This is a genomic window from Pontibacter qinzhouensis, from assembly GCF_008017455.1.
Taxonomy (GTDB): Bacteria; Bacteroidota; Bacteroidia; order Cytophagales; family Hymenobacteraceae; genus Pontibacter; species Pontibacter qinzhouensis.
This window is the reverse complement of sequence record NZ_VRTY01000030.1, coordinates 1-57,671: the sequence shown is the minus strand read 5'-3', so window position 1 is coordinate 57,671 and position 57,671 is coordinate 1. Positions and strand designations below refer to the sequence as shown.

General features: G+C 46.5%; 50 protein-coding genes and 1 pseudogene (1 of these 51 running past the window's edge). 25 read left to right on the top strand and 26 right to left on the bottom strand.

Annotation, left to right across the window (positions count from 1 at the left end):
* Positions 1-290 carry the end of a LutC/YkgG family protein gene (locus tag FVR03_RS09920; protein WP_147921592.1) on the top strand. The gene continues 298 nt to the left of window position 1, outside the view, so only the last 290 of its 588 coding nucleotides appear in the window; its start codon lies off the left edge, out of view; it ends in the stop codon at positions 288-290.
* A 212-nt stretch (positions 291-502) separates the two neighbouring features.
* Here FVR03_RS09920 and FVR03_RS09915 read toward each other — a convergent pair whose 3' ends face one another.
* From FVR03_RS09915 to FVR03_RS09905, 3 genes are all read right to left on the bottom strand, one after another.
* The gene (locus FVR03_RS09915; protein WP_147921591.1) at positions 503-847 is read right to left on the bottom strand and encodes a hypothetical protein; all 345 of its coding nucleotides are present in this window, start codon (positions 845-847) and stop codon (positions 503-505) included.
* Positions 848-1,168: 321 nt separating this feature from the next.
* Positions 1,169-2,689: a SusD/RagB family nutrient-binding outer membrane lipoprotein gene (locus tag FVR03_RS09910; RefSeq protein WP_147921590.1), complete on the bottom strand. Its 1,521-nt coding sequence runs from the start codon at positions 2,687-2,689 to the stop codon at positions 1,169-1,171.
* 122 nt (positions 2,690-2,811) lie between these two features.
* On the bottom strand, positions 2,812-5,817 hold the full coding sequence (locus FVR03_RS09905; RefSeq protein WP_255474153.1) for a SusC/RagA family TonB-linked outer membrane protein: 3,006 nt from the start codon (positions 5,815-5,817) through the stop codon (positions 2,812-2,814).
* A 114-nt stretch (positions 5,818-5,931) separates the two neighbouring features.
* Here FVR03_RS09905 and FVR03_RS09900 point away from each other — a divergent pair, with 114 nt between their 5' ends.
* The 3 genes from FVR03_RS09900 to FVR03_RS09890 all read left to right on the top strand — a co-directional run bounded on the left by FVR03_RS09900 (position 5,932) and on the right by FVR03_RS09890 (position 10,974).
* Positions 5,932-6,951, top strand: coding sequence for a helix-turn-helix transcriptional regulator (locus FVR03_RS09900; protein ID WP_147921588.1), 1,020 nt, complete (start codon positions 5,932-5,934; stop codon positions 6,949-6,951).
* A 562-nt stretch (positions 6,952-7,513) separates the two neighbouring features.
* The gene (locus FVR03_RS09895) at positions 7,514-9,718 is read left to right on the top strand and encodes a S9 family peptidase (protein ID WP_222707200.1); all 2,205 of its coding nucleotides are present in this window, start codon (positions 7,514-7,516) and stop codon (positions 9,716-9,718) included.
* 434 nt (positions 9,719-10,152) lie between these two features.
* Entirely contained in the window at positions 10,153-10,974 is an 822-nt protein-coding gene (locus FVR03_RS09890; RefSeq protein WP_147921587.1) for a universal stress protein, read from the top strand.
* A gap of 800 nt (positions 10,975-11,774) precedes the next feature.
* On the opposite strand, the gene FVR03_RS09885 is transcribed toward FVR03_RS09890, so the two are convergent.
* On the bottom strand, positions 11,775-12,086 hold the full coding sequence (locus FVR03_RS09885) for a hypothetical protein (protein WP_147921586.1): 312 nt from the start codon (positions 12,084-12,086) through the stop codon (positions 11,775-11,777).
* 431 nt (positions 12,087-12,517) lie between these two features.
* On the opposite strand from FVR03_RS09885, the gene rhaT reads away from it, so the two are divergent.
* The 4 genes from rhaT to FVR03_RS09865 all read left to right on the top strand — a co-directional run bounded on the left by rhaT (position 12,518) and on the right by FVR03_RS09865 (position 19,046).
* Positions 12,518-13,588: an L-rhamnose/proton symporter RhaT gene (gene rhaT / locus FVR03_RS09880; RefSeq protein ID WP_147921585.1), complete on the top strand. Its 1,071-nt coding sequence runs from the start codon at positions 12,518-12,520 to the stop codon at positions 13,586-13,588.
* Positions 13,589-13,976: 388 nt separating this feature from the next.
* Complete coding sequence (locus FVR03_RS09875) at positions 13,977-16,103, top strand: bifunctional aldolase/short-chain dehydrogenase (protein ID WP_147921584.1); 2,127 nt, start codon at positions 13,977-13,979, stop codon at positions 16,101-16,103.
* Between the two features lie 225 nt (positions 16,104-16,328).
* Positions 16,329-17,612 carry a sugar isomerase gene (locus tag FVR03_RS09870; protein ID WP_147921583.1) on the top strand — a complete coding sequence of 428 codons (1,284 nt, stop codon included), beginning with the start codon at positions 16,329-16,331 and terminating at the stop codon, positions 17,610-17,612.
* 108 nt (positions 17,613-17,720) lie between these two features.
* Positions 17,721-19,046 (top strand): FGGY-family carbohydrate kinase, encoded by a 1,326-nt coding sequence (locus tag FVR03_RS09865; RefSeq protein WP_147921582.1) that lies wholly within the window; start codon positions 17,721-17,723, stop codon positions 19,044-19,046.
* A gap of 149 nt (positions 19,047-19,195) precedes the next feature.
* Here the strand turns inward: FVR03_RS09865 and FVR03_RS09860 are convergent, their stop codons facing one another.
* The 3 genes from FVR03_RS09860 to FVR03_RS09850 form a co-directional block, all read right to left on the bottom strand.
* Positions 19,196-19,381: a CsbD family protein gene (locus FVR03_RS09860; RefSeq protein WP_147921581.1), complete on the bottom strand. Its 186-nt coding sequence runs from the start codon at positions 19,379-19,381 to the stop codon at positions 19,196-19,198.
* A 444-nt stretch (positions 19,382-19,825) separates the two neighbouring features.
* Positions 19,826-20,785 carry a glycosyltransferase family 2 protein gene (locus FVR03_RS09855; RefSeq protein WP_147921580.1) on the bottom strand — a complete coding sequence of 320 codons (960 nt, stop codon included), beginning with the start codon at positions 20,783-20,785 and terminating at the stop codon, positions 19,826-19,828.
* The gene (locus tag FVR03_RS09850) at positions 20,782-22,038 is read right to left on the bottom strand and encodes an MATE family efflux transporter (RefSeq protein WP_147921579.1); all 1,257 of its coding nucleotides are present in this window, start codon (positions 22,036-22,038) and stop codon (positions 20,782-20,784) included. Before FVR03_RS09850 ends, FVR03_RS09855 begins: the two co-directional genes overlap by 4 nt.
* Positions 22,039-22,357: 319 nt before the next feature.
* Between FVR03_RS09850 and FVR03_RS09845 the strand changes: the two genes are divergently transcribed.
* The 8 genes from FVR03_RS09845 to FVR03_RS09810 all read left to right on the top strand — a co-directional run bounded on the left by FVR03_RS09845 (position 22,358) and on the right by FVR03_RS09810 (position 26,592).
* Positions 22,358-22,645, top strand: a complete 288-nt coding sequence (locus tag FVR03_RS09845; RefSeq protein ID WP_147921578.1) for a hypothetical protein — start codon at positions 22,358-22,360, stop codon at positions 22,643-22,645.
* Between the two features lie 117 nt (positions 22,646-22,762).
* Positions 22,763-23,008: an AbrB/MazE/SpoVT family DNA-binding domain-containing protein gene (locus FVR03_RS09840; RefSeq protein ID WP_147921577.1), complete on the top strand. Its 246-nt coding sequence runs from the start codon at positions 22,763-22,765 to the stop codon at positions 23,006-23,008.
* Positions 22,999-23,322, top strand: a complete 324-nt coding sequence (locus FVR03_RS09835; protein ID WP_147921576.1) for a type II toxin-antitoxin system PemK/MazF family toxin — start codon at positions 22,999-23,001, stop codon at positions 23,320-23,322. Before FVR03_RS09840 ends, FVR03_RS09835 begins: the two co-directional genes overlap by 10 nt.
* A gap of 151 nt (positions 23,323-23,473) precedes the next feature.
* Positions 23,474-24,016: a 30S ribosomal protein S16 gene (locus FVR03_RS09830; protein ID WP_147921575.1), complete on the top strand. Its 543-nt coding sequence runs from the start codon at positions 23,474-23,476 to the stop codon at positions 24,014-24,016.
* Between the two features lie 10 nt (positions 24,017-24,026).
* On the top strand, positions 24,027-24,599 hold the full coding sequence (gene rimM / locus FVR03_RS09825; protein WP_147921574.1) for a ribosome maturation factor RimM: 573 nt from the start codon (positions 24,027-24,029) through the stop codon (positions 24,597-24,599).
* A gap of 4 nt (positions 24,600-24,603) precedes the next feature.
* Complete coding sequence (trmD, locus tag FVR03_RS09820) at positions 24,604-25,281, top strand: tRNA (guanosine(37)-N1)-methyltransferase TrmD (protein ID WP_147921573.1); 678 nt, start codon at positions 24,604-24,606, stop codon at positions 25,279-25,281.
* Positions 25,282-25,487: 206 nt separating this feature from the next.
* Positions 25,488-25,841 carry a 50S ribosomal protein L19 gene (gene rplS / locus FVR03_RS09815; RefSeq protein ID WP_147921572.1) on the top strand — a complete coding sequence of 118 codons (354 nt, stop codon included), beginning with the start codon at positions 25,488-25,490 and terminating at the stop codon, positions 25,839-25,841.
* Positions 25,842-26,010: 169 nt separating this feature from the next.
* On the top strand, positions 26,011-26,592 hold the full coding sequence (locus FVR03_RS09810; RefSeq protein ID WP_147921571.1) for an inorganic diphosphatase: 582 nt from the start codon (positions 26,011-26,013) through the stop codon (positions 26,590-26,592).
* Between the two features lie 593 nt (positions 26,593-27,185).
* On the opposite strand, the gene FVR03_RS09805 is transcribed toward FVR03_RS09810, so the two are convergent.
* On the bottom strand, positions 27,186-27,893 hold the full coding sequence (locus FVR03_RS09805) for a coiled-coil domain-containing protein (RefSeq protein WP_147921570.1): 708 nt from the start codon (positions 27,891-27,893) through the stop codon (positions 27,186-27,188).
* 215 nt (positions 27,894-28,108) lie between these two features.
* On the opposite strand from FVR03_RS09805, the gene FVR03_RS09800 reads away from it, so the two are divergent.
* The 3 genes from FVR03_RS09800 (at position 28,109) to FVR03_RS09790 (ending at position 30,223) form a co-directional block, all read left to right on the top strand.
* Positions 28,109-28,516, top strand: coding sequence for a 6-pyruvoyl trahydropterin synthase family protein (locus tag FVR03_RS09800; protein WP_147921569.1), 408 nt, complete (start codon positions 28,109-28,111; stop codon positions 28,514-28,516).
* Positions 28,479-29,174 (top strand): GTP cyclohydrolase I FolE, encoded by a 696-nt coding sequence (gene folE, locus FVR03_RS09795; RefSeq protein ID WP_439651042.1) that lies wholly within the window; start codon positions 28,479-28,481, stop codon positions 29,172-29,174. Before FVR03_RS09800 ends, folE begins: the two co-directional genes overlap by 38 nt.
* 131 nt (positions 29,175-29,305) lie before the next feature.
* A complete protein-coding gene (locus FVR03_RS09790; protein ID WP_147921567.1) occupies positions 29,306-30,223 on the top strand; it encodes a TIGR01777 family oxidoreductase in 918 nt (305 codons plus the stop codon).
* Positions 30,224-30,344: 121 nt separating this feature from the next.
* Here FVR03_RS09790 and FVR03_RS09785 read toward each other — a convergent pair whose 3' ends face one another.
* Complete coding sequence (locus FVR03_RS09785; RefSeq protein ID WP_255474152.1) at positions 30,345-32,672, bottom strand: penicillin-binding protein 1A; 2,328 nt, start codon at positions 32,670-32,672, stop codon at positions 30,345-30,347.
* 171 nt (positions 32,673-32,843) lie between these two features.
* Here FVR03_RS09785 and FVR03_RS09780 point away from each other — a divergent pair, with 171 nt between their 5' ends.
* Both FVR03_RS09780 and FVR03_RS09775 read left to right on the top strand, forming a co-directional pair.
* Complete coding sequence (locus tag FVR03_RS09780) at positions 32,844-33,350, top strand: hypothetical protein (protein WP_147921565.1); 507 nt, start codon at positions 32,844-32,846, stop codon at positions 33,348-33,350.
* A gap of 57 nt (positions 33,351-33,407) precedes the next feature.
* Positions 33,408-34,211, top strand: a complete 804-nt coding sequence (locus tag FVR03_RS09775) for a class I SAM-dependent methyltransferase (protein ID WP_147921564.1) — start codon at positions 33,408-33,410, stop codon at positions 34,209-34,211.
* A gap of 100 nt (positions 34,212-34,311) precedes the next feature.
* On the opposite strand, the gene FVR03_RS09770 is transcribed toward FVR03_RS09775, so the two are convergent.
* Together FVR03_RS09770 and FVR03_RS09765 are read right to left on the bottom strand one after the other, a co-directional pair.
* Positions 34,312-35,418: a DegT/DnrJ/EryC1/StrS family aminotransferase gene (locus tag FVR03_RS09770; RefSeq protein ID WP_147921563.1), complete on the bottom strand. Its 1,107-nt coding sequence runs from the start codon at positions 35,416-35,418 to the stop codon at positions 34,312-34,314.
* Between the two features lie 10 nt (positions 35,419-35,428).
* Entirely contained in the window at positions 35,429-35,836 is a 408-nt protein-coding gene (locus FVR03_RS09765; RefSeq protein WP_147921562.1) for a sugar 3,4-ketoisomerase, read from the bottom strand.
* An 87-nt stretch (positions 35,837-35,923) separates the two neighbouring features.
* Here FVR03_RS09765 and FVR03_RS09760 point away from each other — a divergent pair, with 87 nt between their 5' ends.
* Together FVR03_RS09760 and corA are read left to right on the top strand one after the other, a co-directional pair.
* Positions 35,924-36,526: an IMPACT family protein gene (locus FVR03_RS09760; protein ID WP_147921561.1), complete on the top strand. Its 603-nt coding sequence runs from the start codon at positions 35,924-35,926 to the stop codon at positions 36,524-36,526.
* A gap of 385 nt (positions 36,527-36,911) precedes the next feature.
* Complete coding sequence (corA, locus tag FVR03_RS09755) at positions 36,912-38,045, top strand: magnesium/cobalt transporter CorA (RefSeq protein ID WP_147921560.1); 1,134 nt, start codon at positions 36,912-36,914, stop codon at positions 38,043-38,045.
* Positions 38,046-38,361: 316 nt separating this feature from the next.
* Here corA and FVR03_RS09750 read toward each other — a convergent pair whose 3' ends face one another.
* From FVR03_RS09750 to FVR03_RS09705, 10 genes and pseudogenes are all read right to left on the bottom strand, one after another.
* Positions 38,362-39,699, bottom strand: a complete 1,338-nt coding sequence (locus tag FVR03_RS09750; RefSeq protein ID WP_147921559.1) for an ABC transporter permease — start codon at positions 39,697-39,699, stop codon at positions 38,362-38,364.
* On the bottom strand, positions 39,692-40,603 hold the full coding sequence (locus FVR03_RS09745; RefSeq protein WP_147921558.1) for an ABC transporter ATP-binding protein: 912 nt from the start codon (positions 40,601-40,603) through the stop codon (positions 39,692-39,694). Before FVR03_RS09745 ends, FVR03_RS09750 begins: the two co-directional genes overlap by 8 nt.
* Positions 40,604-41,022: 419 nt before the next feature.
* Positions 41,023-42,174: a molecular chaperone DnaJ gene (gene dnaJ, locus FVR03_RS09740; protein WP_147921557.1), complete on the bottom strand. Its 1,152-nt coding sequence runs from the start codon at positions 42,172-42,174 to the stop codon at positions 41,023-41,025.
* 3 nt (positions 42,175-42,177) lie between these two features.
* Positions 42,178-42,756, bottom strand: coding sequence for a nucleotide exchange factor GrpE (locus FVR03_RS09735; protein ID WP_147921556.1), 579 nt, complete (start codon positions 42,754-42,756; stop codon positions 42,178-42,180).
* A gap of 393 nt (positions 42,757-43,149) precedes the next feature.
* Positions 43,150-44,142: a GTPase ObgE gene (gene obgE / locus FVR03_RS09730; RefSeq protein ID WP_147921555.1), complete on the bottom strand. Its 993-nt coding sequence runs from the start codon at positions 44,140-44,142 to the stop codon at positions 43,150-43,152.
* 45 nt (positions 44,143-44,187) lie between these two features.
* Entirely contained in the window at positions 44,188-44,766 is a 579-nt protein-coding gene (locus tag FVR03_RS09725) for an adenylate kinase (RefSeq protein ID WP_147921554.1), read from the bottom strand.
* A 124-nt stretch (positions 44,767-44,890) separates the two neighbouring features.
* On the bottom strand, positions 44,891-45,433 hold the full coding sequence (gene hpt / locus FVR03_RS09720) for a hypoxanthine phosphoribosyltransferase (protein ID WP_147921553.1): 543 nt from the start codon (positions 45,431-45,433) through the stop codon (positions 44,891-44,893).
* Positions 45,434-45,731: 298 nt separating this feature from the next.
* Positions 45,732-47,969, bottom strand: a complete 2,238-nt coding sequence (locus FVR03_RS09715; RefSeq protein ID WP_255474150.1) for a sodium-translocating pyrophosphatase — start codon at positions 47,967-47,969, stop codon at positions 45,732-45,734.
* A gap of 505 nt (positions 47,970-48,474) precedes the next feature.
* Positions 48,475-48,684: pseudogene (locus tag FVR03_RS09710) on the bottom strand (IS701 family transposase); the annotation flags it as partial.
* A gap of 361 nt (positions 48,685-49,045) precedes the next feature.
* Positions 49,046-49,960, bottom strand: a complete 915-nt coding sequence (locus FVR03_RS09705) for a M20/M25/M40 family metallo-hydrolase (RefSeq protein WP_147921551.1) — start codon at positions 49,958-49,960, stop codon at positions 49,046-49,048.
* 108 nt (positions 49,961-50,068) lie between these two features.
* Here FVR03_RS09705 and FVR03_RS09700 point away from each other — a divergent pair, with 108 nt between their 5' ends.
* Positions 50,069-51,328, top strand: coding sequence for a tetratricopeptide repeat protein (locus tag FVR03_RS09700; RefSeq protein ID WP_147921550.1), 1,260 nt, complete (start codon positions 50,069-50,071; stop codon positions 51,326-51,328).
* Here FVR03_RS09700 and FVR03_RS09695 read toward each other — a convergent pair.
* The 3 genes from FVR03_RS09695 to FVR03_RS09685 are packed head-to-tail and all read right to left on the bottom strand — an operon-like array spanning position 51,325 to position 54,768.
* Entirely contained in the window at positions 51,325-52,398 is a 1,074-nt protein-coding gene (locus tag FVR03_RS09695) for a glycosyltransferase (protein ID WP_147921549.1), read from the bottom strand. The genes FVR03_RS09700 and FVR03_RS09695 overlap by 4 nt on opposite strands.
* The gene (locus FVR03_RS09690) at positions 52,391-53,557 is read right to left on the bottom strand and encodes a glycosyltransferase (RefSeq protein WP_187270105.1); all 1,167 of its coding nucleotides are present in this window, start codon (positions 53,555-53,557) and stop codon (positions 52,391-52,393) included. The genes FVR03_RS09695 and FVR03_RS09690 overlap by 8 nt, the downstream gene beginning before the upstream one ends.
* A gap of 38 nt (positions 53,558-53,595) precedes the next feature.
* Positions 53,596-54,768, bottom strand: a complete 1,173-nt coding sequence (locus FVR03_RS09685; RefSeq protein WP_147921547.1) for a glycosyltransferase family 4 protein — start codon at positions 54,766-54,768, stop codon at positions 53,596-53,598.
* Positions 54,769-54,938: 170 nt separating this feature from the next.
* On the opposite strand from FVR03_RS09685, the gene FVR03_RS09680 reads away from it, so the two are divergent.
* A complete protein-coding gene (locus tag FVR03_RS09680) occupies positions 54,939-56,177 on the top strand; it encodes a polysialyltransferase family glycosyltransferase (protein WP_147921546.1) in 1,239 nt (412 codons plus the stop codon).
* A 48-nt stretch (positions 56,178-56,225) separates the two neighbouring features.
* Here the strand turns inward: FVR03_RS09680 and FVR03_RS09675 are convergent, their stop codons facing one another.
* Together FVR03_RS09675 and FVR03_RS09670 are read right to left on the bottom strand one after the other, a co-directional pair.
* On the bottom strand, positions 56,226-57,194 hold the full coding sequence (locus FVR03_RS09675; protein ID WP_147921545.1) for a UDP-glucuronic acid decarboxylase family protein: 969 nt from the start codon (positions 57,192-57,194) through the stop codon (positions 56,226-56,228).
* Positions 57,195-57,201: 7 nt separating this feature from the next.
* Positions 57,202-57,671: UDP binding domain-containing protein (locus tag FVR03_RS09670; RefSeq protein ID WP_147921544.1), on the bottom strand; the 470-nt coding region annotated here is incomplete at its 5' end.

The following is a 57,671-nucleotide window of genomic DNA, read 5'->3' as shown; positions in this document are numbered from 1 at the left end:
AAATGGCCGTGGTGCAAGGTACGTTGGCTGTGGCAGAGAATGGCGCTGTGTGGGTAAGCGAGGAACATTTACCAATACGTGTACTCCCTTTTATTACGGAGCACCTGATGCTGGTGGTATCGGAGCAGGATGTGGTGAATAACATGCACGAAGCCTACGCCAGGCTGGATGTATCAGTGCCCGGTTTCGGAGCCTTTATCTCCGGCCCCTCCCGCACCGCCGACATTGAGCAATCGCTGGTAATTGGTGCTCACGGGCCAAAGCGGGCGCATGTGTTTATTGTGAAGTAAAAATTCTTAAGTCAAGTATAAGCCCGGCAGCTTTAAAAGTTGCCGGGCTTCTTTTTTCTGAATTATTCTAATGAAAATGCCCTTCCGGAGGTTTTTTTACTGTTAGCCTTCTAGGGGTTTATGATAAGGTTGCATACTTGTGGTGGGTAACGGTCTGGTGCAGCCGAAGCATAGCAAGGGTTAAGGCTGAATAGGGTTGTACCTAGTATTTTTTATTCTATTTCAAAAGTTATCTCCCTGATTATTTCCTTCCAATAATCTAAATTACTGACGTGTCCTTCAAAATCAACAACTATAACATCCGCCCAACCTACCTTTTCTGGATCATTTATATATGGAGATTCTTCTAAACTAAACCAATCATTTTTACCATCCCAAATAAAGCGGTAACAGTGTTTTGTCCTGTAGTTAGTCCAAACCCAATATTTTGACTCAAAGGATGCTGGATGATCTTCCTCTTTGGTCAATTTATACCCTTTCTTTGTCAGAATAGCGTTTATCTCAGTTTTGCAGAGTTTACTGAATTGGTTGATTTTTTGAAGCTTTTTTATCGTCATCTCACATTAGGTACAACTACCAGATAAACCGAATATTCAACTTATCTGCACTATGTCCGGAAGTAGTTTCACTTTACTTCCCAAACAGATAGCAAGCAAAGGCACTTCTTCAGATTCCTAAATAAAATAAATTATAGGCACTTCTCCTATAGGCAAATCATTGGGCAGAGCAACATCCTATCAAAATTTACTTGCTTTAAAAATTACGCTGCTGATAAAATTCATTTCACAAGAAGTAGTTTCTGTAAATTCTAACAGACACAAAAAAAACGCCGCTGCTAGGCAACGGCGTTTTCCATCATTCACAGTTTAACTTTGTACTTATTTATCCCAGAACACACCATTTTGGAATGGGTCGATCTGACCTTGCTTGGCAACTTCTTCGCGGTTCGTGTATACCTCAGACTGGCGGTAGGTCAGGCGTTTAGGTCTGAATGCGGGATTTGGAGATGGGCTCTGCAGCGACTGCGGAATGCCAGCCGGATAACCCAGGCGGCGGTAATCGTTCCAGGCCTCTATGCTGCTGATGCTGTTAAGAGCCAGCCACTTCTGCTCTATTATGCGCTCGATTTTGTTTGGAGCGAGGGTGTAGTTTACGGCAGGCAAAGCATTATAAACTGTAAACTCTGCTGCCTCCACACCCAGGTAGGCAAACGACTCTTTTATGGCCGCTTCGTAGGCATCTTGTGCGCCGGTTAGCCAGCCACGCTCAGCAGCCTCAGCCTGTAGAAATAAACTCTCAGAAGAAGACAGAAGCACCGATGGCTGCTGCGCACTTTTCAGAAGGCCTGCTGGTTGGTTCCCGTTTTCGGCAGGTCCTAACAAAGCCGATGTGTTGCTCATGGTAAACGCTGCGCCTGAAACCTGACCAAGCGGCACGCCTTTATAGCTGGCGCCTACCGGCTTGTAGAGCTTTGCCAGGCGTGGATCGAGGCGGTTTTGATACTGCTGCACCACAAACTCGGTTGGGCGCAAGGTGTTGTAGCCGCTGGTTAGGGCCCCAACCGGGTTTTTGTAAAACATGTCCCAGAACGGGTTTTGCAAGCCTGCCGTTACCTGGTAGCCAGGGTTTACCAAAGCACTCTCGCCAGCACCTAAAAAGCCACTTCCCTCCTGCTGTATTTTTGCAAGCTCGCTGGTAATATAGGCCGTGTTACCAAGCTCGCTCTGCCGCAATAGCGCACGCAATTTTACAGTGTTCGCGAACTTAATCCAGAGCGTGAGGTTACCTTTGAACATCACATCATCGGCAGCCGGTTTCTTAGATAAATCAGAGGCCTCTTTTATATTCCGGATACCTTCTGTTATCAGGTTAATCGATCCTTCATATACGGTTTGTCCTTCTTCGTACTGAGGTGTGGCATACCTGCCTCCGCGAAGCGCTTCCGAAAAAGGCACGTTGTCGTACAGGTCTACCAGGCGCATAAAGTGCCAGCCCTGCATAACTTTGGAGATACCGGCATATGCCAGATCACCGTTTTCAGTGGCCTGCGTTTCTATGTCTTTGTAATTAACGAGGGTAGTGTAAGTATCTTCCCAAATAGGGCGACCATCGCGGTCGAACGACATAGCTTCTACACCATATGTTTCTTCGAGGCGGAACAAGCTGGTAATGCCAGGGCTGTCGGTGGCTTTGGCCCAATAACCTGTCCAGACTGCGCCCAATTGGTTTAGTGCGCCGGTTTCGAGGTGAACCGTTTTCACCAGCGCATTTGGCAGCTTCTGGTCTACGGGCACATCTACTGGCGCATTGGGGTTCACGTTCACATCCATGAACTTATCGCAGGCTGTTATGGCTGTGGCAGCAAGCGCCAGTACTACTATCTTTAATTCTCTTTTCATTCTGATAACTGAAAAATATATTTTTAAAGCCTCAACCCTTGACCTTATAACCTTCTTAAAAGCTTTAGAAGGCCTTTTTCATTAGAATAATCTCTACAAGGCCGGGTTTACAGCTGCTGCTTTTATAGCGTTACTCCCAGGTTAATACCAAATACTCGGGTTGGCGGCAGGTGTCTCCAGCTCATGTAGCCTTCGCTGCTACCACCGGCGTACACAAACTCAGGATCGTTGTAGATGTTGTCTTTCGCCCAGATCGAGAAGAGGTTACGACCTACTATGCCTATGGTGGCACCTTTTAGCAATCGCTGGCCTGCCAGCACAGAGGCAGGCAAGGTATAGCTCAGGCTAAGCTCGCGTAGCTTAAAGAAATCAGCGCTAACGGCGTAGTTAGACTGCACGTTGGCGACATAGTTTGCATAGTAATTGCGGTCGCCTTGCGTCATAATTTCAGTGTTCTCTACAAATACGCCCGGTGAGGTTTCGATAACAGAGTTCGGTATAACAAAAGGCTGGCGGCCATACTGGGTGGTAAGCGGGCTGGTGCCATCCTGAATCATGCGAGCAGCTGCCTCTGTGTAAACCACGGCACCCATACGCCAGTCGAACTGCGCTCCCAGGTTAAAACCTTTGTAGCTAACCGAGGTGTTAAGGCCAAGTTGGTAAGGCGGGGTGCCGGTGCCGCCGTAGTAAAGCTCCGAGGTGTTGGCAGGGTTTCCGGTAGCCGGGTTAATAATGATGCGGCCCTGCGGATCGCGGCCATAGTCGGTAAACATGTAGCTGTTGTAAGGTTGCCCTACGATAAGGTAGTTCTGGCGGAAGTGAAACAGCTGCTGCACATCGCCATATATTTCCTGCACTTCGCTTTTAAGGTAAGTAAAGTTGGCACCCACATTCCAGGTCAGGTCTTTGCTCCGGATAACGTCGGCACTTAAATCTAACTCTAAAATTTTGTTAACAGCCGTAAAAGCGTTTACCCAGGCCGAGGTAAACCCGGAGCCAGCCGATATGTCGGCTTGGATGGTGCCGTCTGTTGTTTTAGCATGCACAAAAGCGGCCCCCAGGTTCAGGCGGTTGTTCAGGAAGCTGAGTTTCGTGCCCACTTCAAACGATTTCACAAATTCCGGCTTCAGGTCGGGGTTGGCATCTGATACACCCAAACTGAAACCAGGCAGGTTGCCGTACGGAAAGCCGTTGGTCTGGCTGTACACGTTCTGCAGCTGGTATGGGCTAACCACCACGTTTCCGGTTTTATTGTAAGAGATATAGGCTTTACCAAACGACAGGAAATTGCTGTTTCTGAGGCCACTGAATGCATCGCTGAAAATAAACGAGCCACTTACGCCAGGGTAAAAGTAATTCCGGTTCTCCGGGCTCAGCACCGATACCGACTCCTGCCGCCCGGTAAATGTCAGGAACAGGTAATTATCGTAGCCGGCTGTAAACTCGCCGTATCCGGCAAACCTTCTTTCCTCAGAAATCATGGAAGTACCACCTAACTGGCCGGTGCGGTTGTTCTGGTTAAAAAGGTCGGGCACCACCAGGGCCGAGGCGCTCAGGTTCACGTTTTTGGTTTGGTCGGCGCGGATGTTGTTACCCAGCAGCAAACGGGTACTGAACTTGCCAAACTCTTTCTCAAAGTTAAAAATAAGGTCGCTGTTGAGGCGGCGGAAATTGCTGGAGCCATCGTTTACGCTACCCGGAATGTTGGTGCGGCCAGCTGTGGTGTAGGTGTACTTACCCACAGTTGCCCGGCTTTCTGCCATACGGCTATATACACCTGCACGGTAGATAATACGCATCCAGGGAGCTACTTCGTAGTTAAATTCAATGTTCCCGTTAAAGGTTTGCTGGTCGGTTACAGTGCGTTGGTTAGCAGCGTTAAAGTACGGGTTAGGCTGGTTGGTGCTGAACCAGTAGTTCGGGCTGGCATAAAGCGTGTTCTGCCAATCGCTTACCTGCTCATACGGAATGTTGGCGGGCAGGCGATACACCGTAGACCAGGGCTCGCTTGGCGTTACATCGTTTTTGTTGAAAACGTAATTCAGGTTATACGAGGTGCTGAGTCTGCCAAAGGTACGGGAACCGTTAAAGCGGCCACCGGTTCTGCGGTTTTCGTCGCCGGGTACGATGCCTTTTGTCAGCACATCCTGCAAAGAAAAATAATAAGTAGAATTATCGTCGCCACCGGCAAATGAGAGGTCATTTTGGGTGGTAATGCCTGTATCGAAGAACTTTTTACGGCCATCTTTTACAGCCGAATAAGGGAGCTGCCAGACGGAGCCATCGGCCAGGGTTGCACCCACCGGCCTGATTTCTCCATCGTACCGCGGCCCCCACGACTGGTACTGCAACGGATCGTAAACTCCGTTCATGCCTTGTCCGAACTCCGCCTGCTGCTCTGGCAGCCTGGCAATTGTTTCGATAGTAGTTGTGTTGTTGAAGCTGATGCTCTGAGCGCCGGCGCGGCCTTTCTTGGTAGTGATCATGAGCACACCGTTAACACCGTCTGAGCCGTAAATAGCAGCTGCGTTGGCCCCTTTCAGCACGTTCACACTTTCAATATCGTTTGGGTTTAATCTGTTAATATCCGGAATAGGCACACCATCCACTACATATAAAGGCGCGTTGTTGCCAGTATGCGAGCGTATACCACGCAGGTTCACCTGCACATCGGGGTCTACCTTGCTATCGAACATGTTAATGCGCAGGCCCGATACTTTGCTGGCCAGTCCTAATATAGGGTTCACGACTTTTCCCTGATTCACCTCCTGTGTGTTCAGCTGCTCGCTGGAGGTGCCTAGTTCGCGGGCTGCACGGTTAATGCCCAGAGCCCCAGTTACCACTACTTCTGCCAGGTTATTGCTGCTTACCTCCAGGGCAATGCTAAGCGTGCTGGTTTTAGGCATAACAGGCAGTTCTTGCTGCGAATACCCGATAGAGGAGAATACCAGCACCTGCCCCGCATCGGCCATAAGCGCAAAGCGTCCTTCGGCATCGGTGGTGGTGGCCTGGTTGGCATTTTTTACCCGAACTGTAACACCCGGCAAGGCCTCTCCTGTTACCTTCTCTGCTACCTTACCCGATACGAGGCGCTGCTGAGCGTGTACCCCCACCGATAAAATCAGCATGAAAAAACATATGAGTAGATTTTGCTTCATTTTTAAAGAAGTTTTATATTACTATTTAAAATTAGTCTAAATAATTTAACTTTGGCAAAGATATAGTCCTGCTCGGATATAACAATGACGCACAAAGGAGAAAATATAACGTTTAAGGGAGAATTTTCAGAAGCGTGTGCTCTTACTCCGGAAGAGCAGCAGGACATCTGGCACCTCGATAAGTTATTCAGTATCAAAGGCGATGAATGCCTAAAAAGGAGTTTCCGGCTCTCTGAAGGTGGCCGCCTGTACGAATACGCCTCCAGAGGAATTTACTTTCGGCATACCGCTGGCTGCTTCTCTTCGCCAACAAGGCTGGTGCTGGCGCAGGATGCTCCTTGTGTTTACATGGCTTTTTCTGTGCAGAACAAGCGTAGCTATACGGTGCCTGGTGCCACAAAACCGCTTGCCAAACAAAAGGCACACCAGCATAACCTGTACCTGCTACCCCAGCAACACCTGCAGGTAGAGTGGCAGCCCGAAGCAGAGACCGAGTTCTTCGATATTTTTATCAGCCCAGAAAGTTTTTTCCGGTACCTGCCTGCCAGCCACCCGCTGTATGCCAGCTTCCAGCACGCTATGGCAACCAACAAGCATGCTCAGCTAAGCAGCAGCAACCTGCCACTTACTCCCCGCCTTATTTCGCTGCTATTCGAGATTTTGAACTGCCAGTTTAGCGGGCACTGCAAATGCCTGTTTGCAGAGGCTAAGGTGGTAGAACTGCTGGCGCTGCAACTCGACCAGCACGGGCAACAGCCAACACAGGCCGAACACAAAAGCCTGAAAGCAGACGATGTAGAGAAAATGCAGCAGGTAAAAGATATTATACTGACAAACCTCCACTCGTCTATTACCCTTAAAGACCTGGCCCACCAGGTAGGCACGAACGAGTATAACCTGAAAAAGCATTTTAAGGAAGTTTTTGGCAGCACTGTATTTGGTTACCTGCACAACTACAAAATGGAGCAGTCGCGGGAGTTACTGCTGCTGCGCGAAACCAAGATTGCCGAAATTGCCCGCCAAATGGGTTACAAACACGCCACTCACTTTACCACCGCCTTTAAAAAGCATTTCGGTTTTCCGCCAAACAAGCTGAAGATGTAAGGTTTTGGATTTGGTAAATTTACTGATTGTAAATTTAAAGATTTTGGGATGAGGGAATACCAGTAAGGCCTTGACATGAAATTGGCTAAAAAGCTTTGGAAGGCTGTTTTCATTAGGATAATTATAAAGTTAACTACTTACCTAAGCTTACATTACTAAGCAAACGCTGTATATTTAACCCAAATTTATTTCGGCAAGTAGCTACACGTTTAACACCTTAGCCAGGTGCACAAAATGAAAATAAACTGTTTGAGCGTTCAGCGAGTGGGGGAAGGGGTTCTCGATTTTTATTTTCTTGATTTTTTTGGTTCTTTTTGTATCAAGACAAAAAGAACAAAGACTTAGGCAATGAAATAGTAACCTGCTGCTATCGAAGAAAGAACAGCCGCTATGTGAACTTAGACTGCAAAGCCAAGAGCCATTGCTTCTGGATCTCGCCCACAAGACCCTTCCAGGATGACAAAAGTGGGATAGTGCATGAGAGACAAAACTTGTTTGGCTACCGCACAATTTTGGCTAAATTTATCTTCTACTAAACTACATCCATTCCAAATCTACATCTATGAGTAAAATTAACTTACCACTGGCTGGCGCTACAGCCCTCTTATCTGCCTGCCTCATGGGTAGCTCCGGCTGCTCCACCAGCAATAGTTCCGGCGACACTACCACCACAGCAACCGCAGAACAGACTGCCACGGCACAAGCAACCTCGCAGGCACCTCAACCGCCTACTGCCGATAAGAAGCCTAAAACGCTTACCACCCACGGCCATACCCGCACCGATAATTATTACTGGCTGAATGAGCGCGAGAACCCCGATGTAATTGATTATCTGAATGAAGAGAACGACTACACCAAAAAGATAATGGCGCACACCGAGGCGCTGCAGCAAAAGCTGTTCGACGAAATTGTGGCCCGTATAAAGCAGACCGATGAGTCGGTGCCGTACAAGCGCAACGGCTACTTTTATTATACCCGCTACGAAGCCGGTAAGGAGTATCCGATTTATGCCCGCAAAAAAGGAGCTTTGAGCGCCAGCGAGGAGATAACGCTAAACGCCAACGAACGTGCCGAAGGCAACAGCTACTATGCAGCGGCAGGCATGAGCGTTAGCCCCGACAACCGCCTGCTGGCTTTTGGCGAAGACACCGTGAGCCGCCGCCAATACACGCTACGGATAAAAGACCTCAGCACCGGCCAGCTGCTCCCCGACCGCATACCCAACACCACTGGCAGCGCTGTGTGGGCCAACGACAACAAAACGATCTTTTATACCATGAAAGATGCGGCCCTGCGCTCTTTCAAGATTTTCAGCCACACCCTGGGCACCCCCAGCTCCCAGGACAAAGAAGTGTATCACGAGGCCGACGAAACCTACGGCACCTTTGTATATAAAACCAAATCGGAGAAGTACATCATCATCGGCAGCAGCAGCACCATGGCGCAGGAGTTCCGTTTTGTGGATGCCGCTAAACCCAACAGCTCGTTTAAAGTTATTCAGCCAAGGGAGCGCGGCCTGGAGTACAGCGTAGACCACTTCGGCAACAACTTCTACATCAGAACAAACAAAGATGGTGCTACCAATTTTAAGCTGGTGCAGACGCCAGTAACCAACACCGGCAAAGCCAACTGGAAAGATGTGATACCACACCGTGCCGATGTTTTCTTGGAAGAAACAGAGATTTTTAAGGAGTACCTGGTGCTGCAGGAGCGCAAAAATGGCCTCACGCAGCTACGCATTAAAAAATGGAACGATCCCAAAACCGATTATTATGTAGATTTCGGGGAAGAAACTTATACGGCCAACATCAGCATGAACCCAGAGTTCGACAGCCAGGTGCTACGCTACGGCTACAGTTCCCTTACTACGCCCAACTCTACCTACGACATTAATATGCAGACGAAAAAGAAAACGCTGCTGAAAGAACAGGTAGTGGTCGGCGATTTTAATAAGGAGAACTACGAAGCCAAACGCATTTATGCCACTGCCAAAGACGGCACCAAAGTTCCGATTTCGCTGGTATACCGCAAAGGCCTGAAGCTCGATGGCAACAACCCGACGCTGCTCTACGCCTATGGCTCCTACGGCATTACTATGAACCCCAGCTTTAACGCCACCCGCCTGAGCCTGCTCGACCGGGGCTTTGTATATGCCATTGCGCACATTCGGGGTGGGCAGGAAATGGGGCGCCAGTGGTACGAAGATGGTAAATTGCTCAAAAAGAAAAACACCTTTACCGACTTTGTAGATTGTTCTGAGTACCTGATCGAGCAGAAATACACCAACACAAACAAGCTCTTTGCGCAAGGTGGTAGTGCCGGAGGCCTGCTGATGGGTGCTGTGGTAAATATGCGCCCAGATTTATATAAAGGTGTACATGCCGCTGTTCCGTTTGTAGATGTGGTAACCACCATGCTCGACACCAGCATTCCGCTCACAACCGGTGAGTTTGATGAGTGGGGCAACCCCGCCGATAAAAAGTACTACGACTACATGCTGTCTTACTCGCCTTACGACAACGTAGAAGCCAAAGAATACCCGAACATGCTCGTCACCACCGGCCTCCACGACTCGCAGGTGCAATACTTTGAGCCGGCCAAGTGGGTAGCCAAGCTGCGCGAACTCAAAACAGATAACAACATCCTGCTGCTCCACACCAACATGGAGGCAGGCCATGGCGGTGCTTCCGGCCGTTTCAGACCTTATAAAGAAACAGCCCTGCAATACGCCTTCTTCCTGACGCTTGCCGGCGTAGAGGATTTATAACTCCTGGTTAAAGAATTCATTCGATTATCCTGACCTCAAACTAGTCAGATGAAAATAGCCTTCCGGAAGCATTTTTCATCTGACTAGTTTGCGTGTCGAATTGTTGATTTCAGACTATGAAACATTGAAGCTAAAGCTCAGCAGCTGCCTAATAAGATAAATTACAACTGTATAGCGCTGCTTCCTTTCCAGGTTTCAGCTTTAAGCCTTATCTTAAAACCTGGTAAAATGTAAACTCGTTTAGCCTGTTTCGGAATTGACATTCTTATAGTTTTCAATATCTTTACAAGAAGTGCGGCTGGTTTGCCAGCCGGCAAACCAGCCGCACTATACCGGGCATCTGTGCCGCGGATCAAAACGACAGCTCTGCACAACGGCATAAAAGCCAGCAAGACGTGCATCAGATCAGGTCCAACCATTTAAAAAGAAGACGCATGAGAACAAGATTAATCGTACTGATTGATTTTTCGCCTTACTCACAAACGCTTTTAAAACTTGCCGGCAAATGGAGTAAGATGATACAGGCAGACCTTTTGTTAGTACACCAAGTGCCCGGCTTAATACCTGCTTTTACTGACAGTGAAAGCAGGCAACAAATAAACGCCATAGAGAAAGAAGAAGCACTAACTAACCTTACAAAGCTGGCTCAGGAAGCAATCTCGACACCAGCAAATATAACGTACCTGGTTTCTGAAAAAAGTTTGCTGCTTTCTTTGTCAGAATTACATACGCCAGACTCTAACGACCTTGTTCTGGTTGGGCTAAAAGGAACAGGCCTTTTAAAGCAAATCTTTATTGGCAGTACTGCCATCCAACTTATTGAAGAACTAAATTGCCCTATAATTACGGTCCCTCAACAAACAAGCACCCTTGTTCCGAAAAAACTGATCGTTGCCTTGAGTTACCGATACCCTCTTAATGTGATAGCCTTTAATAGTTTTCTGTCCACATTTAAAGACAGTATAACGCAGGTAGAATTTATATCTGTGGTAGCTTCAAAAGACATAGAGGAAGAAAGCATTACCTACCTGACCAGGCTGAGAAATAATTATGAGGGGCACATTCCCTCTTCCTTCCAAATATTTAAAGGCGAAAATACTTTCGATGAAATTAAAAATTACGTGAAGCAGAACAACGACGCTATGTTGGTTGTTCAGAAAGGCTCCCGCTCGCTTACCGACAAGCTTTTCAGGAAGTTTTTAATTAATGAACTCGTGTTTGATGGCGCTACGCCGCTTACAGTTATTCCATCATAAATAAATTGCTTGGGAGCTTCGCCAAATTAAATATTAGAAATTATTGAAGGCTGCGTTACATCTTATGCTACGACAATCCTGAGAATCCATACATCCTGTGAATTCTTGGTGTAAGGACTATAAGATTCTAATATCTAACATCTAAAAAAGCCTTCGGAAGGGCTTTTTCATTTGAATAATTGCTCCCGAACCATGGGGCAATGTCAATATGACTTTGTGCACTTTATCGTACACCCGAAATTACCCATTGGCCTCCAAGACTTGCAGGTACAATATTTTTGAGCGACCGTATGAATTGGCATGCTGCACGAACTTAAAACAGGTCATAACCTACTGCTCCAACAGGACACAACAATGTTTCTGCCTCTGCTCTGCAATACGCCTCCTCCCGGCGCTGGCATCGAAGAAGAACCTCCTAAAAGATCGCAATTATTCTAATGCTTTTGGCCTTCCGGAGGTTCTTTTGGGTTTTTAGGTCTAAGGCTTTGGGTATAAGCTGTTGGTTAGCACACTTTATATACCAGATCAGCTAAACCAATCTGTAAGGTTGCTGTAGCCTGTTTTGCGACAACTCTTCTCTAAAAAGCTTTCCCATACAGGACACCACTGGATACATAGCTTTAATTTCCTTCCTATTTTTAAATTTGAACCGATACTGCTGTTTTTCTAAGACAATGAATACTGCAATTACCTTTCTTTTGAGAGCTTACTGTATTACTATTTTTAACTACCATTAGTTTTAGGCCTAATAGCATATTTGGTTCTTTATACTTCAGGTTTATCTACACATAAAATAACCTTTAGCCGGATACAAAATGAAGAAAACCCTTGCCAACCAACTGGATGTTATAAATGGGTACGAGCAGGAGCATATAGTAACCAAAACGTATTTTAACATAGCCGCTGCTGTAATCTGGTTGGGCATCTTTGCGGTGTGCCTGTCGCTTAACTTCTTCCAGTATATCGATGTTTTCTTCCTGGGTCTGCCGGGCTGTTTTATTGCGGCTGCGCTTTATATTGTTGTAAGCAAGCCTTATCAGAAGAAGGCCATATGGCAGCCAGATCAGGTTGCGGTCGCCGGTTTCGTTTAACTTCTTAACCTTACGCATCATGCATATTATATTAAAACTAATTTCTTACATTAGCCTGGCCCTGGCGGTGGTTCCTGACGGCTCCTTTCTGGATAAATACCAAAGATGAGCAAGAGGCAGAAAACTAAACATCACTTAAAAAGGTGCCAATTTCGCGTTATAATATTTTAGCATTTCATAATACATAATTATCATAGAAGAAGGCTGAGCTGAATTCTATAAAAAAAGAATTTATCTTAGCCCTTTCTTTTGTCCAAAGTCATGCGTCTCAGGCTCTGTACTACCAGGAGCAGGTTTAATAGCTTTAGTATAATTGCAAAAAGCAATTTAATCCTGCTCTCCCAGCAGGTCGGCGAAAACCTTGCGCTGCTGGTGAGTATACATACTTTTTATACCAGCAGGGACCAAGGCCAGAACAACACAATTATATTTTATAAACCAGCTCAACGTACATGCAAGTTATTTTAGGTCTCCTCTACCACTTTATAGGTGGTGCTGCATCTGGCAGTTTTTATATCCCTTACAACAAAGTAAAAAAATGGTCCTGGGAAAGTTACTGGATTGTTGGGGGCATTTTCTCCTGGCTCCTGGTGCCGCCGCTGGGTGCCTGGCTCACCGCCCCGGGCTATCTTGAAATACTGGCCAACGCAGAAACCTCAACTCTTTTTTACACCTACCTGATGGGCCTGCTCTGGGGCATAGGGGGGCTGACCTTCGGGTTATCAATGCGTTACCTTGGTCTGTCGCTGGGTATGGCCATTGCACTGGGCTACTGCTCTGCCTTCGGCACCCTGATCCCGCCAATTTTCTATGAGATTTTCGGCAGCCAGGGCAATGAGAAAACGATCTCTGAGATATTCAGCACCATGTCAGGGCAGGTTACGTTATTCGGTGTTTTCCTGTGCCTGGTAGGCATTGCCATTTGCGGTAAGGCCGGCACCATGAAAGAGCAGGAAATGCCTGCGGAGCAGAAAAAAGAGAGCATCAAGGAGTTTAATTTCTCTAAAGGATTGCTGGTGGCTACTTTCTCCGGTATTCTGAGCGCTTTTATGGCCTTTGGGTATGCTACCGGCAAACCAATAGCAGAGGCTACAGTAGAAACCGGTATAGACCCGTTGTGGCAAAACAACCCGGTGCTGGTAGTGATTTTGCTGGGCGGCTTAACCACTAACTTTATCTGGTGCATTTACCTTAACTTCAAGAACAAAAGCGGGTCTGATTATACAAATAAACAGACACCACTGCTCCGTAACTACTTTTTCTCGGCTCTGGCTGGCATTACATGGTACCTGCAGTTCTTTTTTTACGGTATGGGCGAAAGCCTCTTTGCACAGTCGGGCGTCGGCTTTACCAGCTGGACCCTTCACATGGCCTTTATCATTATCATCAGCAACTTGTGGGGTATCTACCTAAAAGAGTGGAAAGGAGCCAGCAGAAAAACCATGTTTGCCATTATCCTGGGGATCTCGACAGTAATTCTCTCCACTGTAGTGGTAGGCTTTGGAAATTATCTGGCAGAATAACTGGCTTAGGAGCTTTGCCAAATTAATAATGCTTCTAAATGTGCTTTAACAGCGCATTTAGAAGCATTTTCATCTGTTAGTTGCTGAATTTATTATAGCAGCTTTGCTTACAACTACTCCTGTATATGTAAATTCATTATTTATCAGTAAATAATTTTTAGTAACTTACACGTGTTTTGGCAGCAACAGCAAATAGTTAGCTGCTCATGCCAAAATAGCTAAACGACCGTTCATTTATTAGCTGAACCACAGGATAGTACAGGATAGGAACTGAAATTCAATTACATAATTTTGATTATCATAAACTAATATCTAAAGTTACTCTCCACTATTCCAGAAGAATAGCAAACAAAAGTTTAAATAGGACATATACCAATTTTTTTTAAAGATGGAAAACTCTGTTGCCACAACAAATTATAAGTACGTAAGTTACCTTTGGGATGAAGAGGTTGCTAAGTCTTTTGGCGATGATCAGGTTGGATTACTTATTTACCGCTCTAATTTATTAGGTGCCGACCTGCGCCTGACGAACTATGCCGGCGGTAATACCAGCTGCAAAACTGTTGAGAAAGACCCTCTTACAGGTAACGACGTAGATGTGATGTGGGTAAAAGGCTCTGGTGGTGACCTGGGTACTTTAAAGAAAAGTGGCTTGGCAGGTCTTTACCTCGAAAAGCTGCACAGCCTGAAAAACGTGTACCGTGGCCTGGAGCACGAAGATGAAATGGTAGCGCTCTTTAACCGCTGCATCTACGACCTCGACTCCAAAGCGCCGTCTATCGACACGCCGCTGCACGCCTTCCTGCCGTTTAAGCACATCGACCACCTGCACCCGGATGCTATTATTGCTATTGCCGCTTCTAAAGATGGCGAGAGAATAACCAAAGAATTGTTTGGTGGCAAACTCGCCTGGGTGAAATGGCAAAAGCCGGGCTTCGACCTGGGTCTTCTGTTAGAAAAAACAGTTCAGGAGAATCCGGGCATTACCGGCCTTATTCTGGGAAGCCACGGCCTGTTTACCTGGGGCGACACGGCTTACGAGAGCTATGTAAACACACTAGATACTATTGAGCGTGCATCAGAGTACCTCAACGATAACTTCGGCAAAAACCGCCCTGTATTTGGCGGCGCTAAAATAGAGTCGCTGCCAAAAGAGGAGCGCCTGGAAAAAGCCAGTACCCTGATTCCAATTTTGAGAGGCTTCACTTCCAGCCAGAACCGTATGATCGGTCATTTCACCGACGATGAGCGCGTGCTGGAATATATCAATAGCAACGACCTTGACAAACTGGCTCCACTCGGAACCAGCTGCCCGGACCACTTCCTGCGTACTAAAATTCGTCCGCTTGTACTGAACCTCGCTCCTGACGCAGATCTTTCTGACACCGAGGCTGTAAAAGCACAGCTGGCAGACCAGTTCGAAGCCTACCGCGCCGATTACACAGCTTACTACGAGCGCAGCAAGCACCATAACAGCCCAGCTGTTAGAGACACGAACCCGGTAATCATTATTTACCCGGGTGTTGGTATGTTCTCGTTTGCGAAAGACAAGCAGACAACCCGCGTGTCGAGCGAGTTCTACATCAATGCCATTAATGTAATGAAGGGAGCTGAGGCAATTTCTGAATACCAGGGTTTGCCGGAGCAGGAAGCTTTTAACATAGAGTACTGGTTGCTCGAAGAAGCAAAGCTGCAGCGTATGCCAAAGGAGAAAGCCCTGTCGCGTAAAATTGCGCTGGTAACAGGAGCATCTGGTGGTATAGGCAAAGCCATTGCCGAGAAAATGGCCCAAGAAGGTGCCTGTGTGGTACTTACCGACATGAACGCTGAGGCGCTGGAAGAAGCAAAGGCAGAATTCGAAAGCAAATTCTCGAAAGACATCGTAGCTACTGCCGTTGTTAACGTAACCGATCCGCAGGCTATTGTAGACTCCTTTAAGAAAGCAAACCTGGCTTTCGGTGGTGTGGACATAGTAGTAAACTGCGCTGGTCTTTCTATCTCTAAATCTATTACCGACACCACAGAAGCCGATTACGACATTCTGCAGGATGTGCTGGTTAAAGGTCAGTTCCTGGTATCGAAAGAAGCCGTAAAAGTGTTGCGCAAGCAGGCTACTGGTGGCGACATCGTTAACATTGCGAGCAAAAACGGTATTGTTTCCGGCCCGAACAACGTGGCTTACGGAACTGCCAAAGCAGCTCAGATGCACATGTCGCGCCTGTTGGCTGCCGAGCTTGGCCCTGACAAGATTCGTGTAAACGTGGTGAACCCTGATGCTGTAATTCGTGGCAGCAAGATCTGGGGAAGCGGATGGGCTGCAGGCCGTGCCAAAGCATACGGCATCAGTATAGAAGAACTGCCGGCATATTACGCAAAACGTACTGTGCTTAACGAAGAAATTCTGGCAGAAGACATTGCAAACGCTGTGTTTGTGTTTGTTGGCGGACTGATGGGCAAGAGCACAGGCAATGTACTGAACGTAGATGGTGGCGTACCAGCTGCTTTTTTAAGATAATTTAATAAGACGCAGGACACAAGACACAGGACTTTGTAAAGTAAATATCTTGTGTTTTGTGTCTAACGTCTTTTGTCCTTTTCTAGAATAAGCGTGAATTTGGCTTTACACCACTATAAAAAAGTCTGAGAACAGACGGTTGTGCCGGACGTGGAATACGAAAACCACACCCGAGCAACCGTCTGTTTTTATTTTATACGAATTATCATTGACTTCCTATACAATATGATACTAGACAAATCATTGATTGAGCAGCATAACCAGGCTAACCAGTCGCTGCACAAAAAGAAATTCGAGGCCTTATCTGCTGTATTAAGCGGCGAAGGGCACGATGTAAAAACTATTCTGGAGAAAATCGCTGCTTTCCAGATTGCGATACCGAGCTGGGCTCTGGGTACGGGCGGCACGCGCTTTGGCCGTTTTGCAGGTGGTGGTGAGCCACGCAGCCTCGAAGAGAAAATTGAAGACGTAGGCCTGCTGCATGCCCTTAACCAGTCCAGCAACTCTATCTCCCTGCACATTCCCTGGGATATTCCGAAAGACCCGAAGGCCATTACGCAACTGGCGGCCTCTTTTGAGCTGGGCTTTGATGCCGTTAACTCCAACACATTCCAGGACCAGGCCGACCAGAAAGAATCGTATAAATTCGGATCGCTTTCGCACACCGATAAAGCTGTACGCGACCAGGCTATTCAGCACAACATCGACGTTATTCGTCATGGAGTTGACCTAGGCTCTAAGGCTCTGACGATCTGGCTTTCTGATGGAACTGACTTCCCGGGTCAGCAAAATTTCAGGCGCATGTTTGAACGAACGTTAGATTCGATTCAGCAAATTTACGCCGAGCTGCCAGCCGACTGGAAAGTGCTGGTAGAGTACAAACCATACGAGCCGCACTTCTACTCTACCGTAATTGCTGACTGGGGTACTTCGCTCCTGTTCTGCAACAAACTCGGTGAGAAAGCGGTTGGCCTCGTTGACCTGGGCCACCACCTGCCAAACACCAACATCGAGCAGATCGTGTCGCGCTTCCTGATGGAAGGCAAGCTGGGCGGTTTCCACTTCAACGACTCCAAATACGGCGACGATGACCTGACAGTAGGTTCTATTAAGCCATACCAGCTGTTCCTGATCTTTAACGAACTGGTAGAAGGCATGTCGAGCCCCGAGATTAAAAACCCGGAACTGAGCTGGATGATTGATGCGAGCCACAACATTAAAGACCCGCTGGAAGATTTGCTGCAATCTGTAGAGGCCATTAAAATTGCGTATGCCCAAGCCCTGATTATAGACAGACCTGCCCTTGAAAAAGCACAGGCAGAAAACGACGCGACCCTGGCACAGGAAATTATGCAGAATGCCTACCGTACCGATGTACGCGCTTTGTTAGCAGAAGCCCGTCAGCAGGCTGGTGCTGCCCTGAACCCGGTTGCTTTTTACCGCGAATCAAAAATAAGAGAGCAGCTTGTAAGCCAGCGTGGCGCAAAATCGTTTGCCACCGGTTTGTAATACAGCCTTCTTTCCATTTAAATAAATCAAATTCTTATATTTCAACCAGCCGGGGCATGTGCCTCTGGCTGGTTGAAATTTTTCTTTTTACATTTTTATTAACATGTTATGGTGCCTTGTGTTGCAGTATTTGATATAGGTAAAACAAACAAGAAATTTCTTCTGTTTGACCAGCATTACCAGATCATCAAAGATGATGAAATGAGTTTTAAAGAAGTGACAGATGATGACGGAGACAGCGGGGAAGATTTAACGGCGCTGGCAAACTGGCTCCGCACTACCTGGCAAGCCCTGGAGGCCGACCAGAACTTTGATGTAAAAGCGGTTAATTTTACCACCTACGGTGCCAGCCTGGTGCACCTGAACAGCCACGGCGAACCTGTAACACCACTCTACAATTACCTGAAGCCATTTCCGGAGGAGTTAGAAAAGCAGTTTTACAATGCTTACGGCGACAAACTGCTGGTAGCAGCTCAAACCTCCTCTCCCGCTTTAGGCATGCTGAACTCTGGTTTGCAGCTCTACTGGCTAAAGTATGGCAAGCCTGAGGTTTTTAAAGAAATAGCACATACCATACACCTGCCACAATACATTTCGTACCTGTTTACTGGCCAACTGGCAACAGACTTTACCAGTCTTGGTTGCCACACCGCCCTCTGGAGCTTCGAAAAGAAAATGTACCACGACTGGGTAAAAGCAGAAGGACTGGACCAACTGTTCCCACCGCTGCGCTCGCATGAGCAACCTTTCGAGATTACGTTCAGGGGCAAAAGCATAAAAGCCGGACTCGGGCTGCACGACAGCTCGTCTGCACTAATTCCGTACCTGAAGCAGTACCAGGAGCCTTTCCTGTTGCTCTCTACAGGCACCTGGGGCATTACGCTTAATCCGTTTTCACACAAACCGCTTACTATTTCTGACCTAAAGCAGGATTGCCTGCAGTACCTGACCTACACCGGAAACCCGGTAAAGGCATCGCGCAAGTTTATTGGTAATGCACACGAGGAGCAGGTAAAGCTGTTGGCCGAGCATTACCAAAAACCAGCCGATTATTTTAAACAAGTAATTTACGACGAACGCCTGACCGCGAACTTCGGAAAGGATTCAGCAGCAGGCGCTACACCAGAAGTGCTGGTAAAAGACAAAATTGCCACTGCCGTTAAAATAGACCTCGACCTAGCGCTTTACGACACTTACGAAAAAGCTTATCACCAACTGGTAGCAGAACTGGTAGAGCAGCAAATTCAATCTATTTTGCTGGCTGCCGAAGGCGATATCGGCAGGTTCAGCATTTTGCTCGTAGATGGTGGTTTCAGTAAAAACCCGATTTTTATGGCTCTGCTGCAGAGAACGTTCCCGGAGCTACGTATGCGAGCAGGTAAATCGGCACAGGGCACTGCCCTTGGTGCTGCACTGGTTATGGAGGCTTTCTAAGGCATCCCATGTGTCACTACCCTTGGCACAAAAAGCACGAAACAACTTTTGAAGGCCAAAATCATTAGAATAATTCCTTTCAGAACCACCATAAACAAAAAAGGAAGCTCTTAGAAGGGCTTCCTTTTTTGTTTATGCATAAAGTTATTTTATAAGCTTCTTAACCAGCTAATTACTTCGTCGCGGGTCTTGCCGGTCTTTTGTTGCAAACGGCCGTAAAGCTCATCGTCTTTGCCTTCTTCATAACGAAGATCGTCGTCGCTCAGGTCGCCGTAGGCTTGCTTTACTTTGCCTTTCATCTCGTTCCATTTGCCTTTTAATTCTAATCGGTCCATATCTGTGTTGGTTTTTGTTAAACTCTATAGTATTAAAACGCAGGACGGTCAACAAAGTTAGTTTTCTTGTAGCGCTGGGTTCTGGAAACAGTATAAAAGGCAGTTTTCCTCAATTATTCAAATGAAAATGCCCTCCAGAGGGTTTTTGGTGCTTTTGGATCCAAGGGTTTTACATGCCGCACGAATGAAGTGTTTGTTAAGTCTTCAGCTTTAGCCTGTTTCGCCCAGACACTCGCAGGAGCTGCGAGGTCTTTCTTGCTACCTGCGACACAAGCACATTACCACATTATTGTATTAGCACATTAACCAAATTATTCAAATGAATTCGCCCTTCAAAAGGCATTATGCACTTTTTTGCTCAAGGGTTGCGAAGGCTTTACAGGTGAATTTATTTCAGAAAATACTATTTCCCGGTGCTCGAATATGCTTGGTGAGTTTGGTAGATCAGCGTTGCCGGAGCGCCTGGTATAGGCGGCGCACAAACGTTAAATTCACTTTGCGCTTATTCAGGAAAAAGATCAGTTTGTACACAGCCGATAAACCCGCTACCTGCTGCAGCAGCAAAAGCAACTCATGTGCCTCTTTGTAATTGGCGGTAAAGTATGCCTGCCGCGCCTCATACTCCAGCCGTTTTGCCAGTGCTGCACGCTCCGCTGGTGTTCGCACCAGGAGCTTTGCTTTTTCGCAGACACGCACCGTGGAACTCAACAACCTGCTGCCAGGGCTATACCAACTCTTCGATAAGGAGCTGTTATGCACTCGCCGCCTGGTCGTGACTTTATCCAGGAAAAAGTATTTATAGCTACGGCTGGAGCGTACCCAGAAATCGAAGTCTTCGTAGGCCAGGGTTTCATCGTAGCCCTGCAACTCTTCCAGCACCTGCCGTCGCATGAGCATGGTAGGCGGACAAATAAAATACCGCTCCAGCATAGCTGCAAACACATCGCCGGAGGGAGCAAAAGATGTTACCTGCCGGTTTTTGTCGCGGTGGCAGTGGTAGCTGAGGTGGCGGGAGTTATCGTCTATATACTCGGCATCGGAATAGAGTACACCATATGTGCTGTCGAGCTTCCGGAAAGCTGCTACCTGCTCCGCCACCCGCTCTGGCAGCAGCACATCGTCGGTGGCAAAATCAATTATAAACTCGCCTTTAGCTTCGCGCCAGGCCATGTTAAAAGCGGCACAGTTGCCCCTGTTATGCCCCGTGCTGATGAACCGGAGCTGCGGAAACCGGCTGCAGTAATCCTGTATGATGGCGGGGCTGCTATCGGTGCTGCAATCGTCTACCACCAGCAGCTCCAGGTTCGGGTAGGTTTGTGCCAGCACCGAGTCGAGGGCTTCGTGCAGAAAACGCTGGTGGTTGTAGCACAGGCAGATGATGGTAACCAGCGGCAGTTGGCTCATAAGCGGATGTATTTGTTATAATAGACCATACTAAAAACCAGCACAGCGCCATACCGAATGGCATGCGCTATGGTAATGCCTTCCAGCCCGAAAGGTTCTACCAGATTATACACCAGCACCATGTAAAAAAGTGCCGTAATTATCTGCCAGCTTATGTAAAGCCGCACATGCGCCCGCACCACCATCAGGTTGGTGAGCACAATACTCCACATCTTAAAAAAATCGCCGAGCAGCTGGTAACTAAACAAATATTCGGCCACCACAAAATCCTGGTTAAAAAGCAGCAGCAGCACCCATTCGCGGAGCAGGTACACCAGCAGCAGCGCTATCGCAATGGCAGGCATAACCAGGTAAAACGTAGATCGCACATACCGGCGCAGCACATCCTGCTCGGTTATCAGCGCCGCCATGCGCGGGTAGTACAGCATACCTATAACAGATGTGTAGACAAGCGTATAATTTTCCGATACCCGCACGACCGCCTGCCAAAGGCCGGTTTCATACAAGTCGAGGCGGCCAATCACGAAATCTCTGACGAAGAAGTTTGTCAGTTTCAGGCACACCACCGCACTCAGTGCCATCACCATGTATTTTCCTATTTCGAGGTACACAGGCTGCGGCACCTTTACCAGCCTGAAGCTGGTAATCAGCTTTTTAAAAGTAAGCACCGGCAGCATCAGGAAAAATGTGGAACACTGCGCTGCCAGCAGCAAAGGCAGCAGCATGCCAGCCGAAAGTTTCCCGCCAAAAAAATACACTACGGCCAAACCAGCCAGGCTCATAGTGCTGGTGCTCACCACATGCCACTGCAGCACCCGCTTCGAGAGCAGCATGGCCTGCAGAAACAGGTTGTACGTCAGGAGCAGGCTGCCCCCTCCGAAACCCGCGATCCACCACCACTGCAGCAGGCCCACTTCTTCCAGGAAAACGCCTAAATAATAATCCGAAAAAGAAAAGATAAGTGCCAGCGCCAGCGCCACACACAGCAGGTTCAGCCAGATGCCCGCCCAGAAATACTGTCGGTACTGTTGCGAATCCGGGTCCTGATTTGCCAAAAACTTAATGGTGCCGATGTTGATGCCGCCATCTGGCACCGTGGTCACAATAGAAACCAGGTTCTGGAAGTGGGCATATAAGGTAATGCCGTTTGGCCCGTAATACAAAGCAATAAGTTTGTTGATGCCCAGGCTCCCGATGGTTCGAATAAAGATGGAGCAGAAAGACCAGAAAGAAGATTTCAGGTAACGGAGCATGGGGTACAGCAGGTTCAGGCTGCAAAGTACAAAATATGCCGAGGAAGAAATTGCGGTTTAGGAAAAGTTTCGATAAATCATATGCCTAGAGGCTTGAAGCTATTTACTTTAACTGAAAGCCCGTGATAGCGCGTAAAATTGGCTTTGTAATGATAAAAGGCTGATTTGCGGGTTAGCTTTAAGTCAGGCTGCATCACATTACCTACTCCCATGACTCCAGAACAAAAGGAAAGGCAACGGTTTATTCATAAGATAATCTCCAACGCAAAAGCTATCATATTAAACCAGGTTGCTATGCCCCTTGTTAAACCAGGTTGCTATGCCCCTTGGAGTTTATAAAATGAATCAAATCATCAGCTGGTTAGAACCTTACAAAAAGACTGATGAAGTAGACATGAGCATTTTCCGGGAGTATGACACAAACACAAATGACTTGCCAATAGGAACGGGACGGCTTCAATGGGATATCGAAAAGTTTATCCAATTTGAGAAAGAGTTCGACGAGATTAATAAAATATTTAAAGCCGATATACTTAGGAAGTGCAGAGAGCTCATTGATACCTATACATTAGCTAGCATCGAAGGATCAGAAGCAAAAGAAGAATAGAAAGACCTTAGGTTCGGCTGCGGCTACACGAGCCATTGGTATCTTTAATTCACAGAACTTTAACTTGCTACGAATCGTTGATGTAATAACTTTGTGATTACATTACCAAACAGGGCTATGGAAGTATCAATTATAAAAATAGGGAATTCGAAAGGGCTCCGGTTGTCGAAGTCTATTTTGGAGAGGTATAACATTAAAGATAAGGTTGAGCTAATTCTGGAAAAAGGGCAAATTATTCTTAAGCCAATAGAGCAACCAAGAAAAGGATGGGACAAGGCTTTTAAAGAAATGCAAGAAAATAACGATGATCAGCTCCTGATTGACGATATGTTTGGCGATGAAAGCTTTGACGAATGGAAATAAGTCAATATGATATTGTGCTGGTGAACTTAGACCCAACCATTGGCAGTGAGATTAAAAAGACCAGACCTTGTGTTGTAATTTCTCCAAATGAAATTAATCATAATCTAAAAACAATAGTTATCGCCCCGATGACTACCCAAAGTCGCAGTTATCCAACTCGCGTAAAAGTGAAGCATAATAACCAACTGGGGTGGGTAGTAATCGACCAGATAAGAACCATCGACAAAGTTCGCATCCTGAAAACTTTAGGTAACCTGAACACTTCAGAAGTAGCAGCATGTAAGCATGTGATAAAAGAAACCTTTGTAGACTAAGATCAGCTATGACGTTAAATCTTTACGCTTCTTCTTTTTCCGTTCACAGCATAATGATTCCCAAGAATTTGGAAATTCGCCGCATTTTTCACTACCTTTGCGGTTCTAAAAAATGGCGGACGGGTTCCGCCGACCTTACTTAACTAACAAAATGGCAGTAAAAATCAGACTGGCCCGCAGAGGCCGCAAAAAAGCAGCAATCTATGATATCGTAATTGCTGACGCTCGATCACCACGTGATGGTAAGTTTATCGAGAAACTGGGTATTTACAACCCAAACACAAACCCTGCTTCTATCGACTACAACGAAGAAAAAGCGTTCCAGTGGTTGATGAACGGAGCACAACCTACTGACACTGTAAAAGCGATGCTTTCTTACAGCGGTATCCTGTTCAGAAAACACCTGCAAATTGGTGTATTAAAAGGCGCTATTACGCAAGAAACTGCTGATGCCCGCTTTGCTGAGTGGAAAGAGGTTAAAGACGCTAAGATCGAAAGCAAGCGCCAGACATTAGGCGCAACAAAAGAAGCTGCCAAAAAAGCTGCTTTCGAAGCCGAAACAAAAGTGAAAGAAGCTCGTGCTGAGGCTATCCGTCAGCGTGAAGCGGCTAAAGTGGCTGCCAACGCTCCTGCTGCTGAAGCTGAAGCTGAGGCTCCTGCCGAAGGCGAAGCAACAACTGAAGAACAAGCATAATTAAGCTGCCATGCATATTGATGACTGCTTCCTGTTAGGATATATCGTCAAGACCCATGGCACGAAAGGGCAGGTAGTGGCGTTTTTCGACGTGGACTACCCCGAAGATTATGATGATCTGGAATCAGTCTTTCTCGAACAAGGAGGAAGACTGATTCCTTTTTTTATTGAAAACATGGAGCCGCAGCAGAAAGGCCGTTTCATTATCAGGTTTGAAGAAGTTAAAACCATGGAACAGGCTGAAAAACTGCGCAACACAGCCCTGTACCTGCCGCTCGACGAACTGCCCGACCTGGAAGATGGCCAGTTTTATTTCCATGATGTAATCGGCTACCAGGTGGTAGACGAAAACTACGGCGAACTAGGCATTGTAAAAGACTTTTACGATATGCCGCAGCAGCAGCTCATGGGCATGGAGTATCTGGGTCAGGAAATGCTGGTGCCTGTTATTGACGAAGTAATGCAAGGTGCCGACCACGAGGCAAAAATACTGCACGTGAGCCTGCCCGAAGGTTTACTTGAAGTGTATACCCAACCTGGCACACCCGACGACCAGGACGAGGAAGAGGAGAAGAAGGAATAACCCCATGCGCTTCGATATTATCAGTTGTCAGCCCGACTTACTGGAAAGCCCTTTCAGCCATTCTATCTTAAAAAGAGCCCAGAACAAAGGGCTGGTGGAAGTTCACATTCATGACCTGCGCAAGTTTGCCATAAACAAGCACGGCCAGATAGATGACTATGCTTTTGGTGGTGGTGCCGGTATGGTGATGATGATCGAACCCATTGACAAGTGCATATCCGGCTTACAGGCCGAGCTCTCTTACGACGCCATCATTTACATGACACCCGACGGGCAAACCCTCAACCAGAAAATTGCAAATCAGTTCTCGCTTCTCCAGAACGTCATCATTCTTTGTGGCCACTATAAAGGCGTGGATGAGCGCGTGCGCCAAAAGTTCATAACACACGAAATCAGCATTGGCGACTATGTACTTTCTGGTGGAGAGTTAGGTGCTGCTGTGCTGGCAGATGCCATTATCCGGATTGTGCCCGGTGTTCTCAACGATGAGTCGTCGGCGCTTACCGATTCGTTTCAGGATGGGTTGCTGGCTCCGCCTGTTTATACCCGCCCAGCAGACTACAAAGGCCTGCAAGTGCCTGAGGTGCTGCTGTCTGGCGATACCCCCAAAGTGGAGCAGTGGCGCTTTGAGCAGGCTATTACCCGCACCCGCGAGCGCCGTCCTGACCTGCTAAACGAGTAGCTCCTCTATCCTACCCTTGACACCTAAGTGCCTGAAAAGCCTTTGGAAGGCAGTTTCTATTAGAATAATTGCAGGTTCAGGAACTAAAGTGTAGAAGAGAGAACATTTTTAAAACATTTTTCCTTTTAAATATTCCTAACTAAGAAATATTTATCTATCTTTGCAGTCCGAAATCTGAAGAGATATTTAGCTTTAAGAACATAGCCATGAGCGAACTATTAAAATTTATTGAGCAGGAATCAACCGACAAACGTGCCTCTTTCCCATCTTTCCAGGCTGGCGATACCGTTAACATCCATGTTAAGATCCGCGAAGGAAACAAAGAGCGTGTACAGCAGTTCCAGGGTGTTGTTATCCAGCGTAAAAATGTAAATACAAACGGTGAGACTTTCACTGTAAGAAAAGTATCTAACCAGATTGGTTTAGAGCGTATTTTCCCACTTCTGTCACCAAGCATCGAGAAGATCGAGCTTATCAGAAGAGGTAAAGTGAGAAGAGCAAGACTGTACTACCTGAGAGGGTTACAAGGTAAAGCTGCCAGAATTAAGGAAAGAAGATAAAAATACCTGTTTTCATAAGTTTACCATAGTTTTAGTAAGGAGGAGCCGGTTAAGTCCGACTCCTCCTTTTTTGCTTTAAACAGCTACCATACCTGCAGGAGCATGGCACCTGTTGTTGCTGCAGCGTATCTTTGCGCCTGAAAACACTTAACCAGTTCCTGAATACCTTATGAAACGCTACATCCCGTTCCTGCTGTTGCTAACGCTGCTCTGCGCTGCCTGTAAAACAGATTACGCCAACCTGCCCACTTATACGCCTAACAAGCAGCTACAGGCAGTTATTGAAACACCGGCAGGCAATAATCACAAAATACTCTTCGACAAAACCACCAAAGAGTTTGCAAGCGAAAAGGACGCAGGCAAAGACCGCATCATCCGGTTTCTGCCATACCCGGGCAATTATGGTTTTATCCCGTCTACGGAGGTAGGCAGCAAAGGCACTCCTCTGGAGGTGCTGGTGCTGTCGGAACGTGCGGAGACAGGTACTGTGGTAGAGATTATTCCGATTGGTGTGCTACAGCTGGAGATAGCCGGCGAACTTTACCCACAGATTATTGCCATACCCGCCAGGCCAAGCGAGCAGCTTATTTCGGCACAAGATTTTAAAAGCTTCAGTAAGCAATATCCGGCCGTTAAAAAAATATTGGAGGAGTGGTTTTTACACCACAACAGCGCCGCCAGAACCAGAATGGGCGGCTGGCGCGACGAAAAGTTCGCCGACCAGATGATTCAGCGTTGGATGAAGTTATAAGCGGCTACATACTAAAAAAGCAGTCTAACCCTTGGCAGAAATCAGCATTAAAAGCTTCGGAAGGCCATTTTCATCTGAATAATTTAAGTTCATGACATTGGTAGGGTTCTATATCCATATTTTTAAAATAGCCGGATCGCTGCCGCGAGCTTTCAGCTCGTGGTATTAAATAGGGCGAGTTTTCAACTCGCATAGAACACCTTTAAAGGCAAATATCAGAAAGTAAATCAACAAGTAAGATTTTCTAATTTAGGCTATGCATTTCTTCTTACATGAAGCCTAAGCAGGACACACTGCCTTTATTCCTACTTCCGCGAGTTGAAAACTCGCCACTATGAGAAACCACGAGCTTTCAGCTCGCAGCAGCGACTCTGTTTTCTTTAGATATTGCAGTTTATTAGTGTAGTAACAGAACCCCAATATTACGGCACAGAACTTTTTTTAATTTGAAAGAATAAATATCAATTCTTTTTGTGCACAAAATAATCAAAGGACATCAAATGAATAACTTACCAGCTTACAACAGAAAAGCCCGGCTTTGCAGCCGGGCTTTTCTGTTGATGTAAATGGTTAAAGTTGTATTGTCTTATAACTTACTTAATTGTCTGCAGCTTCAGCCTCACGCCTTCCACCGACTTCTCCATTTCCAGCACCTGCTGGCGACTTAGCTCCTGTTGCTTCGTGCTTTGTTCTACGGTTAGCTCCAGTTGCTTTAGCTCTTCAGTGTTTTTGGCCATTTCTGCTTCCAACTCCTGTTTTCTTTTCCTGTTTTTTTCGATGTTGAGCTGAATGTCGTTTGCCTGCTTTACCACCCGGTCCTGCTCCAGTTTGGTAGCGCGCAGCACATCTTCGGCCTCGTTAATCTGGCGCAGCACATCCTGGCGGTATACCTTACGGGCAAAGCCGCGCATAAAGTTTTCAGCAGCGGCATACTCGGCTGGCGTAGCACTTTTATCAACATAAGCGGTGCCCATATCCAGGCTCCACCAAACATAGCTTTCTTCGCTTGAACTGTTGCCCACTTTTGAAATCACGCGCAATGGAGCGCTTGAAATGGTATCGATAACTGCCCCCTCTATGGAATAAACGCCTTTCCGATACTTTACTTTTCCTGCTTTCTCGCCCAGGTGCTCCTTCCACGATTTTTCTACTAACTTCGGGTCGAGCTGCACCGTGAGTTGCTGCCCACGCCGTGCCACCCCATCTACTGGCTGCTCCCGCTCCTCTACCTTTACCGACTGCGCCTTTGCAAACACCGCCAGAAACACAAACAAACCAGCTAAAAGTAATCTTGTTCTCATACTAGAATAATGTAATATTTTTGTTAAAACCTTCTAGCTACTAAATTACTTAATCGGCCTAATTATTCGGGCAAAAATGAATTATTTAATTTAGGCCTCATTTGGTTTGCGGTTCAGGCTGGCAACACTACCTTTGTACTCTTGTAGCAACAGCTATTTCTAATGTTTTTTGTGCTTCGTCGAACATAAACCTAACCGGTTATGTTTACCAGATTATGAAACTAACCATTTGCCGAAAAGAACATTTTAACGCCGCCCACAGGCTCTACAACCAAGCCTGGACCGATGAAGAAAATGAAGCTCTTTTCGGGAAGTGCAGTAATCCGAATTACCACGGGCATAACTATGAGCTTACGGTAAAGCTAACAGGCACCGTAGACCCCGAAACAGGTTATGTATATGATCTGAAGAAACTGAGCGACCTGCTGAAAGCGGAGATTCTGGACCGATTCGACCATAAAAATTTGAACCTGGACACTGCTGAGTTCCGTCACCTGAACCCTACGGCAGAGAATATTGCCAAGGTTATTTATGACATTCTGCGGCCTAACATCAGGGAAGACTTAGAAGTAGCTGTATTGCTTTATGAAACTGAACGAAACTTTGTTGAATATAATGGATAAGCAGGACAAGGAGCACGATTTGGAAGCGATGGAGGATCATTTAATGGGTTCACTCGAAACGCCCTTACGCCCCGATGCCTTTGATTTGCCCGACGGAGAAAAGATAGCCATTATTGCGGCACACTTCGAGAAGATAATGCATACCCTTGGCCTCGACCTCACCGACGACAGCCTGAAAGGAACCCCGTTGCGCGTTGCTAAAATGTATGTGGAGGAAATTTTTAGCGGCATTAACCCTGCCAATAAACCCCTGATCCGACGGTTCGAGAATAAATATAACTACAACCAGATGCTGGTGGAGCGCGACATTACCGTCTATTCCTCTTGCGAGCATCATTTTGTACCGATTATTGGCAAAGCACATGTTGCCTACATGCCAAACGAGCACGTAATTGGCCTGTCGAAGCTGAACAGGATTGTACAGTTTTATGCACGGCGGCCACAGGTGCAGGAGCGCATGACCATGCAAATTGCCAACGAGCTGAAGCAGGCGCTCAAAACCGATAACGTAGCTGTACTCATTGAAGCAGACCACCTCTGCGTAATGAGCCGTGGCGTTAACGACGTGAGCAGCAGCACCATAACAGCCGAGTATTCCGGGCTTTTTGAAGAGAACCAGTACCGTAACGAGTTTTTGAGCCACATACGCCAGAAATAAGCTACACCACTACTCCCCTACCTCTACCAGAAGACATACTTGATGCAATTGAACACAATGCAGTTTCAACTGTTTTGTAGCCGGTATACGTATAGGCAAAACAAGATATGCTTCTAATAAAACTATAAACTATGCCATGTAAGATACTTATTACAGGCGGATCAGGTCTGGTTGGCTCCCGCTTATCAGAGATGCTGATCGATTTGGGCTATGAAGTGGCTCACCTCAGCAGGAACCCCGACAAGTTCTCGAATTACAAAACTTTTAAGTGGGACATAAAGCACCCTCACATAGATGATAACGCCATTACCTGGGCCGATTATATTGTGCACCTATCCGGGGCTGGCATTACCGATGAAAAGTGGACGGAAGAGCATAAGAAAGAAATCCTGAACAGCCGCGTAAACAGCACTCACCTGCTCTACAGCTGCCTCCAAAAAACCGACCACCACGTAAAAGGCTTTATAGCGGCTTCTGGCATTGGCATTTACGGCGACTCCGGCGATCAGCTGATGTCGGAAGAAAGCATGTATGCCGACGATTTTCTGGCAGAGGTTTGTAAAGCCTGGGAAGGTGCAACCTGGGAAATCAGGGACTTGGGCTTACGCACCGTTATTTTCAGGACAGGTATTGTGCTAAGCACCAAAGGCGGCGCACTGCCCCAACTGGCCCGCCCCGTGAAGATGATGGCCGGAGCACCACTTGGTTCAGGAAAACAATATATGTCCTGGATCCATATCGACGATGCCTGCCGCCTCTACATAAAGGCCATAGAAGACACACAGTTTGAGGGCGTTTACAATGCTGTTGCCCCACATCCAGTTACGAATTCAGAGTTTACAAAGCAACTGGCGCAGGTTATGCACCGCCCGCTGGTGCTGCCTAAAGTGCCGGCCTTTGCCTTAAACCTGTTGCTGGGCGAAATGAGTGGCGTAATTTTAGGCGGTCAGCGTGTTAGTGCGAACAAAGTACTGCAGACCGGTTTCACGTTTGAGTATAGCCAGCTCCCGGAGGCTCTTAAATCGTTTTTTTCTAAAGAAGAACAATAAAATATAGAAACAGTATTTACAACACACCCTTGGCACAAAATAGAGCCGGAACCTTCTGAAGGCCTTTTTCATTCGAATAATCAGGCTTGTCGAAAAATCTTAAGGCTAAAGTAAAAGCAGGTTAAATGTTATCGCCCATGTTCAGAATTTCAAGTTCCAGATCTATGGCTGTGGAGTCTGGAGCCGCTTTTGGCAGTACGGTGGTGCAGTTATACTTTTTGCTGATCTTAACGGTGGGAGACGGGAAACGGCCTCTTGTGTAGCCAAGCGCCGTATCTTTGTAAATCTGCTCCATATACAGGCCGAATACTGGTAAGGCCGTTTTAGAGCCTTCGCCAAGTGCGGAGGTCCGGAAGTGGATGCTTCTGTCTTCTGCGCCCACCCACACGCCAGTTACCAGGTCTTTGGTTACGCCCATAAACCAGCCATCGGAGTGGTTGGAGGTGGTACCGGTTTTGCCTCCTATTTCGTTTCCTTTCCAGAGGTCATACTCCCAGAGTGCCTGCGAGGTACCACCTGGTTCTTCCATGCCGCCTTTGAGCATGTGCATCATCAGAAAGGCAGTTTCTTCGCTAAGTACTTTTTTCTGTTTGGGCACGAACTGGTGAATCAGGTTCCCATTGCGGTCTTCGATGCGGGTAATAAAGCGCGGTGTTGTATAGAATCCTTGATTCGGGAAAGTGCTGTAAGCCCCCACCATTTCGTATACCGACACATCGCTTGGGCCTAAACCAATAGAAGGCACTGCCTGTAACGGACTGCTGATGCCGAGCCGTTTGGCATATTTCACCACTGTTTCCCAACCTACAAGCTCTGTGAGTTGGGCAGTAACCGAGTTCACTGATTTACCCATGGCACGGCGCAGTGTCATAGGCGCCCCTGTGTATACCCAATCGGCATTGGTGGGCGACCAGTCTTTTTTCTCGCCGTTCTCTACATAATTAATGGTTATGCGCTTGTCCACAATTTTATCGCAGGGCGAGTAACCATTGTCGATGGCGGCTACATACACAAATGGCTTAAAGGTAGAACCCGGCTGCCGGCGTGCCTGCTTTACGTGGTCATACTTGAAGTACTTGAAGTTAATGCCGCCTACCCATGCTTTTATCTCGCCACTAAACGGGTCCATGGTCATCATGCCACCATGCAAAAAGCGCTTGTAGTACCGGAGCGAGTCGAGCGGCGACATAGTTACCTTTTTCTCCAGTTGCGGATTATCCCAGGTAAACACCATCATGTCGCGGGGTGTGTTCAGTTCGCGGTTTATGGCTTCTGTGTCGTTTCCGTGCTTCTCTTTCAGGCGCTTGTAATAAGCTGTGCGCTTGATCGTAGATTCTATAAAACCAGGTATTTCGCGGTTCTTTTCATCTACCCAGGGGTTTTTGTCTTTCCAATGGCTGTCGAAGCGACGCTGTAACACCCGCATCTGTTTTTCAATGGCATTTTCGGCATGCTGCTGCATCCGTGAATCTATGGTAGTGTACACTTTCAGGCCATCACGGTACAGGTCGTAGCCGTTTTGGGTGCACCACTCTTTCAGGTAATCGGCCACAGCCCCACGAAAATAAGTGGCAGGTCCGTCATAGTGGTTCTCGACCTTGTACTGCAGCGTAAGTGGAAGCGTGCTAAGCGAATCGGCTTCTGCCTTAGACAGGAAGTTGTACTTAGCCATTTGTGCCAGCACAGTATTGCGGCGGCGCTTCGAATTAGCAGGATTAAACCGTGGGCTGTATGAGGTGGGTGCCTTGAGCAGGCCGACCAGCACCGCTGCCTGCTCCGGCTTCAGGCTATCGGGTGAGGTATTGAAAAAGGTTTTGGATGCTACCTTTATGCCAAACGAGTTCGAGCCAAAATCAACCGTGTTCAGGTACATGGCCAGTATTTCTTCTTTGGTATAGCGCTGTTCCAGTTTAATGGCCGTTATCCATTCTTTGGTTTTAGAGATGAGAATATTGGCTCCCGGGATATGGCCTAGCGCACCTTTAGAGTCGTCGGCTCTGGTTTTGTAGAGGTTCTTGGCCAGCTGTTGCGAAATAGTACTGCCACCGCGACTGTCGCCGCCTAGCAGTGTGCCATACAGAATGGAGGCAATGGCAGAAGGGTCGATGCCGGAATGCTGGTAAAAGCGCACGTCTTCGGTTGCGATAAGCGCCTTTACCAGCACCGGCGACACTTGGTCATAAGACACCGGGCTACGGTTCTCCCGGAAGTACTTCCCGATTAGTTGCCCATCGGCGGTATACAGTTCTGATGCCTGGTCGCTACGGGGGTTCTCCAGCCGGTCGAGGCTTGGTGAGGAGCCAAACAGGTAAAACAGGTTGTGCTCTACGCTGAACAGGTAGAACACGATAGAGGCCACTCCCAGGAAGAAAATCTTCCAGATAAAGCTAATGGCGAACCCGTATAACGATTTTTTTGGCTTTTTTACTTTTTCTTGCTCTTGCAGCATCCTTATTAAACAGAGAGTTACTCTCCAAAATTCCAGTTCACGCTTCTTTCTAATCTAATGCAAATATACCCTTTGTACTTAATATACCTGATTTTAGGTCCTAAAACTTAGCGAACGCTTCGCTTGTTTCTGTTGTGTGCCTATCTTTGCAGGCTTTTCAGCTAAACTACTATGCAACAGAAACTACAGGAAATATTTGAGCCGATCGTGGGCCTGCCGCTTACCCGCACCACCCGCAACGGCAAGATACAATATTTCCACTTTGGCAGCACGCACTACACCACCAGCCAGGGTCTGGTGCTCGATATTGGTGCCTATACGCTGGCGCTTGACTGTGCCTGGCACCTTGACCTGCCCAAAGGCGATGCCATATCGCACAAGCACGTGCTCCTGCCTAGGCAAACGGCCGGCCTGCCAGATCCTGCCTTCGATTGGAAAGTGCCTGGTGCCAACCTCCGCGACCAGCGCCTGAAAGATTTGCTGAAAGGTGGATACCCCATGAACGCTGACATCATAACCTCTGGTCAGGATGCCGGTTTCCAGTTAGATTTTACCAATGGTGCTATCTTAAAAGTAGCCCCTTCTGCTGCAGATAAAGGCGAATTTTTCTGGCAACTGTTCAGCAACCTTGGCGATGATTTTAAGGCAACGGCAGGACCCTCTGGTATTATCAGCTAAAGCAGCAGCAACAACCTTTTCAGGTAGGCTTAGTATGCTTAAAAAAAGGGAATTGCTGTGAATTTTCGATTACATCTTTTTGAGCTGGAGGATCAGGCCTGGTTTCCGCACATTATCAGGCAAGGCATGCTGGATTTCCTGCGTTTCATGATCTCGAAGCTTGGAGCCTACGAAACCGCTGTTCCGCTGCTGCAGGAGCTTCTGACGAAAACAAAGCAGCAACACTTCACCGATCTTTGCTCCGGAGCCGGAGGAGGCATAGAGGTTATAAGCCAGGCACTTAACAAGCAAATGGGAGTACCGGTGCAGGTTACTTTGTCGGACCTGTACCCCAATGAGGCTGCTTATCTCTATCTAAAAGAACGCTCTGGCGGCCTGATAGATTTTATTTCTGAGCCGGTAGATGCTACCGCTGTTCCTGCCTCTGTACAGGGTACCCGCACTATTTTTTCGTCGTTTCATCATTTCAGGCCGGAGCAGGCGCAGGCTATTTTGCAAGATGCAGCCGATAAACGTGTAGGTATCGGTGTGTTTGAGGGAGCCAGCAAAAGCTGGCTGGAGCTTATCATACTTTGGCTGGTGTTTCCTTTCCTGATACTTCTCGTTACGCCTTTTATCCGCCCTTTTAAACTCAGCAGGTTATTTTTTACCTACCTCGTGCCGCTCATCCCGATAGGCATTATATGGGACGGTACTGTTTCGTTGCTCCGCATCTACACGCCTGCTATGCTCCAGCAAATGGCAAACAAGGTGCATGCTCCAAATTACACCTGGCGAGCCGGCAAGGTAGGAGACAAACCCGGCAAACATGTTATTTACCTGATTGGCTACCCCACAACTGAACCTCAACCCTTGAGCTAAAAATGCTGGAAAAGCTTTTGGAGGGGTTTTCTATTAGAATAATTTGTTTGTTGGTTGTTGATCCGGACTAAAAAGTCTGGTATCTAACATCTAGCTTCTATTATCTAAAAAACTTCTTCACCGCCTTTACCACAAGCTGCTGTTCCTCCTGGCGTAGCCCCGGGAAGAGCGGGAGGCTGAGGCTGGTGGAGGCAAGTTCTTCGGCAATGGGTAAGTCGCCTGGTTTGTAGCCGAGGTGGCTGTAGGCGGTTTGCAGGTGCACCGGAACCGGGTAATGTATGGCAGTAGCTATCCCCTGCTCCTGCAGATGTGCCTTGAGCGCATCGCGGTGGCTGCTCCTGATGTTGAACACGTGGAACACATGGCTGCTACCGGGGGCGGTAAAAGGCAGCACCACATTTCCTACCCCCTCCAGCTCCTGAAGATAGAACTGTGCCTGCCTTTGTCGCTCTGCATTTGCTTGTGTAAGAAACTTAAGTTTTACTTCCAGCACAGCCGCCTGTAGCACATCGAGGCGCGAGTTTATGCCTACCAGGTCGTTACGGTATTTGGTGGTTTCGCCATAGTTATGGTAGCTGTGCACAAAGGCAGCAATGGCCGCATCGTTGGTTACCACCGCACCTCCATCTCCCAAAGCACCCAGATTTTTGGTGGGGTAAAAGCTGGTGGCATTCACGGTTCCGAAGGTGCCTACTGCCTTTCCGGCAAAAGTAGCTCCTTGTGCCTGGGCAAAATCTTCGATCAGGTGCAGGTGGTGTTTAGCTGCCAGTTCTACCAGCGCATTCATTTCGCAGGCTTGCCCGTAGAGGTGCACCGGCATAATGGCTTTGGTGCGGGCTGTAATGGCGCGTTCGGCAACGGCAGCTGCCAAGTTATAGGTTTGCAGATCGGGCTCCACCAGCACCGGTACACAACCTGCCTGCACCACCGCATTGGCTGTAGCAATAAAAGTATTGGCTGGAACTATCACTTCATCGCCGGGGCCTGCTCCAATGGCTTTCAGGGCCAGCACCAGCGCATCGTAGCCGTTGCCAACCCCAATGGCATGTGCAGCACCAAGCGTAGTGGCAAAGGCCTGCTCAAAGGCAGTAACCTGCTCGCTGAGTATATAGCGTTTGCTTCGCACCGCCTGCAGCACCGCATGCTCCACTTCCGCAGCCACCCCCTCCGGAAAATCTCTGAACTCAAAATAGGGAATTGCTGCCATTTAACTGACTTTAGCGTGGGGCTGTTAATTGTTTAAATTCCTCGTAACTGTGCACATAATCTTGTGGGTCGAAGTCGGTGGAGGCCAGGCAAATGGCAACGGCATCGGGCGAAAAGGTAATTTGTGTCCAGCAAAGGGCGGGTATGTAAAGCCCTGTGTTGGGCGAAGAAAGTGTAAATGTGTTTTTGCCCCGGCTCGTTTCGGCCTCTATGGTTACTGATCCGGTTACGGCCACCAGCACCTCTTCCGTTGTTTTGTTGGCATGGTTTCCGCGCAGCGCGTCAATAGGCGTGTCGTAGGTCCAGAAAACACGGCGCACGGCAAATGGCAACCTGTCGGCGTATTGGGTGGTGGTAATAAATCCTTCTGAAGCACTCCCGAACTGGTCGAACTTTAAGATATAGGGTACTGAAGCCAAAGCGATTTCTTTATTTTATGCTGTAAATTAACCCAAATCAGCTTAATTTGCTATACTTGCTTTAGCAGATTGGCAGATTAGAAAGGAATGGAGGATACTTACCGCACCATAGCAGCACCGGCAGAAGGGCTTTACAAAGAGAAAGGAAGCAAGTTTATTGCGCTGGCTTACCCGGTTTATTCCGAAGAAGAAGTGAAGGAAATATATGCAGGCATCAAAAAACAGTACTACGATGCCCGCCACCACTGCTACGCCTACTGCCTGGGTGCCGACAAAAGCCGCTACCGGGCCAACGATGATGGCGAACCCAACCACTCGGCCGGTGACCCGATTCTGGGCCAGATCCGGTCTGCTGACCTCAGCAACGTGCTGGTGGTAGTTATCCGGTATTTTGGCGGCATTAAACTCGGGGTGAGCGGATTAATCTACGCCTACAAAACAGCCACAGCAGAGGCCCTTGCCAACGCCACGGTCGTAGAAAAACATGAAACAGCTTTATTACAGTTGCGTTTTGAGTACCTGCAAATGAACGAGGTAATGAGCCTGGTGAAGGAGTATAACCTGGAGATGCGCGACCAGCAGTTTGAACTCAGCTGCCAGCTAACCCTGGAAGTACGGAAAAACCTGAAGGAGGAGCTAAAAGCTAAAGTCGAGAACCTGGCTGGCGTAGAGGTGCAGGAGCTGTTTTAATTTTGAATGAGTGAATGAGTGAATGAGTGAATGAGTGAATAGGAAACTGCATTTTGGTACTTCAGGATTCGAATTAGAAGAACTTTTAGAAACAAACTATTTTAAGCTATAAGCTGATCTATTTATATGGCCTGATCCAAAGGTTCTTCACTTATACCCTGTTTCACCCTTTCTTTCATGTTAAGCCGTTACATATTCAAATCAACCATTTAACCATTAAGCCATTTAACAATTAACAACCGACAATCAACAACTAAATTATTCTAATGAAAAAGCCCTTCCAAAGGCAATTTGCTGAAAAAAGGCCAAGGGTTGCTGCTGCTGCTCAGAATGTGAGTTGTTCATCACTAATTTTTAAATTCTAATGTTCAATTCTATCCAGTTAATGGCAAAGAAAAAATATAGGCGCTCCAGAAGCAACAGCATCCTGGACCGGAAAATAGGTATAAAACCTGGCCACCTGTATGTACCGACGGAGGCTTTTGTGCCACGATTTTTCCTGATGTCGTTTAGCGAGGCAATGTTTGAGGAACAGGAGTTCGAAACGTATGCGCAGCTGCTGAAGCGGTTTAAGGAACTGCCTGATGCCAGGCACTGGATTGATATTAGAGGCTATGGCGACCTGCAGATTCAGGAGCAACTGGTTAAGGATTTCAAGATACACCCGCTCCAGATGGAGGACGTGATAAACGACTACCAGCGGCCCAAAGTAGATGAGTACGAAGACGGACTCTTTATGATTACCCGCATGCTGCGCTGGTCTGAGGAACAACACTCTGTAGAAGATGTGCAGCTTTCGGTATTCTCGAACGCCAACTACGTTGTTACGCTTCAAAGCGATTACGCCGATTGCCTGGACCCGCTACGGGAGCGCATACGTGCCGGGCGGGGTGTTATCAGGCAGCGGCCGCCTATTTACATCGTATATGCCATCCTGGATGTTGTGCTCGATTACTATTTCCCGGTAATTGCCGAAATAGGAAAGTATGTGGATGAACTGGAGCACAGCATACTAAAGTCTTCTTCAAAAATTACCCTGCAACACATCCTTGACCTGAAAAATGAGCTGGTGAAACTCCGCCGAATTGCCTGGCCGGAGCGCGACAAACTGGTAGAACTGCTACGGATGGAGGAAGACGTTCTGCCCGAGAACCTGAAAGTATACTTCCGCGACGCCTACGACCACACCATTCAGCTAATCGACCTGATTGACAGCCACAAAGAGATGGCATCGAGCCTTGTAGACCTGTACATGTCTACGGTAAGTAACCGGATGAACGAGATTATGAAAGTACTCACCATTATCTCCAGCATATTTATTCCGCTCAGTTTTATAGCCGGCATCTACGGCATGAACTTCGCACGCGAGAACCCCGAAACCGGCGAGGTTTACCCCTATAGCATGCCGGAACTCTACCAGCCTTACGCCTACCCCATCCTCATCAGTCTGATGCTACTGCTTATTTTGCTGCAGCTCTACTTCTTCTACCGGAAAGGCTGGTTTACGAAATCTTTCTAAGAGCTTACCCTTGAGCGTTTTTGTAGCCAAAAGCTTTTGGAGGGCTTCTTTATTGGAATAATTCGATTAGGCAATACCGGTAGCAGTTAAAGAAAAAGCCCATCCGTCAGAGGATGGGCTTTTGTAATTTACCATGCAATGTCGGCACGGGCTACAAGCCCGCGCCAGCGAAGTTCCCGGAACAGAGTTAATCCTGATTTATTGTAAGTTTAAAGTCCACCTGCAGTAGACTTCGAACAGCATGTTTTATATTTAGGTGTAGTTGAAAACTACACTTAGGAAAGGAAAAATGGAAGAAGAAAAGAGACAACTCCTGCTACACCCTATAAAACAGCCACTTCGACAGCTCCCGATAACTTACTTTTTTGCCATACATCAGGATTCCTACTCTATAAATGCGGGCGGCAATCCAGGTGGTAAAGATAAAGCCCAGGATCAGAGCGCCCATAGAAACTAGCAGTTCCCAGGCCGGAACGCCAAATGGCACACGCACCATCATAATAATAGGCGAAGTGAGCGGAATAACAGAAAGCCAGAAAGCCACCGGCCCATCGGGGTTCTGCAGCACCACAGAGTACGAGAGAATAAAGGAGATGACGAGCGGAATCGTAATCGGGAACATGAACTGCTGCGTATCGGTTTCGTTGTCTACGGCTGCGCCTACTGCGCCGAATAGGGAGCCGTACAGCAGGTAGCCTCCCAGGAAATAAAACAGGAAACAGCCCAGGATAAGTGGAATATTTAAGTTACTGAGCGCGCTGAGCGCGGTGCCCATTACTGCTTTTGTCTTGTTATCTTCTACAGCCTGTTCTTCCTCAGTTAAGTCCTCACCTGCAACCCTCCCCGACATCATCTGTTCGGCTGGCGTAGGCGCAGGTTTAATACCAAAAGCGGCCTGCACTCCCGTTACCACCACCATCGAAAGTACTACCCAGAGCAGGAACTGCGTAAGCCCAACAGCAGCAATACCAACAATCTTGCCCATCATCAGCTGAAACGGCTTCACCGACGAAATAATTACTTCCACAATCCGGTTCGTCTTTTCTTCTATTACGCCCCGCATAATCTGCACGCCGTACATAAATATGAAGAAGTAAATAATAACCGCTGCCACAATGCCTGCCCCAGAGGTAACCCAGGCGTTGTTGTCGCGTTCGCCTTCGTCGCTGAGGTTAACGGTGGTAATCGAGATGTTGGCTTTCATTTTATTCAGCTGCTCCCGGTCTATGCCAGACGCGATAAAACGCTGGTTTTCAATCTCCTTCTCCAGCATATTTTCCAGGCGCGCCTTGGTTTGTATGTTGGTGTTCTTCTTAGAGTAGACTTTAAAACCCTGCGGATCGTTAATATCCATCTTTGGGATGTAGAGCAGCGCCGTGTTACCGGTTTCGCGGTAAAGCTCCTTGGCACTCTCCAGGTCGCCTTGTATCGGAATAAACTGCAGGTCTTTCTTCGTCTCCAGCTTATCGGCAAACAAACCACTTTCGTCAAGCACCATCACCACATCGGAACTATCAGAAACAGTTGCCAGCCAGGCAGGAACCACCATAAAAGCTGCCAATAAAAGCGGTGTCAGAAAAGTCATGATGATGAAGCTCTTCTTCCGGACACGCGTTAAGTACTCCCGCTGAATTATCAACCAGATTTTATGCATGGTGTGTTTCTTTTACTTTTCTGATGAAGATGTCGTTTATGCTCGGTACCAGCTCAATAAAAGAGTGTACCTCTACCCGCTCGATCAGGTAACGGAGCAGGTCGTTTGGTTGCGTGCCGTTCAGGAGTTTAATAGATGCTCTGAACACGCCATGGTTCTCGTGCTGCTCCAGCACCTGAAAATCGGGGTTCAGAATCATGAGTTTGCCATTGCCGATTACCTGAAACGTATCGGTTTTATAGGCTTCTTTTATTTCTTTTACAGAACCATCGAGTACTTTCTGTGCCCGGTTAATGAGCGCAATATTGTCACAAAGTTCCTCCACCGACTCCATCCGGTGTGTCGAGAAAATAATGGAAGCTCCTCTTTCGCGCAACCGCAGAATCTCGTCTTTTATGAGGTTGGCATTTATCGGGTCGAAGCCAGAGAAGGGCTCATCGAGAATAATAAGCGCTGGCTCGTGCAGCACCGTAGCAATGAACTGCACCTTTTGCTGCATTCCTTTCGAGAGGTCTTCTATGTTTTTGCCTACCCAGTCGCGTATTTCGAGGCGATCTATCCAGCCTTTAATCCGTTCGGTGGCATCTGCTTTGGTCAGGCCCTTGAGCTGCGCCAGGTACAGCAGCTGCTCTCCTACCTTCATCTTCTTATAAAGGCCACGTTCTTCCGGCAGATACCCCATTTCCCTAATATGATCGGGCTTCAAGCGATTTCCTTTAAATAAGATTTCGCCGGTATCGGCTCCGGTAATTTGGGTAATAATGCGGATAAGAGATGTTTTACCGGCACCGTTTGGCCCCAGCAAACCAAAGATACAGCCAGTCGGAATAACGAAACTGACATTGTTGAGGGCGGTATGATTGGCGTAGCGCTTAGAAACGCCATCAATTTTCAGGATGCTCAATGTGCTACATGTTAGTTTAGGTAAAAATAGTTTTATTCTACTCATGCAGCAATACCTTCCTCAATTTAGATAGCAGATAATATAGAGGTGCGGAAAGCTGTTTACATCGATATGCTATTGAAATTATCAGATGATCATCTGCTAACGAAGATGCATTTTGCTTTGGCTCCAACACTTTTCGCAACCGCTTCATCCGGTTGTTAATAAAGAAAGTTCCAGCCACCGAAACATATACATTACTGGAGCTAACAGCTTAAATTATTCTAATAAAAAACCCCTTCTGAAGGTTTTTCAGCATTTTTAGGTCAAGGGTCTTAATATAGCCCCAACATGCCGAAAGCTATTTTAACCAAAAAAGCCTGTCCTTTAAATAAAAGGCAGGCTTCTGGTGCTACTGTGGCAGTTGTTATTTAAGGATTTTACTGAAAGTAATCTTTCACTTTCTCGAAAAATCCTTTGTCGTTTTTGCCCGGGTGTGGCGTAAAGTTGTTCGAATCGCGCAGACGCTCTAAGGCGGCACGTTCGTCGCTGCTTAACGATTTAGGTGTCCAGACGTTGATGTGAATCAGCTGGTCGCCTTTACCGTAGCCGTTTATGTCTTTAATGCCTTTGCCACGCAGCCTGAATATTTCGCCGCTTTGTGTGCCTGGCTTAATATTTACTTTTACTTTGCCTGTAATGGTCGGCACTTCAATATCGGCGCCGAGGGCAGCATCTACAAAGCTAATATACTGGTCGAAGATAACGTTATTGCCATCTCGTTTCAGAGCCGGATGCACCTCTTCTTCAATCTGAATCAGCAGGTCGCCTGGCACACCTCCGCGTTCCGGCACATTGCCTTTGCCGCTCATAGAGAGCTGCATGCCATCCATTACACCGGCTGGCACATTTATAGTAATTACCTCTTCCTGCAGTTCTCTGCCGCTGCCGTGGCACACGTCGCAGTTTTTGGTTACAATGCGGCCTTCGCCGTTACAGGTAGGACATGTGGCTGTCGATACCATTTGGCCCAGCATGGTATTTACCACCTTGCGCACCTGCCCGGACCCCTGGCAGGAGTTACAGGTTTGCATGTCGGTGCCGTTTTTGGCGCCGTTGCCGCCACAGGTGCCGCAGGCTACATGGCGTTTTACTTTTATCTTTTTCTCAACCCCGTTAGCAATTTCTTCGAGGTTTAGTTTAAGCTTAATGCGCAGGTTAGAGCCTTTACGGGTACGTCGGCCACCACCTTGTCTGCCACCGCTAAAGAAGCTCTCAAAAGGGCTGCCGCCCCCGCCACCGAAGATGTCGCCGAACTGGGAGAAGATATCTTCCATGTTCATGCCACCGCCGCCGCCAAAGCCGCCGTTCATGCCCTGGTGCCCGAACTGGTCGTAGCGCTGGCGCTTCTGCTCGTTGCTTAGCACCTCATAGGCCTCTGCTGCTTCCTTAAACTTGTCTTCGGCAGTAGGGTCGTCCGGGTTCTTGTCGGGGTGAAACTTGATAGCGATTTTGCGGTAAGCTTTCTTTATCTCTTCCTGCGTAGCACCCTTGCTTACCCCCAAAATCTCGTAATAATCTCTCTTAGCCATTACTTAAGCTCCTATAATTACTTTCGCAAAACGGATCACTTTTTCGTTTAAAGTGTATCCCTTCTCAATAACATCTACTATCTTACCTTTAAGATCATCTGAAGGAGCCGGAATTTGTGTAACAGCCTCATGGAAGTCGCTGTTAAAGTCATCACCCGCACTTATTTCGATTACTTTCAGCCCTTTTTGCTGTACTACATGCTCTAGTTTATGGAAAACAAGGTCCAGCCCCTGCAAAGCAGAATCTACATCATGTGCTTCTACTAAAGCCTGCTTCGCACGCTCCATATCGTCGAGCACTGGTAGCAGGTTGCCCATCAGATCCTGAGTAGCAGTTTTAGACAGATCTATGCGCTCTTTGGCTGTTCTGCGTCTGAAATTTTCAAACTCAGCCATCAGGCGGATGTATTTATCTTTCATTTCTGCCAGCTCTATGGCAGTAGTATCATTGTTTTCTGTTGCACCTGACAGGTCAGACTGCTCATCTGCCTCTGCCTGCTCCTGACCATTTTCTTCCAGATTGGCAGTTGTATCCTCTAATTCGTCGTTATGCTGCTCGTTCCTGTTTTTATTCTCTGACATAATGCCTTAAATAGTTAAGTTGATAAGTCACCATCTCCTTTTCAATTAACTTGCCAAACCTGCCCCCGTGACATAGTGGCACATAATTGGTATAATCGGGTGACTTTATTTTATTCGTTGTGAAGAATATGTGTAATGGCAAGATTAGTAACGCTAAAGCTGCTGCTATGCTTCTGTCCTGCCTGCTACCCCTGATCTACTAAATGTTCTAAAGTGAAATTAGGTTCAGCGGTGTTCTTCTGAAATTTAACTTCTGGTAAAAAGGTGGAGCCTTACCTACAAAAAAATCGGTAGAGAGCTATAAAACTCTCTACCGACTGTTATTTTCTGTTGCTTTAGGTACCACTGCTCTACATGTTCGGAGAACGAAGTAGCTTTGGCGCCTGCCTTTCCTTAGCTGTTCAGCGCTTGCCAGATCAGATCTTTGAGCTGCCCTATATTTTTCTGAGTTACACTGGAGATAAACACCGTAGGCAAACCATCCGGCAGCGTTTGTCTTATCTCCTCTTCCAGCTCCTCATCAATCATATCGGTTTTAGTAATGGCCAGAATTCGCTTTTTATCGAGCAGTTCAGGGTTGTATTTCTCCAGCTCCGTTAGCAGCACATGGTATTCTTCGGCTATATCCGGGCTATCGCAGGCAACCATAAAGAGCAGCATGGAGTTACGTTCTATGTGCCGCAAAAAGCGAAGTCCTAAACCCTTACCCTCTGAGGCACCCTCAATAATACCCGGAATATCGGCCATCACAAAGGATTTGTAGTCGCGGTAAGCCACCACGCCCAGGTTAGGTGCCAAGGTTGTAAAAGCGTAGTTGGCGATTTTAGGCTTGGCAGCAGAAACCACCGAAAGCAGTGTAGATTTGCCTGCGTTCGGGAAACCAACCAGGCCAACATCGGCCAGCAACTTCAGTTCCAGCACCACCCATTCCTCTATGCCGGGTTCGCCGGGCTGTGCGTAGCGGGGTGTCTGGTTTGTAGGTGATTTAAAGTGTGCGTTGCCCAGGCCTCCGCGGCCTCCGGGTGTCAGAATGATTTCCTGGCCATGCTGCGTAATCTCGCACTTAACCTCGCCTGTTTCAGCATCTCTGGCAATAGTACCCAAGGGTACCTCCAGCACTTCATCATGTCCCTGCGCACCGGAAGAGTGGTCGGGGCCGCCGTTAAGTCCGTTCTCGGCAATCACATGTTTCCGGAACTGCAGGTGCAGCAGAGTCCAGAGTTGCGAGTTGCCGCGCAGGATAATGTGTCCGCCTCTGCCACCGTCGCCGCCATCGGGACCACCTTTTGCGGTTTTCTTATCGCGGTGCAAATGTGCAGAGCCGCCACCTCCACGGCCGGAGCGCGAGCAGATCTTAACGTAATCTATAAAGTTTGATGATGCCAAACCGGGTGTTTAAAACTATGAGACTAATGGTTAATGCCCTGGCAACTATTGCTTCAGGCTATCGATATGCTGGCAAAGCTGTCCGAATATTTCATCGATTTCGCCTATGCCATCAACCGCAAAAAATTTACCCTGGCCAGTGTAGTAATCTGCTACTGGTGCGGTTTTGGTGTTGTACTCCTGCACGCGCTTCCGAATCAGTTCTTCGTTCTGGTCGTCGGGGCGGCCAGAAGTCTGGCCACGCAGCAACAAGCGGTTTGTCAGTTCTTCGTCGTCTACCTGAAGGGCCAGCATGGCTGTGATTTCTGTTTCATTCTCCTGCAGGAGTTTATCCAGGCTTTGCGCTTGCGGCACGGTACGTGGGAAACCATCAAAAATAAAACCTGAAGCAGTGGAGTGCTCCTTCACTTTGTTTGCGATCATGCCGATCACCACTTCATCAGGAACCAGTATACCGTTGTCCATCAAAGACTTAGCCTTCAGGCCAAGCTCAGAACCAGCCGCTATCTCAGATCGTAATAAGTCTCCGGTTGAGAGGTGGATAAGGTTGTACTTTTCAATTAATTTCTGACTTTGTGTTCCCTTTCCAGCTCCTGGAGGGCCAAACAAAACAATGTTGAGCATATCTTTTCGTGAATGTAAAAAGCAAAAGTAATTATAAAATTAAAATTTTGTTCGTTTTTAAGGCGACAACCTGCACAAAAATTTTGTTTGCCAATTCAGGCAATCAGGTTGTAGTTTTTGGCGCTTAAGATACAATTTTGTATATGTCGCGCAGGTTACGCCCAATGCCGTTATAATCGAGGCCATAGCCTACCACGAAGTCGTTTGGAATGTTTTTAGCAACATACTTCAGCTCGATCTGGTGCTGCAGGCACTCCGGCTTTACGAGCAACGCCGCTACCTCCAGCGAAGCCGGCTGCTTATCGAGCAACTGTTGTTCCAGCCCCTGCAAGGTATGGCCTGTATCTACAATATCTTCCAGCACCACTACATGGCGGCCTTTTATATCATCCACCAGGCCTAGTACTTCTTTTACATTGCCTGTGCTCTGCATATCCTTGTAAGAAGAGAGACGCACAAAGGCAATTTCGCATGGCACCGTTACCCGCTTCAGCAAGTCAGTAGCAAACATAAAGGAGCCATTGAGCACGGCCAGAAACAAGGGGTTCTTCTCCTGGTAATCCTTGTTGATCTCATCGGCCAGCATTTGAATGCGAGCAAGAATTTCCTCCTCAAAAATATAGGTGCTGAACTGGCAATCGTGCAAGGTTACTATCCGAGGTTCCATGGGTCTGACGTTGATGATCTAAACAAAGGTAAGTATAAATAAAAAATAAGCCCAACTTTGCGCTTATCCGCTGTTGGTTTTTTACTTCAGGCGTTGCAGCAGAAGGAGCCTTTGTTTGTTTAAAGTATGCCTGCCACCCGATTCCGGAAAAGAAGGCAAAACTTTAAATATCAAAAAAAGCTTCTTAAAACCACTGTTCTACTGCCCGCCAGCAAAAATTAACGTCAGAATAAGGCAAGATTGGGCTTTTATATTCAGGCAACTAGTATGTAGCTGTGCCTTAAATTAAAAACAGAGATTAAGGCAGCGTTATAATTTTAGTCGTTTCTGCCTGCATAGCCGTGGTTAAAGGCAGTTCCTGTATTGTTTCCATGTTGATCTCGATGGGACGTTCGGGTATCGGAGGAGTTTGGTCTAACGCAATGTGTGGTGCAATTACCAGCGAAACAATAGACATGAGCTTGATCAGGATGTTCATGGATGGCCCGGAGGTATCCTTAAACGGATCGCCTACGGTATCGCCGGTAACGGAAGCTTTGTGCGGCTCAGAGCCTTTGTACTCCATTTTTCCGTTAATCTCTACACCTTTCTCAAACGATTTCTTGGCATTGTCCCAGGCACCGCCTGCGTTAGACTGGAACATGGCCATCAGCACACCCGACACGGTAACACCTGCCAGTAAACCGCCTAAAATCTCAGGAGACGACGTATCGGCAAAAACACCTCTAAAGCCGAACCCAACAATAATCGGAACAATGAGCGCTATGGCACCCGGCAACATCATTTCCCGGATGGCGGCTTTGGTAGAAATGGCTACGCATTTATCGTATTCGGGCATACCTGTTCCCTCCATAATACCCGGAATTTCGCGGAACTGCCGGCGTACTTCGTGCACCATAGCCATGGCCGCTCTGCCCACCGCCGCAATACAGAGCGCTGAAAAAATAAACGGAATCATGGCTCCTATAAACAAACCTGCCAATACGGGTGCTTTATATAAGTCGATGCTGGAGATACCGGCTATGCCCACAAAAGCGGCGAACAGCGCCAGCGAGGTAAGCGCGGCAGAGGCTATAGCAAAACCTTTACCGGTTGCTGCTGTGGTATTACCTACTGCATCCAGAATATCGGTGCGGCCGCGCACCTCTTTTGGCAACTCGCTCATTTCGGCTATACCACCGGCGTTGTCAGCTATCGGCCCAAAGGCATCTATGGCAAGTTGCATGGCGGTAGTAGCCATCATGCCAGCCGCTGCAATAGCCACACCATATAAACCGGCTGCTGCATACGAAAGCACAATACCGGCGGCCAGCACAATAATAGGCAAAACAGTAGAGTGCATACCCACTGCCAGACCGGCAATTATGTTGGTGGCATGCCCCGTAGACGATTGCTGCACAATTGAGTTAACCGGGCCTTTGCCCATAGCCGTGTAGTATTCTGTGATAATACTCATTAAGGAGCCAACCACCAGCCCCACCAGTACTGCCAGAAACACACCATTAGCAGTAAACTCAAAATTACGCAACGACAGGTTCTCGGGAAGAAGCCAGTGAATGGCAACATAAGCACCAACAGCTGTCAGAATAACCGATATCCAGTTGCCGAGGTTAAGGGCGGCCTGCACATTGCCTCCTTCTTTTACCCGTACAAAGAGCATCCCGATAAGCGAAAATATTATACCGAGGCCTGCAATGAGCATAGGCAGAATTATTGGCGAGAGTCCTCCGAAGCTATCGGTTACTTCTACCTCACGGCCCAGCACCATGGTTGCCAGAATGGTGGCTACATACGAACCAAAAAGGTCGGCTCCCATACCAGCTACGTCGCCTACGTTATCGCCAACGTTATCGGCAATAGTGGCAGGGTTACGGGGATCGTCTTCGGGTATGCCTGCCTCTACTTTACCTACCAGGTCGGCACCCACATCGGCTGCTTTGGTATAAATACCGCCACCTACACGGGCAAAGAGGGCAATACTTTCTGCACCTAGCGAGAAACCGGTGAGCACCTCCAGGGCACGCTCCATCTCGAGGCCATTTACTTCCGCGCCAGTGCTCTGTACAAACATGTAGTAAAACACAATAAACAAAGACCCAAGGCCCAGCACGGCCAGGCCAGCCACACCCATGCCCATAACAGTGCCGCCCGCAAACGATACCTCCAGCGCTTTAGACAGGCTGGTACGGGCAGCCTCTGCTGTGCGAACGTTGGCTTTGGTGGCAATGCGCATGCCTATAAAACCTGCCAGAGCCGACAAAAATGCCCCGATCAGAAACGAAACCACAATAAGCCAATGCGATCGTTCGCTGGTATAGCCCAGGTAAAAAAGGAACAGCGAAGCAATAACAGCAAAGTAGAAAAGCACTTTGTACTCTGCCTTTAAAAAAGCCATGGAACCATCGGCTATGTGCTTGGCAATTGTACTCATGCGCTCGTTGCCAGCAGGCTGTTTCGTGACCCAGGCAGACCTGAACAAGGTGTATAAAAGAGCAGCTAATCCGAAACCGGGAATTGCGTAAAGGATATTTTCCATAAAGAAAGCGTTGGGTTTTGAATTGTGAAATGTACTCTTTAAAGAAAAGCGTTTGTATTGAAATATCCTAACGAATAGTAGCATTAATCTTTAGTAGTTGTTTCTGCGCAAATTGTTCTGCACTAACCTCTTGCAGCATTGTATTACAAGTTCTAACGCAGCTTAAATTTGAAATGTAGCGAAGTATAATTTAATCAGGAAAACAACTTGAAGCAACGAAGCCAGAATTGAACAAAATAAAGCATTACCCACTGTCTATCAACAGTTTATATATAAATTTAATGCTATATTGATTTGCGATGGATTGCCTGGTAAATAATTGTGGCAATCACAGCTTCTGTTAAGCGATGGTTACCACAATTATTTAAATGAAAATAGCCTTCAGAAGGTTTTTTTGGCTTTTTGTGCCAAGGGTAGTAAGAAGTTAGTTACCAAAAGTCAGGTACATAGTTTTCTTTTGAAGTATATTGATGCTTCGCCAGGTTAATTAACTCTATCATAGGAGTTACGCATAGTTATAAATGAATTCCCGCTGCAACTGGAGAAAAAGCTTCTTCTGGAGGGCATATACATTCTCTATAATTTTGTCCTGGCTCATCCAGGTGAGTCTCTGGAAGGCCCGCAGCACACAGAAGATGTGATTCTGGATAGCTTGCGTCTGTCGCACAAAGAAATGCTGGGCATGGCACTCCTGCTTGATAGTGCGGAAGCACTCCATGCGAGAACTCCAGAACCTCACTGGCCTTTACGCAGCTAACTTTGCGCGGCTCACTCAACAAACAGGCAATATACTGGGCAGATTCCATGGCTTTTATTAATGGGATCCGAAACCAAAGAAGTCTGCATAACTCCTATATCAATCAAATTGGAGAAGCACTATAAGACTACTCTAATGTTCATCAAAATGAATGAGCAGGATCCTCCCAATTCTCATATTACCAAAACAACCGTTTCGCCATTCGGCCTTTCAACAAACAACAACTAAGCATCAACAACCAAATTATTTGAATGAAACCGGCCTTCAGAAGCTTTTCAGGCGTTTTGGAGTCAAGGGTTAGAGGCCTTTGGGTTATTCTCTACAGCTTCTCCATCAGCGCTTTATAAAGGGCTACCATGCTGGCGATATCTTTTTTATTTACGATTTCGTTTGGCGAGTGCACATGATCTTCGGGAGCACCTACAAAGCACCAGTCCCAGGGGTAATGGCTGCGTTGTAGTTCCTTGGCATCACTGCCTCCGGCGCCTTCTACCTCCAACTGGAAAGGTACGCCTGCCTCTTTGGCTATGCTTATAATTCGCTGCACATACGATCTTCTCGGAATCAGGCTATCGCGCATGGATATTACGACGCCATTGCCGGGCTGCACCCCTTCCGTTACCCACGTTATATCTGAAATAAGCCCCTGCTGCACCCCGTACTGCTCATAAATGTACCTGGAGAGGTAAGCCACAGAACCACCACCATGTTCTTCCCAGCAACTGAAGGCAATAATACCATTTTCCAGGGTTTCGGCCACCTGTAGCGCATTCCAGACTCCTAGCCTGTTATCGAGGTAGCACGATTGTACGGTTTCATCGGTTTCCCGGAAATCAGACTTAAAAACCAGCTCCGTCCCTCGCTCAATTTCGCGCTCAAAGTTGTAGGTCAGTTCGCCCTCTTCGGTATCATAGGCAAGAGTGCATTCAATAGGTCCCTGCTCGTCCTGACCCACCAGCGTATAGCCGTCTTTTACATCGGGGCCGCCAATTGGCACCAGTTGGTTGCCATAGCGCACGGTAAAACCAATAGAATCTATGTGGGCAAAAATGGCTGTTCGGGGTTCTCCAAAAACCAGCAATATGCAATCCTGAAAGGCAGTTCCGGTCAGTACCTGTGGTTTCACTTTCCACTGAACTTTATGCTTCTCTATATAGTTTATCAGGAAGTCGGATAGCATTTTTTCGTTACCTGACGGCGCATGTATTTTACAGAGTTGTTTCAGTAGATTCATTTTAAAATTCAATGGTTATCATTCAAATTTAGCATAATTGTTGTTACTTTTAGCTTTTCAGTACCTGAGAGGCAGTTTAACCGAAACACCTGCATTGTATTCCTGTTCATGAAAATATTCCTTTTTGTTGCTGCGAGCATCTTAGTACCTTTTCTTGCCTCTGCCCAACTGCAGGAGCCTCAGGCTGATACCACACAGTCGGACTCCATTTACATGCCTGAATACGACTTTTCGGAGGTAGAGGTGCTGCCGGAGGGGAACGTGAAGGGAATGCTGCTGATTAATAAGGAAATACAGTATGAACTGGAAGGCGCTGTGGATAACATGTACAATTTTAAGTATGAGCGTGCCGAAAAGCAGTTTAAGTCGTTGCGCCGCCGCTACCCGGAGCACCCGATGCCTTATTTCCTGATGGGCCTGAGCAACTGGTGGAAGATTGTACCTACCAACATCCAGACCATGCAGTACGACGACCTGTTCTTCGCCTACATGGACAGCACCGTACAAAAAGCAGATAAACTCTACAGCCAGGACAACAAAAACTTTGAAGCAGCCTTTTTTCTGGCCGCTGCCTATGGCTTTGAGGCCCGGCTACATTCGGAGCGCAGCAACTGGCGCAAAGCCACCGTCGCCAGCAAACGCGCCCTTGAGTACATGGAGAAAGCCAAGTCTGGCAATGGTTTGAGCCCGGAGTTCCTGTTCGGCGAGGCGCTCTTTAACTACTACTCAATCTGGATTCATGAAAACTACAAGCTCCTGCGCCCTGTGCTCGCTTTCTTTCCTAGCGGCGACAAACGCCTGGGCATAAAGCAACTCAGCCATGTAGCCAATAATGGTTTCTATACAGCTACAGAGGCCAAGTTTTTCCTGATGCGCATTTACGCAAACGAAGAAGGTAACCTGGTTGATGCCTTACGTGTATCAAGGGACCTTATTACCCGCTACCCCGACAATGCCTACTTCCACAGAACCTATGCCCGCCTGCTGTTTGTGCAAGGTCATTTTACCATGGCAGAGCAAGTATCTGAAGACATATTACACAAACTGGATCAAAAAATGCCTGGTTACGAAGCTATCAGCGGACGCTACGCCTCCTATGTGCTGGCCTACATTAACCAGAACAAATACCGCGATTTTGTAAGAGCTAAACAACACTACCGACAGGTTATCAAGTTTACAGAATTAACAGGCGAGAAGGATTCAGGCTATTACCTGAACTCGTTTTTGAACCTGGCCAGAATTGCGAAGGAGGAGAAAGACATGAAAGAAGCGAAACGCTATTACACCATCGTAATAAACAACAGTGATAAGAAATCTGATAATTTTAAAGAGGCGCGTACTTTCTTAAAACACAACAAGAAGATTTAGGTAAACAGGCCCATAAATTTTTTCAAGTTGGCCTTAACTGAGTAATGTTCGGCTACATGTGCCCGTCCAGCCGCCCCCATCTCTACTCTTAACGGAGCATTTACCAACAGTTGCTCCAGCCGCAAGTACCACTCCTGCTCATTGTCGCAGCAGAAGCCGGTATAGCCATCAACAACTGCTTCTGTGTTTGCCCCGATCTTAGAAACAACTGCCGGTATGCCCAGCGCCATGTACTGTAAGGCCTTAAAGGCGCATTTCCCTTTGGCCCACTCCGTATCAGGAAGAGGCATGATACCAATGGAGAATTGCAAAAGATCGTTTACTTCGGTCTCTTTTTTCCAGGGAACATACCTGTAAGAGACTTTCTGTAAATACGGGTCCTGATCTGCTATAACCATAAAATCGAACTCATGCTGCTGCGCCAACCGGTGCAATACGGGTTCTACTAAAGTCAGGTATGGCAAGGTAGAGTGAGAGCCTGTCCAGCCAATTCTGATCGTTTGGCTAAGCTTCTGCTTTTCCCGCCCATGTTCCTCCCGAATATCAATGGTAGTGGGCAAAAGAACGGCTGCTGTATTAAATTGCAGTGCGTATTGCTGTAAATACCTATTGCCACAACTCACTTTATAGCTCCACCTGCAGATGTCAGCCGTTTTGTGGTGCCATTTTAACCTGGCAACTGCTTTATTTCCTGCAGAAGTGTTGGGTAGCCAGATGGCATCGTCGAAGTCATATATCATTTTTTTTCGCCACACTTTTGCCACCAGCCACTCAAACCAGGGCGGACCAATGGGTGTAGCCTCTCGGTGGATGAACACAAACTCGTACTTATGAAGATGGGGCAACAGCAAAAGCCGATTCAGGAAACCCTGCATTAATCCTAGGAGTTTTGGAAAAGTTTTGCCTTTCTGGTAAAGCAAACGCCAGCTGGTGCTGCTCCAAAACGAAGCTACTTCTACTAAAAAACCCTCCTGCTGCAGCTTCGGCAAGTATTGTTCAAACCTAAAACGCTGAGAAGCCGCCTGCCCCTGTGGGTAGGGCACCACAAAAAGCACACGTGTCTCAGCCATTCAGTTTCTCTCCCAGGAAATACTCATAAGCCTCTCTGATCTGATCTGGTGACCGGTATTTTATTGCCAGCCCCCGTATCTGCTCGCGGTGCCCTGGTTGTTTTATAATCTCCTGTATCTTCAGGATTGCCTTTTCAACGCTACCTTCTTCTTTTAAATTAAAAAGAGCACCTCCGCCTTCATTCTTGATAATGTCACTATCGTCTCCTACACCTTCTGTGAGCAGCACAGGCAGACCGCTGGCCCAGTATTCACCTATTTTAACGGGGGATAGATACTTTTTGGAAGGACCTGGTTTATAGGTAGCAAACGCAAAGTCTGCTGCAGAGAGGTATGCTGCTACTTCGTTGTGCTGCACGGACATGACCTTCACCTTTCTTACATCAAGCTGGTGCCGCAACAAATCTTTATTTATTTCAACATGATCCTGTGGTGACAATATAAGTAAACGGAAGCCAGGAATTATTTCAAAGCAAATCTTATAAATCGCAAATGCTTCGTTTTGGTAATATAAACCGCCAAACTTACCTACGTAAACACCAATAACCTCCTGCTGCCATTCTAGTTTTTCTCTAAATGCATATCGATGAGAGGCCAGGAATTGAAAGTGATCTAAGTTGGTGGTACACGCAATTGTTCTCAACTTTTCAGGTGGCACTCCTTCCTTTTCTAGCAATTGTCGGTATTGCTCAGAAACTGGCAATAGGCCAGTCGCGTACTGCTTTTGCTTTTTCTCCCAATAACTCTGAAATCTGTACTTCAAGCCACTTCGGCTCCAAACACCAGACTCTAGCATATAAGCAGCATGCGGTTCGAAAAGGCTTACGTAAAATGGAATCTTGGTTTGCTTCCAAACTTTGTAAGCTAAAGCTCCGGCGGGTGCTCCGTGGGCTATGATAAGTGTAATTTTATATTGCCTACTTAAATGAACCAACAGTTTAGGAAAAAGTATAAAATCAAATATTTTATTCAGGATACTTATTGAATAATTTTTTGAATAAATTGGCACATGCTCGACACTATCTGGCAACATATTGTCTTCTAAAGCCAACTTATGTCCTTCCCGCTCTATTGTTATAAATAAAATTGAATTTATAAAGGAAAGCTTCTGAAGCTCCTGAAGGCACGGCAATACTGTTGCTTGTGTTAAACCATCCATAAGGGACCAATAACACATAAATATTATCCTCCTTACAATCATACTTGGCTCTGTGGTTCTATAAGTTCCATAAGCTGTTCAACATGCTTTTCAAGCGAGAATGTGTTATTAAGAACATTTTTAACCTTATCCTGATTAATCAATGTTGTATATCGGTGGTTAAAAATATAATTTAACTTTTCAAGGCAATCCTCTATATCGCCAGGCCTAAATAAATAACCTGTTTCTTTATGACTGATGATTTCATTGATACCCCTTGTATCTGAAGCTAATACTAAAGTTTTCGTTTGCAGTGCTTCTAAAACCACCATCCCCAATCCTTCTAAATACGACGGCACAACAACCATATTGGATATACTCATCAATTTCAGAAGAAATCTCCGTTCTACTCCTCTACGAAGTTCAATATACGACTGCAGACCAACTGACACTATAGTATCTTTAATATTATTCAGTATATCCCCGTCTCCAATAATTATTAATGTCACATCATTTTGGGTCAATTTATTTTGCTTAACAAATTGACTAAATACTGTTATAAAAAATAGTTGTCCTTTATTATGGTCGAGCCTGCCAGGCAACAATATTTTGAATTTGTTATTACTAAATTTTATAGAGCTGTCAACATATTTATTTATTATGTTCTCAGGTACAGATGACATAGGGTTATAAATCACTTTGTGGTTCTTGATCTTTATGAAATTATTTTCAATGTCAGCTTTTACTGCTTGTGAAACAGAAACATGCACATCATCACTTATTTTGGCTAATTGTGCAAAAACTAAATGGAATAATTTCCTTCTTAAAGTGTTATTTGGAAATTGCTCAAACTGTGGGAAATGAAAATATTGAACTAACCTGAACGTGTTTTTGCTTTTTAATAAACACTTTACAACCCTCATATTAAAATGCCCATAAGGAGCATGTGCAAATACAACTTCAATCTTTTTGCTAGTGACTATACTTACTAGTGATTTAATTATTTTGACTGAATTAAAAAGTGCTTTAACAGAAAGGTAAGTTTCGCTACTATGTAATTCAATTACTTTATCTGGTGGTAGATTAAAGGGTGAGTAATCTAATTTTATAGAAGATAGCACAACCACTGTGATATTTAGATTTTTAAGTAGGAGTTCGTCTACTTGTGACGTCACCAACGATGTAATGCCTTCATGTGCAATTACAGGAACTACAATCAAGATATTTGCCATATAAAAATAGGTTATTATCTTTATTTTTTACGCTTCATATTGAATAAGTCCTTATTTAGAATTAGGTTATTAAAACGGCACCTGAAAATTTGTCCAGCATACAAAAGATCAACATAAGCATATATTCAATCAGACTATAGAGAATCTTTTAAGGAATACAACTAAACAAAATGTCAGTCAAACCTAACATATTAATTGTCGGAAATTATAATAGAGAAGATGTAGTTACTGCGTTTCACGCCTTAATTACATCTTTTAACCTATATTTTGCAGAGTTCATATCCTACAAAGAAGAGACTAGCAATTATTATAAAACATTTGGAAAGGCAGTTTATTGGAGTGACTACAATAATGCATTTGATCTACTTGCGCAAATAAAGCCTCATAAAGTACTCTTTATTTTTATTGAATCATATCATCATATGGCTCTAAGTTTAGCTTGCAAACAATTAGGCATTAAAACTATCATAATAGATCATGGCTTGAGGGATGAGAATATAAATATGAGATTAGCAAAATTTTTCGTTCGATCCCCTAAAAAAACATCTTTAATTAAACGGACTTCTAAAGTAGTAAAGCAATTTAAAGAAAGGTTAAGAGGTCAGTTATTCTTAATTCGAACAAAATCTCACTTAGAAAAACAATACCAGGAATTCTTTACAGAGTTCTGCAAAATCAGATCAAGGATTGGTTATGAAAAAACTGTTATAGAAATTAATTCACCTTTGTGTTTGCCTAATGCATATATATCCTTTAGCGAAAAGAACAGTAATGGTCATTTCCCATTTTATCTTTTTAGTCACCAATTTGAATCTTACTTTATTGGCATACCTCTATTCGACTCATTACCTAAAATAAATAAAGAAGAGCGTTTACATCAAAATATTTTATTTATTGATCAAGGATTAAATTGTAGAAATTTATTAGGCTGGACAGACTCAAATTACTCAAATTTCCTTTCTTCATTATCTTATAATCCTCAGTTTGAAAGATTTAAATTTTACATAAAACTGCATCCCACTCAAACTGTCGAAAACCTTTATTTAGTAAAGAATAAAAATTTTGAATTGATAGATGACAACAAACTCATAAACATATTACCATCTACCTATATCATTATTGGCTTCTTCTCCACCTATCTGCTACCCCTTGCCGCGATGGAGCACACCACTGTCATAACTTTAGAAAACCATCCCGTAGGCAAACTGGATGTATCGAAATCGTTTATAGATGCAGGTGTTGCACATCCGGTGTATAATATGCAGGAGCTTGACTGGGCGCTGCAGCATATCGATCAACTGCACCAGCAACAACTTCCTAACAAGCCAAAATTTACGGAAGATTGGCTTTACAAATTTGATGGAAAAAGTGGCGAGCGGCTGCGTGACATTTTGTTGCAGGATACTTAAAAGAAAAGAGGCTCAGGTTATGTTAACCTAAGCCTCTTTTCTTTTTACTTAGAAGCTTCTCGCCTCTTTAGGTTCTACATGGATGTTCTCTTTAAAGTACTCCAGTGTTCTTCTAAGTCCTTCCTCACGACCTACCTGTGGTTCCCATCCGAGAACTTCTCTGGCTTTGGTAATGTCTGGCTGGCGTTTCTGCGGATCATCTTTCGGTAGTGGCTGGTATTCAAGCTTCAGTTCCACGCCTGTAAGTTTGCATATTTCTTCAGCAAATTGCTTAATCGTAATTTCAGACGGATTCCCGATGTTTACCGGATAAGCATAATCGCTTAACAGCAAACGGTAAATACCTTCTATCAGGTCGTCTACATAGCAGAAAGACCTTGTCTGAGAACCATCACCAAAAATACTCAAAGGTTCACCTCGCAGAGCCTGGCTCAGGAACGCTGGCAACACACGGCCGTCGTTCAGGCGCATGCGAGGACCATAGGTGTTGAATATACGAACAATGCGGGTTTCTAAGCCGTGGTGCATGTGGTAAGCCATAGTCATGGCCTCCTGGAAGCGCTTAGCCTCGTCGTAGCAGCCACGTGGCCCCACTGGGTTTACATTACCCCAATAATCTTCTGTTTGGGGGTGTACTAGCGGATCGCCGTATACTTCTGATGTAGAAGCAATTAACATACGGGCATTCTTGTTTCTGGCAAGGCCGAGCAGGTTGTGTGTACCCAAAGAACCAACTTTCAGCGTCTGGATCGGAATCTTCAGGTAGTCTATAGGGCTGGCCGGAGATGCAAAGTGCAGGATATAATCCAGCTTACCAGGTATATGCACAAATTTAGAAACATCGTGGTGGTAAAACTCAAAATTCTCGAGTTGAAAAAGATGCTCTATGTTGCTCAAGTTTCCGGTTATCAGATTGTCCATGGCAATTACATGGTAATCTTCTTTAATTAACCGGTCACAAAGGTGAGATCCCAGGAAGCCTGCGCCTCCTGTTACTAATACACGTTTTCTTGACATAATGTTGTTATACTGCTGCGTTTTCCTGTTCTACGGTTTGTTTAACACCGATGCCGTAATATACGAAACCTTTTTCACGCAATTCAGCTGCATCGTAAATATTACGTCCATCAAATACGACACGGTCTTTCATAAGTTTACCAACTACGTTAAAGTTAGGTGCTCTGAATTCCGGCCATTCTGTAACTAAAAGCAGGGCATCTGCATCAATCAACGCTTCGTATTCGTCTTTCCCATAGTGAATAGAGTCTCCAAGTGTATGCTCTGCTTCCTTCATAGCCACCGGGTCGTAGGCTCTAACGCTGGCACCTTGCTCCAACAGTTTCTCAATTATCACCAATGACGGTGCTTCGCGCATATCGTCGGTTTTTGGTTTAAAGGAAAGCCCCCAGATGGCAAACGTTTTTCCGGCCAAATCTCCGTTAAAGTGCTTGTTTATTTTATTGAACAGTACAGATTTCTGGTTCTCGTTTACTT

Bases quoted from the DNA above. Each gene is read 5' to 3' on its own strand.
- FVR03_RS09915 (WP_147921591.1), bottom strand. From the start codon at position 847: ATGACGATAAAAAAGCTTCAAAAAATCAACCAATTCAGTAAACTCTGC.
- FVR03_RS09910 (WP_147921590.1), bottom strand. From the start codon at position 2,689: ATGAAAAGAGAATTAAAGATAGTAGTACTGGCGCTTGCTGCCACAGCC.
- FVR03_RS09905 (WP_255474153.1), bottom strand. From the start codon at position 5,817: ATGCTGATTTTATCGGTGGGGGTACACGCTCAGCAGCGCCTCGTATCG.
- FVR03_RS09900 (WP_147921588.1), top strand. From the start codon at position 5,932: ATGACGCACAAAGGAGAAAATATAACGTTTAAGGGAGAATTTTCAGAA.
- FVR03_RS09895 (WP_222707200.1), top strand. From the start codon at position 7,514: ATGAGTAAAATTAACTTACCACTGGCTGGCGCTACAGCCCTCTTATCT.
- FVR03_RS09890 (WP_147921587.1), top strand. From the start codon at position 10,153: ATGAGAACAAGATTAATCGTACTGATTGATTTTTCGCCTTACTCACAA.
- FVR03_RS09885 (WP_147921586.1), bottom strand. From the start codon at position 12,086: ATGATGCGTAAGGTTAAGAAGTTAAACGAAACCGGCGACCGCAACCTG.
- rhaT (WP_147921585.1), top strand. From the start codon at position 12,518: ATGCAAGTTATTTTAGGTCTCCTCTACCACTTTATAGGTGGTGCTGCA.
- FVR03_RS09875 (WP_147921584.1), top strand. From the start codon at position 13,977: ATGGAAAACTCTGTTGCCACAACAAATTATAAGTACGTAAGTTACCTT.
- FVR03_RS09870 (WP_147921583.1), top strand. From the start codon at position 16,329: ATGATACTAGACAAATCATTGATTGAGCAGCATAACCAGGCTAACCAG.
- FVR03_RS09865 (WP_147921582.1), top strand. From the start codon at position 17,721: ATGGTGCCTTGTGTTGCAGTATTTGATATAGGTAAAACAAACAAGAAA.
- FVR03_RS09860 (WP_147921581.1), bottom strand. From the start codon at position 19,381: ATGGACCGATTAGAATTAAAAGGCAAATGGAACGAGATGAAAGGCAAA.
- FVR03_RS09855 (WP_147921580.1), bottom strand. From the start codon at position 20,785: ATGAGCCAACTGCCGCTGGTTACCATCATCTGCCTGTGCTACAACCAC.
- FVR03_RS09850 (WP_147921579.1), bottom strand. From the start codon at position 22,038: ATGCTCCGTTACCTGAAATCTTCTTTCTGGTCTTTCTGCTCCATCTTT.
- FVR03_RS09845 (WP_147921578.1), top strand. From the start codon at position 22,358: ATGCCCCTTGGAGTTTATAAAATGAATCAAATCATCAGCTGGTTAGAA.
- FVR03_RS09840 (WP_147921577.1), top strand. From the start codon at position 22,763: ATGGAAGTATCAATTATAAAAATAGGGAATTCGAAAGGGCTCCGGTTG.
- FVR03_RS09835 (WP_147921576.1), top strand. From the start codon at position 22,999: ATGGAAATAAGTCAATATGATATTGTGCTGGTGAACTTAGACCCAACC.
- FVR03_RS09830 (WP_147921575.1), top strand. From the start codon at position 23,474: ATGGCAGTAAAAATCAGACTGGCCCGCAGAGGCCGCAAAAAAGCAGCA.
- rimM (WP_147921574.1), top strand. From the start codon at position 24,027: ATGCATATTGATGACTGCTTCCTGTTAGGATATATCGTCAAGACCCAT.
- trmD (WP_147921573.1), top strand. From the start codon at position 24,604: ATGCGCTTCGATATTATCAGTTGTCAGCCCGACTTACTGGAAAGCCCT.
- rplS (WP_147921572.1), top strand. From the start codon at position 25,488: ATGAGCGAACTATTAAAATTTATTGAGCAGGAATCAACCGACAAACGT.
- FVR03_RS09810 (WP_147921571.1), top strand. From the start codon at position 26,011: ATGAAACGCTACATCCCGTTCCTGCTGTTGCTAACGCTGCTCTGCGCT.
- FVR03_RS09805 (WP_147921570.1), bottom strand. From the start codon at position 27,893: ATGAGAACAAGATTACTTTTAGCTGGTTTGTTTGTGTTTCTGGCGGTG.
- FVR03_RS09800 (WP_147921569.1), top strand. From the start codon at position 28,109: ATGAAACTAACCATTTGCCGAAAAGAACATTTTAACGCCGCCCACAGG.
- folE (WP_439651042.1), top strand. From the start codon at position 28,479: ATGAAACTGAACGAAACTTTGTTGAATATAATGGATAAGCAGGACAAG.
- FVR03_RS09790 (WP_147921567.1), top strand. From the start codon at position 29,306: ATGCCATGTAAGATACTTATTACAGGCGGATCAGGTCTGGTTGGCTCC.
- FVR03_RS09785 (WP_255474152.1), bottom strand. From the start codon at position 32,672: ATGCTGCAAGAGCAAGAAAAAGTAAAAAAGCCAAAAAAATCGTTATAC.
- FVR03_RS09780 (WP_147921565.1), top strand. From the start codon at position 32,844: ATGCAACAGAAACTACAGGAAATATTTGAGCCGATCGTGGGCCTGCCG.
- FVR03_RS09770 (WP_147921563.1), bottom strand. From the start codon at position 35,418: ATGGCAGCAATTCCCTATTTTGAGTTCAGAGATTTTCCGGAGGGGGTG.
- FVR03_RS09760 (WP_147921561.1), top strand. From the start codon at position 35,924: ATGGAGGATACTTACCGCACCATAGCAGCACCGGCAGAAGGGCTTTAC.
- corA (WP_147921560.1), top strand. From the start codon at position 36,912: ATGGCAAAGAAAAAATATAGGCGCTCCAGAAGCAACAGCATCCTGGAC.
- FVR03_RS09750 (WP_147921559.1), bottom strand. From the start codon at position 39,699: ATGCATAAAATCTGGTTGATAATTCAGCGGGAGTACTTAACGCGTGTC.
- dnaJ (WP_147921557.1), bottom strand. From the start codon at position 42,174: ATGGCTAAGAGAGATTATTACGAGATTTTGGGGGTAAGCAAGGGTGCT.
- FVR03_RS09735 (WP_147921556.1), bottom strand. From the start codon at position 42,756: ATGTCAGAGAATAAAAACAGGAACGAGCAGCATAACGACGAATTAGAG.
- FVR03_RS09725 (WP_147921554.1), bottom strand. From the start codon at position 44,766: ATGCTCAACATTGTTTTGTTTGGCCCTCCAGGAGCTGGAAAGGGAACA.
- hpt (WP_147921553.1), bottom strand. From the start codon at position 45,433: ATGGAACCTCGGATAGTAACCTTGCACGATTGCCAGTTCAGCACCTAT.
- FVR03_RS09715 (WP_255474150.1), bottom strand. From the start codon at position 47,969: ATGGAAAATATCCTTTACGCAATTCCCGGTTTCGGATTAGCTGCTCTT.
- FVR03_RS09705 (WP_147921551.1), bottom strand. From the start codon at position 49,960: ATGAATCTACTGAAACAACTCTGTAAAATACATGCGCCGTCAGGTAAC.
- FVR03_RS09700 (WP_147921550.1), top strand. From the start codon at position 50,069: ATGAAAATATTCCTTTTTGTTGCTGCGAGCATCTTAGTACCTTTTCTT.
- FVR03_RS09695 (WP_147921549.1), bottom strand. From the start codon at position 52,398: ATGGCTGAGACACGTGTGCTTTTTGTGGTGCCCTACCCACAGGGGCAG.
- FVR03_RS09690 (WP_187270105.1), bottom strand. From the start codon at position 53,557: ATGGATGGTTTAACACAAGCAACAGTATTGCCGTGCCTTCAGGAGCTT.
- FVR03_RS09685 (WP_147921547.1), bottom strand. From the start codon at position 54,768: ATGGCAAATATCTTGATTGTAGTTCCTGTAATTGCACATGAAGGCATT.
- FVR03_RS09680 (WP_147921546.1), top strand. From the start codon at position 54,939: ATGTCAGTCAAACCTAACATATTAATTGTCGGAAATTATAATAGAGAA.
- FVR03_RS09675 (WP_147921545.1), bottom strand. From the start codon at position 57,194: ATGTCAAGAAAACGTGTATTAGTAACAGGAGGCGCAGGCTTCCTGGGA.